The organism is Labrys sp. F242 (assembly GCF_057813875.1).
Map to the genome: position 1 here is coordinate 112,043 of NZ_JBVASG010000009.1, position 56,179 is coordinate 168,221.

At 59.9% G+C, this 56,179-nt stretch carries 55 protein-coding genes and 4 pseudogenes (2 of these 59 cut by a window edge); 23 read left to right on the forward strand and 36 right to left on the reverse strand.

Annotation, left to right across the window (positions count from 1 at the left end):
* Both ACZYTC_RS32880 and ACZYTC_RS32885 read right to left on the reverse strand, forming a co-directional pair.
* Positions 1-1,028: the 5' portion of a sensor histidine kinase gene (locus ACZYTC_RS32880; protein ID WP_488991599.1), read on the reverse strand. It extends 343 nt beyond the left edge of the window; only the first 1,028 of its 1,371 coding nucleotides appear in the window; its start codon is at positions 1,026-1,028; its stop codon lies beyond the left edge, outside the window.
* Positions 1,025-1,690 carry a response regulator transcription factor gene (locus ACZYTC_RS32885; RefSeq protein WP_454818689.1) on the reverse strand — a complete coding sequence of 222 codons (666 nt, stop codon included), beginning with the start codon at positions 1,688-1,690 and terminating at the stop codon, positions 1,025-1,027. The genes ACZYTC_RS32880 and ACZYTC_RS32885 overlap by 4 nt, the downstream gene beginning before the upstream one ends.
* Before the next feature lie 245 nt (positions 1,691-1,935).
* Here ACZYTC_RS32885 and ACZYTC_RS32890 point away from each other — a divergent pair, with 245 nt between their 5' ends.
* The gene (locus ACZYTC_RS32890; RefSeq protein ID WP_488991600.1) at positions 1,936-2,319 is read left to right on the forward strand and encodes a hypothetical protein; all 384 of its coding nucleotides are present in this window, start codon (positions 1,936-1,938) and stop codon (positions 2,317-2,319) included.
* Between the two features lie 125 nt (positions 2,320-2,444).
* Here ACZYTC_RS32890 and ACZYTC_RS32895 read toward each other — a convergent pair whose 3' ends face one another.
* The 8 genes and pseudogenes from ACZYTC_RS32895 to ACZYTC_RS32930 form a co-directional block, all read right to left on the reverse strand.
* The gene (locus ACZYTC_RS32895) at positions 2,445-3,695 is read right to left on the reverse strand and encodes an arsenic transporter (RefSeq protein WP_488991601.1); all 1,251 of its coding nucleotides are present in this window, start codon (positions 3,693-3,695) and stop codon (positions 2,445-2,447) included.
* Positions 3,696-3,940: 245 nt separating this feature from the next.
* Complete coding sequence (locus ACZYTC_RS32900) at positions 3,941-5,230, reverse strand: MFS transporter (RefSeq protein WP_488991602.1); 1,290 nt, start codon at positions 5,228-5,230, stop codon at positions 3,941-3,943.
* A gap of 212 nt (positions 5,231-5,442) precedes the next feature.
* Positions 5,443-5,740: pseudogene (locus ACZYTC_RS32905) on the reverse strand (transposase); the annotation flags it as partial.
* Positions 5,739-6,239 (reverse strand): TspO/MBR family protein, encoded by a 501-nt coding sequence (locus tag ACZYTC_RS32910; protein WP_488991603.1) that lies wholly within the window; start codon positions 6,237-6,239, stop codon positions 5,739-5,741. The gene ACZYTC_RS32910 and the pseudogene ACZYTC_RS32905, both read right to left, overlap by 2 nt.
* A 210-nt stretch (positions 6,240-6,449) precedes the next feature.
* Entirely contained in the window at positions 6,450-6,629 is a 180-nt protein-coding gene (locus ACZYTC_RS32915; protein WP_488991604.1) for a hypothetical protein, read from the reverse strand.
* Between the two features lie 316 nt (positions 6,630-6,945).
* Positions 6,946-8,166, reverse strand: coding sequence for a class I SAM-dependent methyltransferase (locus tag ACZYTC_RS32920; RefSeq protein ID WP_488991605.1), 1,221 nt, complete (start codon positions 8,164-8,166; stop codon positions 6,946-6,948).
* Positions 8,156-8,974, reverse strand: coding sequence for a DUF1365 domain-containing protein (locus ACZYTC_RS32925; protein ID WP_488991606.1), 819 nt, complete (start codon positions 8,972-8,974; stop codon positions 8,156-8,158). The genes ACZYTC_RS32920 and ACZYTC_RS32925 overlap by 11 nt, the downstream gene beginning before the upstream one ends.
* On the reverse strand, positions 8,974-10,341 hold the full coding sequence (locus tag ACZYTC_RS32930) for an NAD(P)/FAD-dependent oxidoreductase (RefSeq protein ID WP_488991661.1): 1,368 nt from the start codon (positions 10,339-10,341) through the stop codon (positions 8,974-8,976). The genes ACZYTC_RS32925 and ACZYTC_RS32930 overlap by 1 nt, the downstream gene beginning before the upstream one ends.
* Before the next feature lie 189 nt (positions 10,342-10,530).
* Between ACZYTC_RS32930 and ACZYTC_RS32935 the strand changes: the two genes are divergently transcribed.
* From ACZYTC_RS32935 to ACZYTC_RS32960, 6 genes are all read left to right on the forward strand, one after another.
* The gene (locus ACZYTC_RS32935; protein ID WP_488991662.1) at positions 10,531-11,112 is read left to right on the forward strand and encodes a sigma-70 family RNA polymerase sigma factor; all 582 of its coding nucleotides are present in this window, start codon (positions 10,531-10,533) and stop codon (positions 11,110-11,112) included.
* A complete protein-coding gene (locus ACZYTC_RS32940; protein WP_488991607.1) occupies positions 11,109-11,759 on the forward strand; it encodes a ChrR family anti-sigma-E factor in 651 nt (216 codons plus the stop codon). Before ACZYTC_RS32935 ends, ACZYTC_RS32940 begins: the two co-directional genes overlap by 4 nt.
* Positions 11,760-11,812: 53 nt before the next feature.
* Positions 11,813-12,670 (forward strand): alpha/beta hydrolase, encoded by an 858-nt coding sequence (locus ACZYTC_RS32945; RefSeq protein WP_488991608.1) that lies wholly within the window; start codon positions 11,813-11,815, stop codon positions 12,668-12,670.
* Positions 12,667-13,497: a DUF1295 domain-containing protein gene (locus tag ACZYTC_RS32950; protein ID WP_488991609.1), complete on the forward strand. Its 831-nt coding sequence runs from the start codon at positions 12,667-12,669 to the stop codon at positions 13,495-13,497. Before ACZYTC_RS32945 ends, ACZYTC_RS32950 begins: the two co-directional genes overlap by 4 nt.
* A complete protein-coding gene (locus ACZYTC_RS32955; protein ID WP_488991610.1) occupies positions 13,494-14,522 on the forward strand; it encodes an SAM-dependent methyltransferase in 1,029 nt (342 codons plus the stop codon). Before ACZYTC_RS32950 ends, ACZYTC_RS32955 begins: the two co-directional genes overlap by 4 nt.
* A 74-nt stretch (positions 14,523-14,596) precedes the next feature.
* Positions 14,597-15,106: a hypothetical protein gene (locus ACZYTC_RS32960; protein ID WP_488991611.1), complete on the forward strand. Its 510-nt coding sequence runs from the start codon at positions 14,597-14,599 to the stop codon at positions 15,104-15,106.
* On the opposite strand, the gene ACZYTC_RS32965 is transcribed toward ACZYTC_RS32960, so the two are convergent.
* Positions 15,090-15,500, reverse strand: coding sequence for a DUF2177 family protein (locus ACZYTC_RS32965; protein ID WP_488991612.1), 411 nt, complete (start codon positions 15,498-15,500; stop codon positions 15,090-15,092). The two genes, ACZYTC_RS32960 and ACZYTC_RS32965, sit on opposite strands and share 17 nt — an antisense overlap.
* A gap of 183 nt (positions 15,501-15,683) precedes the next feature.
* Here ACZYTC_RS32965 and ACZYTC_RS32970 point away from each other — a divergent pair, with 183 nt between their 5' ends.
* Positions 15,684-16,061, forward strand: a complete 378-nt coding sequence (locus ACZYTC_RS32970; RefSeq protein ID WP_488991663.1) for a DUF2147 domain-containing protein — start codon at positions 15,684-15,686, stop codon at positions 16,059-16,061.
* Between the two features lie 293 nt (positions 16,062-16,354).
* On the opposite strand, the gene ACZYTC_RS32975 is transcribed toward ACZYTC_RS32970, so the two are convergent.
* Positions 16,355-16,699 (reverse strand): hypothetical protein, encoded by a 345-nt coding sequence (locus tag ACZYTC_RS32975; RefSeq protein ID WP_488991613.1) that lies wholly within the window; start codon positions 16,697-16,699, stop codon positions 16,355-16,357.
* Between the two features lie 156 nt (positions 16,700-16,855).
* On the opposite strand from ACZYTC_RS32975, the pseudogene tnpC reads away from it, so the two are divergent.
* Positions 16,856-17,828 (forward strand): annotated as a pseudogene (tnpC, locus tag ACZYTC_RS32980) (IS66 family transposase); the annotation flags it as partial.
* A gap of 564 nt (positions 17,829-18,392) precedes the next feature.
* Here tnpC and ACZYTC_RS32985 read toward each other — a convergent pair.
* Positions 18,393-18,632, reverse strand: coding sequence for a DUF982 domain-containing protein (locus tag ACZYTC_RS32985; RefSeq protein ID WP_488991614.1), 240 nt, complete (start codon positions 18,630-18,632; stop codon positions 18,393-18,395).
* Positions 18,574-19,017, reverse strand: a complete 444-nt coding sequence (locus ACZYTC_RS32990) for a DUF982 domain-containing protein (protein ID WP_488991615.1) — start codon at positions 19,015-19,017, stop codon at positions 18,574-18,576. The genes ACZYTC_RS32985 and ACZYTC_RS32990 overlap by 59 nt, the downstream gene beginning before the upstream one ends.
* 180 nt (positions 19,018-19,197) lie before the next feature.
* On the opposite strand from ACZYTC_RS32990, the gene ACZYTC_RS32995 reads away from it, so the two are divergent.
* Positions 19,198-19,365, forward strand: coding sequence for a hypothetical protein (locus tag ACZYTC_RS32995; protein WP_488991616.1), 168 nt, complete (start codon positions 19,198-19,200; stop codon positions 19,363-19,365).
* A gap of 345 nt (positions 19,366-19,710) precedes the next feature.
* Here ACZYTC_RS32995 and ACZYTC_RS33000 read toward each other — a convergent pair.
* Both ACZYTC_RS33000 and ACZYTC_RS33005 read right to left on the reverse strand, forming a co-directional pair.
* A pseudogene (locus ACZYTC_RS33000) lies at positions 19,711-20,018 on the reverse strand (TCP-1/cpn60 chaperonin family protein); the annotation flags it as partial.
* Positions 20,019-20,073: 55 nt separating this feature from the next.
* Positions 20,074-20,379 (reverse strand): annotated as a pseudogene (locus ACZYTC_RS33005) (co-chaperone GroES).
* Between the two features lie 423 nt (positions 20,380-20,802).
* Between ACZYTC_RS33005 and ACZYTC_RS33010 the strand changes: the two are divergent.
* The 8 genes from ACZYTC_RS33010 to ACZYTC_RS33045 all read left to right on the forward strand — a co-directional run bounded on the left by ACZYTC_RS33010 (position 20,803) and on the right by ACZYTC_RS33045 (position 25,789).
* Positions 20,803-21,279 (forward strand): Hsp20 family protein, encoded by a 477-nt coding sequence (locus ACZYTC_RS33010; protein WP_488991617.1) that lies wholly within the window; start codon positions 20,803-20,805, stop codon positions 21,277-21,279.
* A 98-nt stretch (positions 21,280-21,377) separates the two neighbouring features.
* On the forward strand, positions 21,378-21,887 hold the full coding sequence (locus ACZYTC_RS33015; protein ID WP_488991664.1) for an Hsp20/alpha crystallin family protein: 510 nt from the start codon (positions 21,378-21,380) through the stop codon (positions 21,885-21,887).
* Between the two features lie 96 nt (positions 21,888-21,983).
* Positions 21,984-22,481 (forward strand): DUF982 domain-containing protein, encoded by a 498-nt coding sequence (locus tag ACZYTC_RS33020; protein WP_488991618.1) that lies wholly within the window; start codon positions 21,984-21,986, stop codon positions 22,479-22,481.
* A gap of 113 nt (positions 22,482-22,594) precedes the next feature.
* Positions 22,595-22,825 carry a hypothetical protein gene (locus ACZYTC_RS33025; RefSeq protein ID WP_488991619.1) on the forward strand — a complete coding sequence of 77 codons (231 nt, stop codon included), beginning with the start codon at positions 22,595-22,597 and terminating at the stop codon, positions 22,823-22,825.
* A gap of 106 nt (positions 22,826-22,931) precedes the next feature.
* Positions 22,932-23,366, forward strand: a complete 435-nt coding sequence (locus ACZYTC_RS33030) for a hypothetical protein (RefSeq protein WP_488991620.1) — start codon at positions 22,932-22,934, stop codon at positions 23,364-23,366.
* A 175-nt stretch (positions 23,367-23,541) separates the two neighbouring features.
* A complete protein-coding gene (locus ACZYTC_RS33035; protein WP_488991621.1) occupies positions 23,542-23,997 on the forward strand; it encodes an Hsp20 family protein in 456 nt (151 codons plus the stop codon).
* Between the two features lie 743 nt (positions 23,998-24,740).
* Positions 24,741-25,577 (forward strand): IS5 family transposase, encoded by an 837-nt coding sequence (locus tag ACZYTC_RS33040; RefSeq protein ID WP_488991622.1) that lies wholly within the window; start codon positions 24,741-24,743, stop codon positions 25,575-25,577.
* A gap of 35 nt (positions 25,578-25,612) precedes the next feature.
* Entirely contained in the window at positions 25,613-25,789 is a 177-nt protein-coding gene (locus ACZYTC_RS33045; protein ID WP_488991623.1) for a hypothetical protein, read from the forward strand.
* Between the two features lie 318 nt (positions 25,790-26,107).
* Here ACZYTC_RS33045 and ACZYTC_RS33050 read toward each other — a convergent pair whose 3' ends face one another.
* The 6 genes from ACZYTC_RS33050 to ACZYTC_RS33075 form a co-directional block, all read right to left on the reverse strand.
* Positions 26,108-27,028, reverse strand: coding sequence for a DUF2493 domain-containing protein (locus ACZYTC_RS33050; RefSeq protein ID WP_488991624.1), 921 nt, complete (start codon positions 27,026-27,028; stop codon positions 26,108-26,110).
* 313 nt (positions 27,029-27,341) lie between these two features.
* Positions 27,342-28,373, reverse strand: coding sequence for a DUF7146 domain-containing protein (locus tag ACZYTC_RS33055; protein ID WP_488991625.1), 1,032 nt, complete (start codon positions 28,371-28,373; stop codon positions 27,342-27,344).
* A gap of 72 nt (positions 28,374-28,445) precedes the next feature.
* A complete protein-coding gene (locus tag ACZYTC_RS33060) occupies positions 28,446-30,566 on the reverse strand; it encodes a ParB/RepB/Spo0J family partition protein (protein WP_488991626.1) in 2,121 nt (706 codons plus the stop codon).
* 167 nt (positions 30,567-30,733) lie between these two features.
* Positions 30,734-31,930, reverse strand: coding sequence for a DUF932 domain-containing protein (locus ACZYTC_RS33065; RefSeq protein WP_488991627.1), 1,197 nt, complete (start codon positions 31,928-31,930; stop codon positions 30,734-30,736).
* 392 nt (positions 31,931-32,322) lie between these two features.
* Positions 32,323-33,570, reverse strand: coding sequence for a PDDEXK nuclease domain-containing protein (locus tag ACZYTC_RS33070; protein ID WP_488991665.1), 1,248 nt, complete (start codon positions 33,568-33,570; stop codon positions 32,323-32,325).
* 385 nt (positions 33,571-33,955) lie between these two features.
* A complete protein-coding gene (locus ACZYTC_RS33075; RefSeq protein WP_488991666.1) occupies positions 33,956-34,465 on the reverse strand; it encodes an SOS response-associated peptidase family protein in 510 nt (169 codons plus the stop codon).
* A gap of 58 nt (positions 34,466-34,523) precedes the next feature.
* Between ACZYTC_RS33075 and ACZYTC_RS33080 the strand changes: the two genes are divergently transcribed.
* A complete protein-coding gene (locus ACZYTC_RS33080) occupies positions 34,524-35,114 on the forward strand; it encodes an SOS response-associated peptidase (RefSeq protein ID WP_488991628.1) in 591 nt (196 codons plus the stop codon).
* 58 nt (positions 35,115-35,172) lie between these two features.
* Here the strand turns inward: ACZYTC_RS33080 and dinB are convergent, their stop codons facing one another.
* From dinB to ACZYTC_RS33100, 4 genes are read right to left on the reverse strand one after another with little or no spacing between them, the layout of a single operon-like run.
* A complete protein-coding gene (dinB, locus tag ACZYTC_RS33085) occupies positions 35,173-36,435 on the reverse strand; it encodes a DNA polymerase IV (protein WP_488991629.1) in 1,263 nt (420 codons plus the stop codon).
* Between the two features lie 4 nt (positions 36,436-36,439).
* Positions 36,440-39,706: an error-prone DNA polymerase gene (locus ACZYTC_RS33090; RefSeq protein ID WP_488991630.1), complete on the reverse strand. Its 3,267-nt coding sequence runs from the start codon at positions 39,704-39,706 to the stop codon at positions 36,440-36,442.
* Positions 39,703-41,226: a DUF6504 family protein gene (locus tag ACZYTC_RS33095; protein WP_488991631.1), complete on the reverse strand. Its 1,524-nt coding sequence runs from the start codon at positions 41,224-41,226 to the stop codon at positions 39,703-39,705. Before ACZYTC_RS33095 ends, ACZYTC_RS33090 begins: the two co-directional genes overlap by 4 nt.
* Positions 41,141-41,902: an ImuA family protein gene (locus ACZYTC_RS33100; RefSeq protein ID WP_488991667.1), complete on the reverse strand. Its 762-nt coding sequence runs from the start codon at positions 41,900-41,902 to the stop codon at positions 41,141-41,143. Before ACZYTC_RS33100 ends, ACZYTC_RS33095 begins: the two co-directional genes overlap by 86 nt.
* Positions 41,903-42,135: 233 nt before the next feature.
* On the opposite strand from ACZYTC_RS33100, the gene ACZYTC_RS33105 reads away from it, so the two are divergent.
* The 3 genes from ACZYTC_RS33105 (at position 42,136) to ACZYTC_RS33115 (ending at position 44,426) form a co-directional block, all read left to right on the forward strand.
* Entirely contained in the window at positions 42,136-42,684 is a 549-nt protein-coding gene (locus ACZYTC_RS33105; RefSeq protein ID WP_488991632.1) for a cytochrome b, read from the forward strand.
* A 219-nt stretch (positions 42,685-42,903) separates the two neighbouring features.
* Positions 42,904-43,377 (forward strand): thermonuclease family protein, encoded by a 474-nt coding sequence (locus ACZYTC_RS33110; RefSeq protein WP_488991633.1) that lies wholly within the window; start codon positions 42,904-42,906, stop codon positions 43,375-43,377.
* 101 nt (positions 43,378-43,478) lie between these two features.
* Positions 43,479-44,426, forward strand: a complete 948-nt coding sequence (locus ACZYTC_RS33115) for a S1/P1 nuclease (RefSeq protein ID WP_488991634.1) — start codon at positions 43,479-43,481, stop codon at positions 44,424-44,426.
* 71 nt (positions 44,427-44,497) lie between these two features.
* Here ACZYTC_RS33115 and ACZYTC_RS33120 read toward each other — a convergent pair whose 3' ends face one another.
* The 10 genes from ACZYTC_RS33120 to ACZYTC_RS33165 form a co-directional block, all read right to left on the reverse strand.
* The gene (locus ACZYTC_RS33120; protein ID WP_488991635.1) at positions 44,498-45,934 is read right to left on the reverse strand and encodes an aldehyde dehydrogenase family protein; all 1,437 of its coding nucleotides are present in this window, start codon (positions 45,932-45,934) and stop codon (positions 44,498-44,500) included.
* 90 nt (positions 45,935-46,024) lie between these two features.
* Positions 46,025-46,930 carry a 5-dehydro-4-deoxyglucarate dehydratase gene (gene kdgD / locus ACZYTC_RS33125; RefSeq protein ID WP_434960149.1) on the reverse strand — a complete coding sequence of 302 codons (906 nt, stop codon included), beginning with the start codon at positions 46,928-46,930 and terminating at the stop codon, positions 46,025-46,027.
* A gap of 74 nt (positions 46,931-47,004) precedes the next feature.
* Entirely contained in the window at positions 47,005-48,210 is a 1,206-nt protein-coding gene (locus ACZYTC_RS33130; RefSeq protein WP_488991668.1) for a pyridoxal phosphate-dependent aminotransferase, read from the reverse strand.
* 69 nt (positions 48,211-48,279) lie between these two features.
* Positions 48,280-49,917 carry a hydantoinase B/oxoprolinase family protein gene (locus tag ACZYTC_RS33135; RefSeq protein ID WP_488991669.1) on the reverse strand — a complete coding sequence of 546 codons (1,638 nt, stop codon included), beginning with the start codon at positions 49,915-49,917 and terminating at the stop codon, positions 48,280-48,282.
* Between the two features lie 14 nt (positions 49,918-49,931).
* Positions 49,932-52,022: a hydantoinase/oxoprolinase family protein gene (locus ACZYTC_RS33140; protein WP_488991636.1), complete on the reverse strand. Its 2,091-nt coding sequence runs from the start codon at positions 52,020-52,022 to the stop codon at positions 49,932-49,934.
* 171 nt (positions 52,023-52,193) lie between these two features.
* Positions 52,194-53,036, reverse strand: coding sequence for a transporter substrate-binding domain-containing protein (locus ACZYTC_RS33145; RefSeq protein ID WP_434960147.1), 843 nt, complete (start codon positions 53,034-53,036; stop codon positions 52,194-52,196).
* 35 nt (positions 53,037-53,071) lie between these two features.
* Entirely contained in the window at positions 53,072-53,722 is a 651-nt protein-coding gene (locus tag ACZYTC_RS33150; RefSeq protein ID WP_488991637.1) for an amino acid ABC transporter permease, read from the reverse strand.
* 9 nt (positions 53,723-53,731) lie between these two features.
* Positions 53,732-54,400, reverse strand: a complete 669-nt coding sequence (locus ACZYTC_RS33155) for an amino acid ABC transporter permease (protein ID WP_488991638.1) — start codon at positions 54,398-54,400, stop codon at positions 53,732-53,734.
* Positions 54,401-54,412: 12 nt separating this feature from the next.
* Entirely contained in the window at positions 54,413-55,168 is a 756-nt protein-coding gene (locus tag ACZYTC_RS33160; protein ID WP_488991639.1) for an amino acid ABC transporter ATP-binding protein, read from the reverse strand.
* Between the two features lie 39 nt (positions 55,169-55,207).
* Positions 55,208-55,681: a RidA family protein gene (locus ACZYTC_RS33165; RefSeq protein WP_434960143.1), complete on the reverse strand. Its 474-nt coding sequence runs from the start codon at positions 55,679-55,681 to the stop codon at positions 55,208-55,210.
* Between the two features lie 475 nt (positions 55,682-56,156).
* Between ACZYTC_RS33165 and ACZYTC_RS33170 the strand changes: the two genes are divergently transcribed.
* Positions 56,157-56,179 carry the 5' end (the start) of a FadR/GntR family transcriptional regulator gene (locus ACZYTC_RS33170; RefSeq protein ID WP_488991670.1) on the forward strand. It continues 727 nt past the right edge of the window, so the window shows 23 of its 750 coding nt (coding positions 1-23); it begins with the start codon at positions 56,157-56,159; the stop codon falls past the right edge of the window.

The following is a 56,179-nucleotide window of genomic DNA, read 5'->3' on the forward strand; positions in this document are numbered from 1 at the left end:
ATCGAAATAGAAAACTGCAGAGCGCGCTCGGCAAAGAGCTTTTTCAAAACCTCCACGATGGCGAGGACAGCCGGCGCGAGAAGTATTCTTTCCCGGGCCGTGCCACTCATAGCGTTCGCCCTGGCTCGGCTCAGATGATGGCGCAGATGTCGATCGATCTGCTCGACAGGTATCCGCAATCCCCTTTTCGCCTCCACGTCAAGCTTCTCTAGCTCCAGTTCGATCGAGGCCAATGGGGTCTTCAAACCATGGGCGAGATTGGCCACCTGCCTTCGCGCGGCATCGAGTCCAAGCTGATTGTGCTCGATCAATTGGTTCAGCTCGCTGACGAGTGAAGCGAGTTCGAGCGGCTGCTCCGAGGCAAGTTTGGCGGCTACTCCAGACCGCACATTTGCAATATCTCGTTCCAGACGGCGCAAGGGTCTCAATCCCAGGCGAACTTGAAGAGTAATCGCTGCCGTCAGGCCAAATCCGAGCAGGAGCATGCTGGCCGAGACAGGCCAGATCAACTGCCATACTGCTCCAAGAACTGCAGCTCTCGGAGCCGCGGCGACCACCAAATAGAGCTTTCCATCCAAGGTTACCGAACGCGCTCGGGCGTGGACGCGAGACCCTCGCGTGGTCGTGCCCTCAAAGGGCCTGATCGGATCGAGAAACTGCATGAGACCCACGTTTTTCAGCGGATCGAGGCTGGATGGCGCCAGGACTTGATCGGTGGTCGAGCGAGCGAAGGAATTTAGGCCACCCGGCTCTTGCTGAAAAATCTGCCAAAACCACCCCTGATGGGAGCGATCGAATGTTGGATCATAGGTCGATCGAAGATTTTCATTTACGCCGCGAATACCACGGTCGGTCAGCATATCCGAAATAGCGGCGGTTCGAGCGTCGAGCTGACCATCGATCTGTCCCACCACGAAGCGCTCGATAATCCAGCCGATCGTCAACCCGACGATTATGATGGCAAGTGCGGTAAGCCCGATGCCCCACAGCAACAGGCGTGCCTGGAGAGAGCCAGAGCGCCTGCTCATGACGCTTTGTCCACAAGGCGGTAGCCCCGTCCTCTGGTCGTCTCGATAAGGTCGTATCCAAGCTTGCGCCGTAGCCGGGCAATCATGACCTCGAGTGAATTGGAATCCACGTCCGCGTTTCGTTCATACGCATGCTCGAGAAGGTCGAGCCTCTCCACCACAGCCGACTTGCGCATCATCAGACATGAGAGGATCCGCCACTCCAGTGCGGTGAGTTTCAGAGGATAGCCATCAAGCTCAAACGCACCTGTTTGTGTGTCATATTTAAGTGGCCCACATTGAAGCTGTGTTTGAGCATGGCCGTTGGCACGACGAACAAGTGCGCGAAGGCGAAGCACCAGTTCTTCGACCCTGAATGGCTTGGTGAGATAATCGTCCGCGCCAGCCCGAAAGCCCTCGACCTTGTCGGACCACCCATCCCGCGCAGTCAAGATAAGTACCGGCAGGTGCCGACCATGGGCGCGCCAATTCCTCAACACCGATACCCCGTCGACTTTGGGCAAGCCCAGGTCCAGCACGGCAGCGTCATAGCCCTCTGTATCCCCCAGGTGCTGGCCATCCTCGCCATTGGAGGCAATGTCGACGGCAAATCGCTCCGCTCTGAGAACGTCGGCGATGCGAGCGGCGAGATGCTGATCGTCTTCTACGAGCAAAACGCGCATTTTCAGACCAATCCTGAACAAGAGAACGGTGATGATTTATCCCGTGAGGCTAAACCCAGCCTGAACGTAGCGGTTCAGGGCGCGGTCGAGCGCCGTGGGTAATTTGTGGTCATGTTGCCAACAAAGGAGACCACATTACTATGCCTTCAGATCTCAAAGACGAAACCAGCCCTCGGGCCAGTGCTGAACTCAAAGGCAAGAAAAGACAGGCGAGCGCAACGGTTCGCGCCATTCTCGCAGGTATCATGGTTGCGACAGGCGCCGTCATCGGTGCCGGCGCAGTTGGCTTCACTCGTCCCGCCGTCCAGATAGCCCCGGCGTCTCCCATCGCGATCTCCTCGCTCGCCAGCGGCAATATCGTCACGGTGAAAGGAAAGGTCGCGGAAATTTATGGCGACAAGTTCGTCTTGTCGGATCCGTCTGGCCGAGCTTTGGTCGAGACAGGCCCATCTGGAGAAGGCAGCAAGCTCGTAGCATCGGGCGAAGTGATCGGCGTCCAAGGGCGATTTGAAAATGGGTCCATTCACGCCGCTTATCTGATCCTGGCCGATGGCAAGGTCGAAGCCCTGGCACCCTCCCCTGCCCGGCCGCCGCATGACTGGCTTCATCGCCTGATCGGCCCCCGCTAGACGAACGTCATTCAACCGTCCGACACGAGAGTGTCGGACGGTTGAATGTTATCCGGGCGGATCTTTCCTGAGTTGCCAGTGAAGCATCGGTCTCGTGCAGCAACCAAGGAATACCGCAGCTGTGTCTACACGCTTGCGATGAACAAACGCGCGCACAGCGCGGCAGCGAGCGCCAGTGGCATGACGAAACAGCCGACTTTCAAGAAGCGCCAGAAGCCCACATCTTCGCCTTCCCGCCGGATGACCTGAAGCCACAAGATGGTGGCGAGCGAGCCAGTCACTGACAGATTGGGACCGATGTCGACGCCGATCAAAAGACTATCGATCACGAGATGCGGCGGCTGTGCCTGCGCCACGGCGGTGCTTGCGATCAGGCCCGCGGGCAGATTGTTGATGAGGTTCGATCCAAAGGCGAGGATGGTGCCGGCTTGGATTGCCACCATGGTGGGCTCCTGTGGCGCTGCGCTGAGCCAGGCAGCGATCTGACCGATCACCCCGGTAACGTTCATGGCCTCCACCAGCACGAACAGGCCAGCGACGAGAAGAAGAACTCCCCATGAAACATTCCTTGCGAGAATGAGAGGCGAGCGCCGCGCGAACGCCGATACGCCCAGTGCCGCCGCCAGTCCTGCGATCGCCGTGGGATAACCAAGCGGCTGATCGAGTGCGGACATTATCGTCAGCAGGACCGCCGTGAACAAGATCGACGCGAAAGCTGCATATCCGCCCTTCGTCAAGGACTGACGATCTGCCGCCTTGGCACAAGCCCCGGACAAGAGCCTTCGCTCGACGAACCACAAGGCGCCAAACGTCACCACGATCGATGCGAGAGATGGCAGAGCGAAAGATCCGAGCCATTGCATGAGTGCCGGCATATGCCCGCTATAGAGAACCAGATTTGCAGGATTTGAGATCGGCAACACGAAACTGGCGGCGTTCGCAATCAATGCGCAGGCGAACAGAAGCGGCAAGGGTTCTGCCTCGGCTTTTTTGGCAGCAGCGAATACTGCCGGTGTCAGCACGACCGCTGTCGCGTCATTCGACAGGAATGTCGTTACGACCACGCCCGTGAGATAGACCAACACGAACAGACTCAGCGTCGATCCACCGGCGAAATTGACCGCAGTGGCCGCGACCCAGTCGAAGAGGCCTTCCGCTCGAGCAGTCTCGCTCAGAAGCATCATTCCGATGAGAAACAGATAGACGTCCAGCCCCTTGCCGACGGCATTGAACGCGTCAGCGAGCGGGATGAGCCCGAGGCCGAGCAGCAGCAATGCCCCGCCTACGGCCCAGATCCATTCCGGCCAGCGCATTGGTCGGGTGATGACCCCTGCAGTCGCCACTCCAGCAATCGCCCAAGTTGCGACAACCGACATCACCAATCTCTCCGTTTCAGTCAAGGCCGAGCTGCATACCGCGAGGCAGGCCGGTAGCCAAGGCCACCAGACTGGCAGGCAGTCCCCTACACCGCTGGAGGTCGTTCCCCGCAAGTGCGACCGCGGCGCAGCTCGCCCACATGTCGACCAAACTCAACGGCACAGGCTTCCAGCCACTTTTGCTCCCGATCCGGTTAGCGTCTGCCCGATGAAGGTCATCGAGTTGTGGCATGGCATGCCGCGAATCAAGGAGTGTTGACCGCCGGAACGCTGCGGATGACCCGGCAGGCAGGCCGCAAGAGCGCGCCGAACCCCAGCCATAGACCAACGGAGACGAGGGCAAATCCGCCTAGGATGTAAAAGGCCGCCTGGAAACCAAAGATCTGGGCCAGCCATCCGCCGATAGCAGGAGAAAGACTAGCTCCCACACCCTGAACCGTAGTTACCGCGCCCTGTCCGACGTTGACTCGACCGGTCCCGTCGAGAAGGCGTGCGACCAAACCAGGGACCGCAACGCTCTGCAATCCTGCTCCGATGCCGTCGAGCGCTTGGACGGGCCACACTCCCCAGTATTCAATGAACGAACCAGCAAGCAGACCCCTGATGGGCAGGGACGCAAAGGAGATGAGCAATACGATCCAGTACCCTCGGCTCGAGGCCAGACGCATGGCGGCGATCGAGGCGATGATCATCACCGCCTGCGCCACCACGATGGTCAAGGCTGTGAAGACAGCTGGATCCGCCGTTCCGCCACCGACAACGGCCATGCCGTAGAGGGGCAACATCGCGCCATTGCCGAGATGGAAAAAAGCGAGTGCTCCTGCCAGCAAGAGCATTGGCTTGTTGTGCAGGAGTTCCAGAAAACCTTCGGCTTTGCTGCCGGGCCCGGTGATCTCGGGGCCTTCCAGCCCACGCGCCGCCTGATGATCGATCGCATGTTCCGGGATCAACAGGACAGAAATGATCGCCAGAACGCCAAATATCACTGCCAGAAAGACAATTGCGGGCATGCCGTAGGCCCAGCCGAACCAGCCAGACAGGCCGGCACCCACCAGGTTGCCGGCATGATTCCAGGCTTGGTTCAGGCCATTCTGGAGGTTGAAGCCTTTCTGCTTGACGATGCCCAAGGTCATGCCCGCGACTGCGGGACCGATTGCTGCACCCGCGACCGCGGTGGCAACCTGGCTCAGGGTTACAACGACAGGGGACTGCGAGAGCAGAATGAGGCAGGAAGCGAGGATGCTACACATGCCTGTGACCACAACGACCCAGCGCTTCTTATAAGTATGATCGATGAACGCACCGGCGGGCGCCGTCATCAACATGCCCGCGATACCGCCAGCGCTCATCACCGAGCCGATAGGACCCGTGGCCCAGCCGTATTGTTGGAGGAAGACGCCAAGGAAGGGGCCTATGCCCGCCTGCAGATCGGCCATGAAAAAGTTGAGCGCCAAGAGTGCCTTGTTTGCTCGCCGTCGATCGCCATCGTCTCCTTCCCGTGACGCTGCCAATGACTTTGCTGGGCTGATTTGCATTGTCGAGCTTCTCCAATGACGGGACCTGGACGAAACACGTGTTGAAAATCGACGCGAGACGCGCCACGACGGTGAGACAAAGCATCAGTGCGCACTGAGCCCCTCGAGGTCTCATAGGCCGGATGAGTGGCCACAAGCTGAATAGACTCGTTCAGGCTCGGTTAAGGTGGTTGCGTCGCATGTTTTCATCTGGCCGCCCGCCAGCGATGTCCCATGATCTGAACTTCGCCGGAAGCCAGCGTCAGCGATACCCGTGTCTGGCAGTCGGCGTTCTTGCCCAAGGCCGAGGGGTACTGCAGCGCGACGCCGACCGAGCGCTCGCCCTTCTTTGGCAGCGCCGTGTCGTCAATAATCCCAGGTCACGGTACCGCCGACTGTCCCGTCGGCTTCACTGAGGAAGGCCTTCTCGAGCGGCGCGGCGTCCCAGACACCGCTGGTGATGAAGTGATGAAGCTGGTCGGAGCCGACACCGCCGTCGCGGGCCGCCATCGGCTGGATGCTCTTTCGATCAACTGTTCAGTCGCCAAATCTCAAAGTTTAGCAAAGATGCAAACCCGACCCATAGGGCGAGTGGAGTCAAGCATAGCGCTGCTACCAGGTCGAGCCGCCGGAAGTTATTGATGGTGATCAGGATGATTACGAACTGCGGGATGATATCAATCAGTCCGGCAAGTGGATTGTTAAGCCCGAAGAATAGCCATGACCATAGCGCATTGAGCGTGAGTTGAAGGAAGAACAGCCCTAGCGCAACCCTGCGTTCAGCTTGCTTCCCAGATACGTCTAGAAGGCGCCATACGGAATAAGCCATCAAAAAAAACAGCGCCGTCCAAACTGGCGCAAAAATATAGTTTGGCGGATTAAATGATGGCTTGGAAAGCTCCGCGTACCATGAGGCAAGATTGGGGTAAGTTGCCCACTGTCCCAAAAGTGATGCGACGATCACCGGCAACACAGCGATCGAGGCCCGGAGCCACATCGGAAGCCGTTCTTCGTTTTTTCGATTCGTCATGACGAAATCCTAAAATAGCACTGAAGACAAATAGTATTTTGACTGGAGGGGATCATGACAAGAGTAGGACGTAAACCTCCGGAATCCGTGAACAAACGAGGAGCTGAACAAGCGGTCACCTCGGTTCGAACGCCAGGCGGACGCCCAGTGCTACGAACATTACGCCCATCCCCTTTTGCAGCCAGCCGCGATCCGGCTGCTTCGGCGCAATCACTGACTGACACGGCCAGCAGCGGTTACGAGGAGCAGGTTAATGACAATAGCGATGAGATTGCCTGTGATGCCGAGCAGTACGAGTTGAGCAAAGGGATTGCCAGCCTTGGCATTCACGAACTGAGGTAGCAGCGCGAGAAAGAATATTGCGACTTTCGGATTGAGAACGTCACTCAAGAATCCCTTCTAGAATATGGTACGCAGGTTTGTATTGTTTGGAACGTCTGCGGTGATATTCAATCCACTTCCCCGCCCGGTCAGTGCGCCGAGCCCGAGATGGACGAGATAGGCCGCGCCGACCATCGGCATCCAGCCTCGCTATCATTGCTTTTGTCAGCGTCAGGAGCGCGTCGCGCGAAATCAGTAGGCGCACAAATGCTGATGGAAAGTTCGTTGCTGGTGACCCGCCCAAGTAATCCGATGAAGCCCTTTTGCGGCGGCATCGGAGCAGACTGTGATCTCCCCAAAAAATTGATATTCTCCATCCGAACCGTCAGATTTTGGCGAAAACAAAGAAACCAACATCGATGGTTGCGGCTTTGAATCCAGCCTCGCAGTAGCAGAGGTAATAGTTCCAGAGCCTGCGAAAGCGCTCCGGGAACCCCATTGCGGCGATGTCGGGCCATGAAGCATGAAACCGTTTGTGCCACTCGGAAAGTGTGGCCGCATAGCTCTGGCCGAACATTTGCGTGGAAACCAGCCTGAGCCCGGCCTTCGCGCCTTGTTCGACAATGATTGTTTTGGTCGGAAGCATCCCGCCTGGGAAGATGTGACGCTGAATAAAATCAGGAGAGCCACGGTAAGCCTCGAAGCGAGCCTCGTCGATCGTGATCACCTGTATAACGGCTTTGCCGCCGAAATTCAGGCGATCATGCAGCGTTTCAAAGTAAGCCGGCCAGTAGGCCTCGCCGACTGCCTCCAGCATTTCGATCGATACGATCCGGTCATAGGAACCCTCGACGTCGCGATAGTCGGTCAATTCCAAAGCGGCTTTGTCGACCAGCGTCTCCTGCTCCAAGCGCTTTCGACCGAAAGCCAGTTGCTCGGTCGATAGGGTAACACCGGTAACGTGAGCACCTGCACGAGCCAACCTCACGGCCAAAGCTCCCCAGCCGCAGCCAATCTCGAGTACGTTCTCGCCGCCCTGAAGGTTCAGGAGTTCTTCGATTTGTGACAGCTTGGCTTCCTGGGCTTCTTCAAGCGTCTGGTTTGGATGCGCATAAAGCGCCGATGAATAGGTCATTGTCGGGTCGAGCCAGCGCTCGTAAAATGCATTGCCGAGATCATAGTGGAAGGAAATGTTTCTACGGCTTCCAGTTTTGCTGTTTACGCGCAGCACATGGCGTATGCGATTATACACGCGGGCAGGCCAGAAACCCGAAATGCTGCGATCGAGCACAGGGATGTTTCGCGCCGCCAGCTCAAGTAGTGCGGCGAGATCCGGGCTTGACCAATCACCATCGATGTAGGCTTCTGCAAAGCCCAGATCTCCGTGGCTGAGGAGCCGCCGGATTGCTCGCCAGCCATGGAGGACGAGCGTGGCGGACGGTCCGGACTGCGCACCTGAATGCTCGATACGATCACCACTAGGCAGCACGACGGTGATGTGGCCGCAATCGATCCGCGCGATCATTCGGCCAAGCAAATGAGCGACCAGGCTTTCCTTGGGCCCTTTAAAGCCGCTCAAGGTTCTTGTCTTGATGTCAAACGTCATGCACGCTGCTCTTCTCTCGACTGCTTTCAGGGTTTGCTCCGCGCCCGATGGTGACGGGCCGATCCGGTGGGGAAGGCCGCGGATAGAGACGGATTCCCTTCAGCCAAATAAGCAGTGCTTCCCAATAGATGCCCGCGATGACTTTGAACGTCATCAGCGGATAGACGAAGAACGCGCGGGCTAAAGAGGCGTCTGACAAATCCTGCCTGACAGCGGTCAGCCTGGCGATAATGAGCGGTCCATCGTCATCGCGGCCGATAACCGAAACCGACACATCCTTCCCCGGAGGCACGATAGAGAAGGAATAGATCATGTCGGTGGTCATGAAGGGCGAGACATAAAAGGATTTTTGGCTTTCTTGCCGCACCGGCCCAGTTATGCCGGGAGCGACGGGAATGAGGTAGTTATGGCGCTGCCTGAACGTGTTGTTTACTTCGTAGAAGATCGCGGACAGTGAGCCGTCGCGCCTATGACAGAAATAGATGCTGAGCGGATTGAAGGCGTATCCGAGGATGCGCGGCATTGTGAGCAGCCGGATCGGTCCACCCGTTTCGATGCCGGCCTCATGCAGTTGACGGATGATGCTGTCGCGTGGCGATTGTGTCGCCCCCTCGCCGTGGTCGCGATCATGGAAGCTGAAAAGGTTGAACCGGTTGTGCGAGAAAAAGCGAAGTCTGTTCTCCAGCACTTCTATTTCGTCGAGATCGAGCAGCAGGTAGAAAATGCTGTAGCGCAGGCGGTGCTGTCTTGGCCGCAACCTATGGTGCATCACAGCACCGGTATAGAGACCCGATCGAAGTTCCGGCATTAGGCTGCCTCCGCCTCCGGCAGGCCGGGCTCGCTGTCATGAATATGGATGCGGCCGGATTCGCCCGGAACCGTCCACGGCCGCCGCACGCCGCCGATCGCTTCGGCGACAGCGAGGCCGGCTTGCAGCCCATCCTCGTGAAACCCCGCGCCGAAATAGGCGCCGCAGAACCAGGTGTTGCTGCGCCCTTGCAGCGACCAAAGCTCCTTTTGCGCCTGCATCGCCCGGGCATCGAAACGAGGATGGCTATAACTCATTCGCTTGAGGACCGCCTCGGATGCGATCTCGCGGTGGGGATTAAGCGTTACGAACAGCGGCCGCTTGCTTTCAATCCCCTGTAGACGGTTCATCCAATAGGTCACAGCGAGCTTACGGCCATCATTGCCATCTCTCGTCATGTAGTTCCAGCTCGACCAGACACGCCGCCGCTCCGGCATCAGGCGCGTATCGGTATGAAGGACCGCGTCATTGACGATATAGTCGAACGCGCCAAGCAGACGTCGCTCTTCGCTACTCCAATCGGCCAGCATTTCCAGAGCCTGGTCCGCGTGTGCTGCGATGACAACGTGATCGAAACGGCGACGGTGGCCATCGCGTCCAACGAGCTCGACGCCACCTTTTGCGCGAACAATCGCATTGACGGGATAGTTTGAGACGACTTCGGGTATGGCTTTGGAGAGTACGTGGACATAGGACCGACTGCCGCCGGCGACGGTTCGCCAGACCGGTCGGCCAGCAAGCTTCAGAAGACCATGCGTCTGGCAAAATCGGATGAACGAAACCGCGGGATAGGCGCCGATTTTTGCTGCCGGGGTCGACCAGATTGCGGCCGCCATTGGATAGAGATAGTCATTGCGGAAGCTATCGCCGTAGCCGGCCGCATCGAGATATTCGTCGAGGGTTATCATTCCTAACGCCGCAACATTCCGCGGTGCTTCGCGATAGAAGCGGACGAGGTCGCGCAACATCATCCAGAATCGTGGGCTGATCGCGTTCCGGCCCTGCGCGAAAAGACCCAGCAAACCGGTGCCGGAATATTCGAGACGGCCGTCGTCGAGTGAAACGGCAAACGACATATCGGAACGCTTGGTGGTGACGCCGACATGATCGAATAGAGCCGTCAGGTTCGGATAGGTGTTCTCATTGAAAACGATAAAGCCTGTATCGACAGCCAAGCCTGCGGCGTCGACAGTGTGGCTGTGCCCCCCAAGCCGGTTATCAGCTTCGAAAAGAGAGACGCGATGCCTTTTCGAGAGCAACCATGCGGCAGACAGCCCGGAAATGCCACTGCCCACGACAGCAACGTCGAGGCCTTGATGAGCCGCCGGGCCAGGTTCCCGCCAGCTACGTCCGTCGGTTGCTGCAATCTCTCCGGTCAAAGGATTTCCCTCCGCGCGCCAAACTGCCAATATTTACGGAACTTGGCGCGCAATAGATCACTCCTTGCGTGATCCGATCGCAGGGCGCGGGCGTATGAAGGGCAAATGGATGCAGCGAGCTCATATTTTGGAACCAGGAATACGCAGCAGGTCCGTCCGGCAGCGAGGCCGGTTATTTTGAACGAGGCAAGACAAAAAGAAGTGCTGCCGTCTCCTGAGGAACTGATCGGTCTCATCGACGCGGTTGCGCGGAAGCAGGACCGGAACGCCTTCGCGCGACTTTTCGGGTACTTCGCGCCTCGCGTCAAAAGCTTCCTCATGCGAACAGGCCTTGCAGATTCCGCCGCAGAGGAAGTAACCCAGGAGGTAATGATCGCGGTATGGCGTAAAGCGTCTTATTTCGATCCACATAAATCGGGTGCGTCGACTTGGGTGTTCACGATTGCCCGCAATCAAAGGATCGATCGGCTGCGCCGAACCAGATCCCGGAACGCCGATCGACTTCTGGATCCGAGTGACGAATTCGAGATGCCGCCTTCGGGTGAAGATATCGCCATCGTTGCCGAACGGGAGGAAGGGGTGCGCAAGGCGTTGGAAAGCTTGCCTATCGATCAGTCAACCATTGTGCGGCTGTCGTTCTTTGCCGAGAAGCCCCATGTGGAGATTGCAAGAGAGCTGGGCATTCCTCTCGGCACCATAAAATCCCGTGTTCGGCTCGCATTAAATCGGCTGCGGACCCTTTTGGACAGCGATATATGACGATCAACCATCACCCCAGCGATGAAACGCTGATTCGTATGGCGGCCGGCGCATTGGGCGCAGGTCCTGCGCTTGTCGTCTCCGTCCACCTCGAAGGATGTGCGGTCTGCCGCAACCGTATGGCGCACTTCGAGGCCGTTGGCGGCGCGATCCTAGATGAGATGTCGCCCGCTCCGCTCACCGCGGATTGTTTCGGACGCACCATGGAGAGGCTCGAGGTTGCTCAACCTTTGCAGCCCAAAGGCCGAACCAAGACGAAACATCCGGAATTGGGAATAGAACTTCCGCAGGCGATGCAGCACTGCGAGATCGATCCGTGGAAGTGGCTTGGACCGGGGTTCAAATGGAGCAAGGTCAGGATTCCCGGCAGCCCTGACGAAAAAGTGATGCTGCTCAAAGGTAGAGCGGGGCTCCATCTCCCGGCTCATGGGCATACCGGCCTCGAATTCATGCAAATTCTGTCAGGAGCGCTGGCTGACGAGCGCGGCCAGTATTTACCAGGGGACCTCGACGAGGCCGGCGACGATGTGGATCATCGGCCTGTGGTCGGGCAGGAATCGGACTGCGTGTGTCTTGCCGCGCTTGAAGGCGATACGCGTCTTCACGGTTTGCTCGGCCGACTTCTGCGTCCAATCGTGGGTTTCTGATCGATGGCCGCGGGGAGCGCGTTCAGCACAGCGCGGCGAGAAGTGGCCGGTACATGAAAGCATTTCCGTCTCCGGTCTATTTTCTGAACGTGATTGCCAGGATCGGTGCGACACGATCCCATAGCGTTGTCCGCTATGGACTCCACTCGCGCCACGTCCTTGACATCTATCCGGCCGCCAAGGGCGGACCGTCGCCAGTCATCGTCTTCTTCTATGGCGGCGGCTGGGAGGATGGCGAGCGAAGCGACTACCTCTTCGTTGGACAGGCCCCGACCGAGCGCGGCTTTACCACCGTGATTCCCGACTACAGTGCTTTTCCTGAAGTTCGCTCCCCCGGCTTCCTCCAAGATGCGGCTGAGGCAATGCGCTGGAGGGTCGATCATATTGCGGGGTTCGGGGGCGATCCTCGTCGCGTCATCGCCATGGGTCATTCCGCCGGCACCCATATCGCCGCCATGCTGGCCTTCGATCGCAAATGGCTTCTTGGGCTTGGTCTCGATGCAAGCGTCGACCTGCGCGCCATTATCGGCCTTGCCGGTCCCTATGACTTTCTCCCGCTTCACAGCCGGACGCTGAAACGGATCTTTGGGCCTGAAAACTACCTCGCCGGCACACAGCCGATCAACTTCGTGGATGCGGTTGCTCCGCCGGCATTTTTAGCGACAGGAAACAATGATCGGACCGTCGAGCCCGGGAACACGATTCGGGTCACCGAACGCATAAGATGCATTGGCGGCGAAGCGGAAACGAAGCTCTATGACCGTTTAAACCACCGCACGCTGATCGGCGCGTTTGTGCGTCCGTTGCGGTTCCTGGGGCCGATCCTCGACGATGTCGCCGGTTTTGCGCTGAAGCATACCGATCAACAGGTGCTTGCCGGCAGGCCGGCGGCGCAGGACAGGAGCGCATGACCCCAGCGATCTTCGTTCTCGCATTGGCGGTTTGCCTCTCGGCGACGATGATCGGCGCCTGGCTTGTGGCGCTTCGTACGGGTCGGTCGGGCTGGATCGACGCGATCTGGTCTTTCGCCACCGGCGCGTTCGGCGCGGCAGCGGCCCTGATACCACTCGCCGACTCGCAAATCTCGATGCGGCAGGTGCTTGTGGCAATCCTGGCGCTGGTCTGGTCGTTGCGCCTCAGCATCCATATCGTGGTGCGCACCGTGCGAGGCGGCGACGATCCACGTTACAGACAGTTACGCGTGGACTGGGGCGGCTCTTTCAAGCGTCGCCTCTTCTGGTTTCTGCAGATCCAGGCCCTGGCGGCGCTGGCGTTGGCGCTGTCGATCATGCTGGCAGCTCATAATCCCGCGCCAGGTCTCGGTTTCGCTGATTGGTTCGGTATGGCCGTGCTGATCGTTGCGGTCGCTGGCGAGACGACCGCCGACGGCCAGCTTGCCGCATTTCGGTCCGACCCCGGCAACAAAGGCAAGGTTTGCGACATCGGTTTTTGGGGGATATCGCGCCACCCAAATTATTTCTTCGAATGGTTGGGCTGGCTCGCCTACGCCATAATCGCAATAGATCTTGCAGGCGCCTATCCTTGGGGTTGGCTGGCGCTCGCCGGGCCATTGCTGATGTACTGGCTGCTCGCTCATGCCTCCGGCATTCCGCCCCTCGAAGCACACATGCTGCGCTCGCGTGGCCAAGTATTTCGCGACTATCAGAACCGCGTCAACGCATTCTGGCCCGGTCCGCAACGCGCCGTTGACGCGAGCAACCATGGAGACATTCGATGAGTCTGATTTCTGCGGCGATTTGCGCCGCCGAACGCGCACCGCTTCCCGATTATCTGAAGCAGATGGGCATCGAGATCCTGATCAGGCGCACGACACGGAAGTTGGCCTCAGCCTCCAGCCGGGAGGAGGGAGATTTCGTGCGCGCGATGAGCGGACACCCGATCGCCGAACATGCGGACGCGGCCAACGAGCAGCACTACGAATTGCCGCCCGAATTCTTCGCGCTCACGCTCGGCCCGCACCGTAAATATTCTTGCTGCCTTTATCCGACGGGCGTTGAGAAGTTGGCTGACGCAGAGCTTCGGGCACTTGAGGAAACAGTCGGGCACGCCGATCTTGCCGAAGGGCAATCGATTCTGGAACTCGGCTGCGGCTGGGGATCACTGACGCTTTTCATGGCCGAGCGGTTCCCACATTCGACCATCACCGCGATCTCGAATTCGACGCCGCAACGGCTCTATATCGAGGCGGAGGCGGCGGTGCGCGGTCTCACCAATCTCCGTGTCATTACAGCGGATATGAACGGCTTCATGGCCGAAGGGACATACGACAGAATCGTCTCGGTCGAGATGTTTGAACATATGTCGAACTGGAAAGGTTTGCTCGAACGGATCAGGGTATGGCTCCGGCCGGAAACCGGGCGTCTGTTCGTTCACTTCTTCAGCCACAAGCACAGTCCCTATCGATTCGATCACAAAAACGAGGCGGACTGGATCGCCCAACATTTCTTCACCGGCGGCATCATGCCGAGCCACGGCTTGCTGAGGCACTTTCCGGAATGCTTTGCGGTTGAACGGAACTGGCGCTGGAGCGGGCTGCACTACCAGAAGACGGCGTTGGACTGGCTGGCGCGCTTCGATGAAAACAGCGGGCGGATCGATCCCATCTTACATGAGGTCTACGGCGCCGACGCTGGGCTCTGGCGTCAGCGTTGGCGTCTTTTCTATCTGGCGACGGCAGGCCTGTTCGGGCACGCCGGCGGCGAGGAATGGGGCGTGAGCCACTATCGCCTGCGTCCAGCCTGACGCCCGATTTGCCGATGAATTTTATTCGACATATTTGGAATCGCATTGCAGCTTACGCCGCTCACGACGACCCCATGGTCGCCGCCTGCAACCTGATTGCCCTCGTGGTGGCGTCCAACCAGCCGTTTTATCCGCTCTACACCTATTGGGCAGTCAGCCCTCAAATCTGGCCGATATTTTCCACCTTCCTGTCGACGCCGTTTTTCCTGGCTGTACCGGCCATTGCCAGACGAAATTCCAGGACAGGCCGGGCGCTTCTTCCCCTTGCCGGCATGGCCAACACGTTCTTGAGCGCGAAGGTATTTGGCCCCTCGTCGGGTGTGGAGATTTTCCTGATCCCGTGCGCCCTGATTGCGGCGACGTTCTTCAGAGCATCGGAAAGGCTTGTCGGCTTTCTTTTAATTGGTGGGGCCTTGCTCATTTATCTCGGGCTGAATGGGCGATATGGCGCTCCGGTCCACCTCTATACCAATTTCGAGTACCAGGCATTTTTCCGGCTGAACGCCATGAGCGCGGGCACCCTGACGGTGTTCGTCGGGCTCATCGCGTCAGGGCTGATAAGTCAGTTCAATACGCGGCGGTGAAGGCACGGGTGATCAGGAAGCCGGCCGTTGCCGCAACCGCTGTCAGGAACGTGCCCCAGCAGAGATCGGCGATAGTCACTGCCAGCGGCCAGTTTTTTAGAGTCGCCTGGTTTGTCAGATCGTAGGTCGCATAAGCAAAAAGTCCAAGAAACGCCCCATACGATGCGGCCGTCATCCATCGACCGCTGGCAAGCGCGGGCACGATCGCGAACACGACGATGCCTGTGATATAGATGAGATAGAAAAGCGCCGCCGGCGCCAATCTGAAACTCTCAACCAGCATGTCGCCCATAAGAGGACGGTAGAGCCGTTGCGCCGCAACGGTCAGCCAGATCGCATCGATGGCGAGAAACACCAAGCCGGTCGCAATGTAGGCAATGCCGTAGGTTTTCAAGGGTTGGCCTTTCTTTGCCCGAGACTACTTTTGTTACGCCCTAGAGTGATCGTCGGATCACAAAGCGCTTCGGAGGTTTGAGGTCTGAAAGCAGGGCCCCTGCATAAGATGTGATCCGAACACGGAACGCGCGCGTAAATATAACAACTGAGGTGAAAATCTTTGGGAGCCTGTGCCGTGATCATGCGTGCCGCAGCATTAGCTATCGTTTTATTCACAGGTTGCACTGCCCTCGCCGCTCAGGAGCGTAGGCCTGACGGGGTGTGGTTGCGCGATGACGGCAATGCTCGGGTCAGGATCGCGCCATGTGGCTCGAAGATTTGCGCAACTAATCTCTGGATCAGGGACACAAGCAATGGTGAAGAGGTTGGAGACAGGCTGATCATGTCGCTCGATCGGACGTCTGACGATAAGTTGACAGGGACGGCCTATGATCCGAAGCGGCAGAAAGCCTATGGCGTCACCGTAATCGTCAACGCAACTAGCTTGATCACACGCGGGTGCACCTTGGGGGGTCTGCTTTGCCGTGACGTCCGTTGGACACCGGCAGGCGGAAGATGAAGATCGTTGATTGCCTTTCCGCATCGTAAAATCTGAAATGTAAAGTAGCTCGCCCCTCCGGGCGCGTCATTCCTCCGGCATCCACTAGCCCGTGTGATTAGGCCGGCCAGCATTGCAGTTGCGTCTGGTATTCTCTCGCAACTGTGCTGCGATCCCAGTTTCTGGAACGGATGAGATTTTTTGATTCAAGCTCCAATTTCGCACTCGCGCTTTGGTTAGGACTTTTGACCTTACGGCTTCCAGTCGCAGACGTTCTCGGGGAGCTGCGTGGTTAATCCCGAGTCAGGCAACTATCAGTCCGCAGTCCCCTTTTTGGCAAGCACCTGCTTGATGTAGTCAGCGACCCCCTGCGGATCATAGGGCCTGCCAAGGTGAGGACCAGAATCGCAGCGATTCGCTGCAGCCTTGGCGCTGGATAGCATGCTGCCGGCCAAGGCGATTTCAATCCCTGGATGAATAGTCCGCGCGGCGCGCACGAGCTCAAAGCCATTCATCGAGCCATCTACCTTGATGTCGCACAGCATGGCATTGACCATGATCTGCTTATCCTTGAACAGGATCAGCGCCCCGTCGGAGGTCGCTGCTTCTACCATCGTATCCGCAAGACCACAGACAATCCGCAATCGCGTGGCGAACAAGCACCTCGCCATCAACAACAACCACGGTTTGCGGCGCCACTCCGCGTCCCTTTCGCCCGGTTCTTCCCCTGGCGTCAGCTGAGGATCCGGGCCGCGAGCGCAACGACATCGGATGGCTCATAAGGTTTGGCTATGAATGCCACGGCTTCGGCATCAACCGAAGCGACCGTCGCCCATGTGCTCGTCGCCAAGTACGCCGACCATCTTCCCCTTTACCGCCAGGCGCCGATCTATGCCGGCAAGGCAGCCTTTCTGCTCCGGCCCATCCACGAGCGCCTGTTCGAGCGGCTGAAGGCGTCCGACAAATTCTTCGCCGACGAGACGACTGCGCCAATGCTCGACCCGGGCCGAGGCCGTACGAAGACGGACCAGCTATTCGCCTACGCAAGGGACGATCGGCCCTAGGACGGCTCGGACCCACCCGGCGTCGCCTATCTCTATGCGCCGAACCGCAAAGCCGAGAACGTCGTGCGCCATCTTCAGGGCTTCGTCGGCATTCTCCAGGTGGACGGATATGCCGGCTACAAGGTGCAGGCAGACAGGCACGCCCTGAGCCTGGCGTTCTGCTGGAGCCATGTGCGGCGCAAGTTCTACGAGCTGGCCGAGGCGGTCCGGCGCCGATCGCCACGGAGGCGCTCCAGCGCATCGCCGAGCTTTACAAGATCGAGAGCTAGCTGGGGATCGCCCAGCGGAGGAGCGCCGCGCCACCCGCCAATAACGGACCGGGCCGATCATCGAGGCCCTCGAGCAGTGGCTGCGCGAGAAGCTCGCGCTGGTCAGCCAGAAGAGTAAGCTCGCTGAAGCAATCCGCTACCCGCTCGCGCGCTGGGCCGGAATTGGTCGCTTCCTCGACGACGGTCGCGTCGAGATCGACTCCAACGTGGTCGAACGCTCAATTAGGCCGATCGCCCTCAATCGGAAAAATGCCCTCTTCGCAGGTTCCGACGGCGGCGGTGAGCACTGGGCAACGATCGCGTCGCTCATAGAAACCGCCAAGCTCAACGGCCTCGACCCCTACGCCTACCTCGCCGACGTTATCACCCGTATCGTCGCCGGTCACCCGCAGAACCAACTCGATGACCCGCTGCCCTGGGCCTATGCCTCAGCGCCACTCAACGCCGTGGCCTGAGAACAGCGGTTACTGATCTCCAATCGTGTTGCCGAACTCATCTCCGGCTTCGCCCGGCAGGTCGACGATTCAGAGAAATTGAATCCGATTGGGACCGTGGTAGGAGCGACTGTACCGCATGAGGGGCGGCGCCTACGCATGTTCTTGCCCAGGTCCATCCTCCTCGCTCCCGGTCTTGGAGCCCAAGGCGGAGATGCTGCAAGCATTCATTCGCTGCGAGGCGGGCGCCGTGGTGATCTTTTGGTGCCTGTTTCTCGCGGGTTGACTCGCGTCGATGACCGAACCATTTCGCCAGAGGCCTACAGAGAGCTTATTCTCAATAGGATTGCCGCAATTAAGGCCGCGATTTCTCCTGGTTCTGCTTCAAGCGTTGCATAATTCCTGAATTCTTTGGCCCATAGAGGAACTTGCAATTTGTATGACCTCGCCGCACTTAACGGAGCAACTATCGCTTTCGACCTTGACGGAACCTCGGTCGAGTCGGCCCCTGATCGGAGCGGTGAACCCAATCCTGATCGCAGAGGGCCTAGAACCCTCGGCCTATAACGAGAAGGAGGCCCTTCATCAGTCGTGGAGCCCGATGGCTGCTGCAGTGTCATAGGAGACGTCATTCCCCATAGGCCATTGCTCCAGCAGGAAGAGAGAAGCCTCCTCAGCGGCTGTGAGGATGCGATACTTCCCGGTACCGGTCTCAAACCTCACCGGCTCGCTCCAGACCTTGACATCCGTGGCATTCCTTTCGTCGTCATGTCGTGGTGGGAATGCCAGCGCTCCCACAAGCGGCGAGAAACGCACCGCGCGCATCCTCGTCTGGGCGCAAGCCCGCGGACACCTCGAGGCAGATGCGTCGCGCCCAAAAAGCCTTTTCCTCTTGGCTCGGAGGCCAGTCCTTCAGCAGAAAGGAAGCTGCCTCGACGGTCGAGCCGATGATTCGATATCGCCCGGGTGCCATTTCGATTCTCACCGGAGAGTTCCAAGATTTGACTTCCATCGATCGCCTCCGGCTTATGAACGCCGATGGGGCGTTGCGGTTCCGACTCTCGAACGCACAGGAACATCTTCGCGCGACGGTGGTTGAGTTAGCCTCTCCTCCGGGAGAGATCGACAGTTCCGACCCTTGCCCGCTCGCTATTCCCCCGTGCGTGGCGGGCACTTTTTTGACGAAATGTCGTCCCGGCATTCTGGACATTCGACCGACTCTTGCCGCATTTAAGCCTTGGAAAAGCCATCATTGCGCTCGCTTTTGTGTGCGGTGGTTGAAATGCACTGATCGCCAGAAACGCCTGATTGCTTTGAAGGGGTGGCGGCAAAGATCCTCGTATTCTGCACGTTCGAGAGAAGCTACGACCTACACCTGATCGAAGTGAACGTGAGCCGCATCTACTATATCGAAGGCAACGATAGCGACACTTCGACGATATACTTCGACAAGGAACGCTTCGTGGTCGTGCACGGCAGCGCCGAGCAGATCCGAACGCAGATCGAGTTCGAGATACTCCAGTCGCAGATCGTGCCTCCAAGGCGCGGCCTCGGTTGAATGGACTGAAGTGCTTGGGCCTGGACGGCAAGTTAAAAAAAGAGACTTTTGATTGCAGGCAGGGTGTTTTTGTTGCCAGACCCCTCTTTCGAGGTTGCCGGCGGGGGCGCCACCTGTAGGCAAAGGCTGTGACCCCGAGGTCGCGGCAAAGATCAACCACTCCGCTACACTGTTTGCGATGATTGAAAGGTCAGGGACGGCGACTTGTCGATTGGTTGGGTAGGACGTGTAATGGCTGGCGTGAATTTCGGCCGAAATCTCAGTCCGCTACAGCTAACCATGGCCCTTTCGAGCAAGCAGAGGGACGCGGCTTTAGCCCATGAGCAAGCAGAGCACCGGTCAGAGTTGTGGCGTCAACGCCTGGGCAAGAACCGCCGCTATCGTGGTGCCGTCACAGGTAAGGTCGTTCGACTTGGAGGCAACCTCGCGCGCCCATCTGTGCGCCCATGTCCTCGAACTTGTCCTCCAACTCGATTCCCTTGGCGACGGTCACGCCATCCTTGGTAGTATGAGGGGTGCCGAATGATTTTTCGATCACGACACTGCGGCCCTTGGGACCCAGCGTAACCTTGACGGCATTGGCGGGGATACCGACGCTGCGCAGCAGCTTCTCGCGCGCGTCAGAAGTGGAGTTTGACTTCCTTGCCAGCCATTGGATCTCTTCCACAATAGGCAGGTATCTGAGAATGGGACATTGGGAAGGAGCCTTCAGGCGACCTTCGTCAATGTTGCGGTTCCGATGATCACACCCAGCATATCGCTTTCCTTGATGGTGAGATCCTCACCATCGATTTTGATCTCGGTACCTGACCATTTGCGAAGCAGGATGCGTTCGCCGACGTTGAGTTCGGCCAGCTTTCAGGGCTGGCGCCGCGCGCCAGGGCCGATCGCGAGGATCTCGCCCTGCTGCGGTTTCTCTTTGGCGGTATCGGGGATGATTATGCCGCCCGCGGTTCTTTCGTCGGCTTCGATGCGGCGGACCAGAACGCGGTCATGCAATGGACGGAACGTCATATCGTTCTCCTTCAAGGACGAACGATTTTGAGGTGTTCCACCGCTCCGATCCGACGACCGGAGCGGGGTGCGCTACCCAAATGGCGTCGCGCGCAAAATCAGTGGGTTGATGGGCTTTTTGATTACAAGGGGGCAATCGGATTTTTTGGCAGTCGACTACGAAGAGTGATAATCTATTGAATATATGAGCGTTTTAGCTAACCCCCTGCTTTCGAATCTTGTTGAAAGCGCCTGTCATCGAGCTATGCGGGCACTCTTTCAAAATGCGTATGAATGGTCTGAACGACCTCTTGAAATGTCCGAAACGCCGACTAAATCGTAACCGCTGATCGCCATGCGGGATCGGCATTTCTCCCCTGGGCAACAATGTGTTCGGTGGAGGGATCAAACTTGTAACCATGTTGCTTTTAGGAGGATGTGGCTATGAGAACCACTCTCGACTTTACACCGTTTTTCCGGTCGAGCATCGGCTTTGACCGGATGCTGAACGCGCTCGAAGCGACCAGCCATGTTGAGACAGCCGATAATTGGCCTCCCTATGACATAACTAAGACAGGCGAGGACAACTACCGAATTACCATGGCGGTGGCCGGCTTCGCGCAAGACGAACTGGGCATCACCCAGGAGCGCAACGTCATGGTTGTGTCGGGGCAGAAGGCCGGGGACGACAAGGGCCAGTATCTGCACCGCGGCATAGCGGCGCGTGCCTTCACGCAGCGTTTCGAACTGGCCGACCACATCAAGGTTGTTGGCGCAAATCTCGACAAGGGCCTGCTGACGATCGATCTCAAGCGCGAGGTTCCCGAAGAGATGAAACCGCGCCGCATCGAGATCGCGGCCGACGGAGCGTCGACTAAAGACGCAACCAAGCAGACTGAGATCGGAAAGCAGGCCGCCTAAGGTTTCTTTCCAAGGCCGCTCAGGCAAAGCGCCGGACGTGTTCGTCCGGCGCGGTTCAGAAGCTTTTGTCACTTGCATGAACAAAGAGGAGACAGATGATGAGTGTGCGTGATCTGATTCCATGGGCGCGCAACAACGGCGATCAGCTTCCAACCCTATTGCGCAATAGCGACCGCGATCCGTTCCTCTCATTGCACAGGGAGGTGAACCGGTTGTTCGATGACGTCTTTCGTGGCTTTGACACCAGGCTGCCGGCTTTCGGCAGGATCGCCGCTCCCGGGGCTGGCTGGCCCAGCGTCGAGATCTCCGACAACGACAAGGAGATCAAGGTGACCGCGGAAGTGCCGGGTCTGGCAGAAAAGGATGTCGAAGTCTTCCTGAGCGAGGGTGTGCTGACATTAAAGGGCGAGAAGCGTTCGGAAGCCGAGGATAAGGAAAGGCAATTTTCCGAGCGTTTCTATGGTCAGTTCGAGCGGCGCATCCCCGTTGGCCTTGAGGTCGAGGAAGACAAGGTCAGTGCAAGATTCAAAAATGGCGTGCTGACCGTTACGCTACCCAAGACCGCGAAGGAGCAAACGCAGATCAAGCGGATTGAAGTAAAGAGTTGATCGGTGCAGGGGCGGTGGCATGAGCATGGCTGCCGCCCCACCAAATAACAGGAAGGAGCTGATTTGCTCTTTACTTAGCTTGGTTCAAGTCTGGCAATGAGCAAGGCATCGTTTGAAAGGCCGGTCGTCTTCATGCTTCGCCCGAACTTGCTGCAGCGAGTTTCCAATGCGGCTGAGGCATCCTATTTTCTCTTGCATCGCTGGCCACAGGCAAAAGGTCCGGCATACCTGGCCGCACGCAACGCCTGTTATCTTGCCGCTCTCGGTCGGATGAGTGCCGATGACTGCCGCCGCGCTTTTGCTGTAGCCTTGGCTGAAGCTGGAATGTCGGATCTGGACGAATTCAGCGACGCCGAAGGCGTTGGGCCGACGGCGGTCGGGATGTCCGCCCGCCTGACGTCTGGCCGAGAAACGGATAAGCCGGGCCGAGAAAAAAGGGGTCACGTCTGGTTTGCCACTGGCACAAAGGCCGGCGGGAGCTCGGCACACCTCAAAGAGCTTTCACGCGATCTGGCCATAGCGGAAGCCGGGAGAGTTCTTCGGCCGATGCGCGAGCAACAAGAAGCCCGCGACCGGAATTTGGCTTCAATATGAACAAGATGATTGAGATCTTAGCTTGGGAGATGGCTGAACGGCTCATTAGGCAATATGTCGAGCCTCGGGCCTTTCGTCCGGTAACCTTCTGAATATAACGTAAGGAGGAGAAAATGGTGAACATTGGTGATGTCGTTCGCGTCAAGTCCGACGCGGTATCGTCGCTGTCAGAAATGTTCAGTGCCGAAACAACTTACGAAGTGATCGCTTTGCATTTCGGTCCTGGCAACGATCCCGAGGGCAATGTGGATTTGAGGCGCCCGGACGGCACAATAAAACCCTGGTTTCCAGCCTCACGACTAGAACGTGTGTCCGATCGTCGTCTCAGTCGGCATCAGCACTAGCATCCATTTTGCGGCTTGGCGGCTATGGGATTTGTCGCATCCGCCAAGGAGGAACAACGCGCATCCGTTTCCAAGTTGCTGCTCCCTTGAGGAAGGTGGGAGAAAAATGACCGAGGCAAGTTCGCTGATTGATACAACAAAACTTGAGGACCTGATCCAGCGGGTGAAGGAGGGCGAGAAACGCGATCCCAAGCTGGAAAGCCACATTGCTGCCGCCCTGCAATATATTCCTGATGCACTTGCCAAGTATAGTAATGTCAGACCTCATCCAACATCGACAATAACCATGTTGTATGACGCTCCTGGAAAAGAGGGAACACCTGTCTTTATTCCAATGCTGACGTCGTCACTTGATGCGGTCGAAAAGTTGAGAGCGTGGGGTGTGCCGACGTGGAAAATCGATGGTTTGCAGGCAAAGAATGGCGAGTACATCGTACGAGCGACTTGCGATTCCGGTTCCCATGTTCAGGCCGTTGGGAGGACGGAAGTTCGCGCCAGACTGGCAGCCATCTTGGAGGCGTTCCAGCGGGCAACCCACTGAGCATTGGATGGACGAAACTATGGCGAGGGCGGAGCAAAAATTTTGCTCACACCCTTGAAATAGGGAGCATTCACACCACCTCGATGCGCGTCGGGTGCCCGATTGGGCCCGATGCGGGCGCGAGCAGCGTCTGGCGTCCTGCTTATAACCATGTTGCTTTGACGAGGATGTGGCTATGAGAACTTACGACTTCACACCATTTGCCCGATCGGCGATTGGGTTCGATCGCTTGTTCGACCTGCTGAATGCGGGTTCCAAGGAAGCGGGCGAGGGCTATCCCCCCTACGACATTATCCGAACCGGCGAAGATAGCTTCCGGATCAGCTTAGCGGTCGCAGGCTTTAAGGCGAGCGACATAAACGTCACGACACAACAGAATCTTTTGACCGTAGCCGGACGCAAAGCAGAAGCGAAGAATGGCGTAGATTACATCTATCATGGCATATCGGCCGCACCCTTCGAACGTCGCTTCAACCTAGCCGATTATGTCGAGGTCAACAGCGCAAGGTTTGAAAACGGCTTGCTGCAAATCGATCTGCAGCGGCGGATACCGCAAGCCATGAAGCCCCGACATATTGAGATCGGCTCCGCTGAAGCCGTCGATAACGGTAGACCAGCCAAGGCAGCTTGAATGCCATGGTTCGAGGGCATTAATTTGTCGCCCTCCGACCATGGAGGATTCTGTCATGGAAAAGCGAGCAACACGAAACGAATTCGATATTTCTCAGCTACTTCATCCTGGATCGGCCTTCGATCATCCAAGGGATGTCGTTGCCGATCCGGATCTGACGCTGACTGAAAAGCGGGCCATCCTGGCCGCATGGGCTTCGGATGCCTGCGCGCTGGAGGCAACTCCGAGCCTTCGGGAGATCCGTAAAGGACGCGTCGTTGCCTTCGATGACATCATGGACGCGCTTCGCGCGCTAGAGGCGACCGGGCGAGTAGTATGTCCCGCTACGATCGAACGGCACGCCGGCGTCGAGCGGCCAGTGGCCGACATTCGTCGGAGGGAGGTAGCCCGTCCTTGCAGTGAAGCCTCAGAGAGACTTCAGCGGGACGGACATAAGCCGAGCAACTGGCCAATACTCGTTCAGCCGGGTCGCTGCCGAGCCCGGCGGGGCTTTGAAGTATTGGCCAGTCTCGGGAGTGATAACAGAGCTAGACTATGAACAGTGGCCATTTCAACAAACCAGTTCGTTTTCTGCCGGGCGCCGGGCATTGGATTGAAATCTGTGGTGTCATCGAAGCGCTGGCTTTCATGCGCACGCGGTGGCCGGACGAGGGCAGCGATCTCTAAGAGCCCAACCCGAAAAGAGTTGAGCAGTTTCAGCAGGTTGTGATTCCGTCAGGTTGCGAAACATGATGGAGGCCACAATGGCCTGGACCGAAACCGCTCGGCGTGATCATGCACGCCGAGGGCAACGCTATTCAAGTGACCTGACCGATCGGGAGTGGGCGTTGATCTACCCCTTCCTGCCTGAACCCAGACCGATCGGGCGCCCTCGCACGACGGATTTGCGCGAGGTCATGAACGCGATCCTCTATCTGGCATCGAGCGGCTGTGCATGGTCGCCGCTGCCTCGGGACTTTCCGCCGTTCACGACCGTCCAGCGCTATTTCTACGACTGGCGTGATCGCGGCCTCCTGAAAACGATCAGCTATCATCTGGTCGCGGCAGCACGCGACCTGGAAGGCCGAGAGGCCAGCCCGACTGCTGGCGTCATCGATAGCCAAAGCGTCAAGACCACAGAAAGCGGCGGCGTCCGGGGCTTCGATGCTGGCAAGAAAGTCCAAGGCCGCAAGCGCCACATCGTCACCGATACGCTTGGCCATCTGGTCGGGCTCGTGGTTCACGGTGCCAACATTCAGGATCGCGATGGGGCCGTTGCCGCGCTGAACGACATCCGTCATCGCTATCCCTGGTTGCGCCATGTCTTCGCCGATGGCGGATACAGCGGCGGAAAACTCAGCCAACGGCTGTGCAAGATCGGTTCCTGGACACTCCATATCATCAAGCGCTCCGACCAGGCGCGGGGCTTCGGGGTCTTACCGCGAAGATGGGTGGTCGAGCGAACCTTCGCCTGGCTCGGCCGCTGTCGCAGGCTCGCGAAGGACTTCGAGAAAACCATCCAAAGCGCAGAAGCCTGGGTCCACGTCGCAAACCTCAGGCTCCTCACCAGACGCATCGCAAGATATTGCTATCCCTCATAGAGTTTCGAGTCGGGCTCTAAGCGCATGCTTTGGATGTGTGCCAAAAAGCCATGTCCGATCTGAAGAGTGTTGAAGCCGCAAGATTTGCATTTGTCGACGCTTTGTCGGATGCCGGCTTTCTGATTGTTCGCGATTTCGAGCATCTGTTTAGGGCGGCCGACCAGTTCGGCACGTCGGGCCACAATCCTTCGACCGGCAGCGCGTCAACCTGATTGAGGCTGAGCAGAGTTTTTCGCTGTAGTCGCTTCGATGCTATTTGGTCGGTCCGCCCAATGTTAAGCCGGCAGAAATCTGCCATTTCTCGAGCGGTCAGTTCGATGCTGGCCGCGCCCATGAACGTGTCCGCGAAATGCGCGCTGCCAGGATTGCCAGGTAAGTAGCGGCCGAGCCTCAATCTCAACACCGTGAGCTCGTCTCCCATCCTTTGCGCCCCAGTCTGGTGAGTCCGAGGTGGATTACGGTCTCAGATCATCCGATCCAGAAAATGCCATGGTCTCAAGCCCAAGCCCGGACAATCTCGATCCGCTACGCTAGGCTCCGTCGGCGAGCTTCATGACGGGAATGCCGAGCTTGCGCGCTTTATCGGCAAGGTTCTCTTGAATCCCGGTACCCGGGAAGATGATGACGCCGATCGGCATGGCCGCCAGCATCCGGTCGTTGCGCTTGAAAGGCGCGGCCTTGGCGTATCTCACCCAATCCGGCTTGAAGGCGATTTGAGGTACCTTGCGATGGTCGGCCCAGCGCGCCGCGATCTTTTCGGCACCCTTTGGCGAGCCACCATGCATCAACGCCATGTCGGGATGCTTGGCGTGGATCTGATCGAGCTTTGCCCAGATCAGCTTGTGGTCGACGGTGTCGCCACCCGAAAAGGCGATCTTCGGCCCGGCAGGCAACATAATCTCGGTTTCGGCTCGCCGCCTGGCCGCCAGGAAATCGCGGCTATCGATCACCGCGGCGATGAGGTTACGATGATTGACCATCGATCCGGTGCGCGGGCGCCAGCTTGACCGGGTGTGCCGTTCGAAGTGATCGGCGGCCTGGTCGCGCATCAGTTCGAAGGCATTTCGGCGCTCGATCAGGGTCTGCCCTTCGGCGGTCAGGCGCTCGAGTTCGACCGATCTGACCTCGCTGCCATCCTGCTCGCCCTGGCTTCGCCGCTGCGCCTGCTCGTTATCGTCGAGTTGGCGCTCGATGCGGTCGCTCGCCCGATGAAAGAGGTTGACGGTCGACCAGAGCAGGTCTTCGAGATCGGGTTCGAGGCGCGTGTCCTCCAAGGTGGCAATCAGAGCGTCGAAGATGTCCGCGATGGCGCCGGCGACACGATTGCCTTCGGGGAGCGGCCGGGGATCGAGTTCGTTCTCGAAAGGGCGGTAGCCGTAAAGTTGGAGCTCTTGCAACATGTGATCGAAGGGGGATGAGCCAGGTTGGCGTTCGTCATCGTGCGTGCTCATGGGATGCTCCGTCGGGGGACCGCGACCGTCGCGGCCTTCATGGCGACGAAAGCCGCAGGCGGGCCGAACCTGCACCCGGAGCACAGCTCCGGGCCGAAGCGTGAGCGAAGGATGGCAAAGGCCGGCTATTTTGCTTGGCGATGCAAAGGCGGGCTCGTCCCGCTGGCGGAAAATAGTCGGCCAACGCCATTGCCTGTCCGGCCGGTTTGCGGGCCGATCGCCCTCTTGAAGGCCAAGGGTGGTCCCTCAAGGGCTTCAGGTATGAAGCAAACAACGATGATGGCAGCCGACGCGATCTGACCTTCCGACTATTTCAGCCGAGCATGAAACGGGCGACGTCCTCGGGCGCGAGGTGCCTCCGGATCTGCATGCGCACGGCATCTCGCCCAAGCGTCCGCAGATCCTCGTTGAAGTCTCCAAGCATAGGCGAAAGCGCCATCGTCTCGATCCCGGCAGTGTTGGCCCGTTCGATCAGCGTGTCTCGGGCACCGTCGCCAGCCGGATCGTTATCGCGGACGATGTAGAGCCGGCGCAAAGTATCGGGGAACAGGATCGCGGCAAGATGCGCTGCCGACAGGGCCGCGCAAGCCGCCATGCCGGGCATGAGCTCCCGCACCGACAGGACGCTCTCAATGCCTTCGCCTGCCGCCAGAACCTCGCGGGCATAGCCGAAGCGGACCGCGTGCCCGAGCAGATTGCCCATGGCCTTGCGCTGGACGTCGACCGGCGCCTTGCCGGACCCGTCCGGGGCGAGCCAGGTTCGATGCGCGCCCGTGATCCTGCCGCTGAGATCGGTGACGGCAGCGACCATGGCAGGCCAGGTCTCGGTCGAACCATGGTGGTCTGGCCGATAATAGCATCGAGGATGGAAGCGCAGGTTTGCCGTGCCGATCAAGGCCGTGACGCCACGGCCACGCAGATAGGTTTCTACGAGCGTATCAGCGATCGGTTGCGAGATGGCAAAGAGCCGCCGCGCCGCCGCGGGCGACCCAGACGGAACTGATGCACGACGCTGACACGCCTGCCGCTCCTCGAACTCGGGCGGTGGCAGACTGAGAAAGCGTCGGGCCTCCTTGATCACATCGGCGAAGTCGGCAAGGCCAAGCGCCTCACGGATCACGTCGAGGAGATCGCCGTGTTCCCCCGTCGCGGCATCGGTCCATTTGCCGGCTAGCCCATTCGGTGAGTCCTGCAGCCGCACGAACATCGAGCGGCCGGGCGTGTTGCGGATGTCGCCGACCTGCCAGTACCGGCCCTGGCGGCGACCGGCCGACAGATAATGGCGGCATACCGCCTCGGCGTGTTCGGCAAGCCGGCGCGCCAGATCTTGCGTCTTCGCCGTCATGGCGGCCTCCTCAAGAAAAAGGCCCGCCGGCAAAGCCAGCGGGCCAGGTGAGCCAAGTCGTGGGAGTACGGGTTAGGCTGCTGCGACCGCGTGAGGTGCGCCGATCGCCTCATCACTGTCGTCAATGGCGTCCTCGATGCCCATGGCCGTTATGCCGTCTTTCGCCGCCGTTTCCTCGCCGCCCGTTTCGATGACCGGCAAGCGCAGCGGTTCGGGCAGCCAGCCTGTATCGACGAGCAGCGTCTCGGCTTCACTCGCCATCTCGCCTTTCTTGAGATGGGCGATCCGGTCGGCGGCGGCTTGACCTTTCCCTTCCGTGACGGCCTGCAGGATGCGGGCCTTGGTGACGCGGCCGAGATAATTGCTGGCCGTCGGCTGCCAGCCGGCCTCCGCCATGTCGAGCCCGGTCGCCCGCGCCAGCCGGTCGGCCTGGGCGAGACGAAGCTTGAGGCCTTGCTCGCTGACGCCGCTGCCACCATACGGGTTGGGCTTCTCATGAAGGGCATTTACCCCATAGCTGACGCAATGGGCTAGCACGGCCATGCGGCTGGCCTCGTCGAGCCCGGCGAGCCAATCCCACAGCGCCTCGTCATCATCAGGAATCTCCTGCATCCAGCCCTGATGGCGTTCGGCGACGGCCTTGGCCGAGAGGCTGTCGCTGAGGTCGTCGGCCTGGCCAGGAAAGAAGACATGCCGGATAGAGACCTCCAGGCAACCTGTCCCAGACTTGTGCTGAAAGGTATCGCGGACGAGCTTGTGCAGCAGCATGGTCGTGGCGACCTGCGGATTCTGCGCCACGGCATCGCGTAGCGCCAGGGTGCGATGGGCGGTCAGTTCGATGAGGAGGCGTTCGGGCAACGCCTTGATGCCATCACCCTCTTCCTCCTCGTCAACCGAGGCCGGTTGTCCGCCGATGGTAATGACGGAACGTCGAATGGCGTGCGCAACCGGATCGTCGGCGTCGCCATCGGCTTCGTTCGCATCCCCCTCTCCTCCCGTGACCGGCACTTCATCCTCGGGGCGAATATAGCCACGGTCGACCAAAAGGGATCCATCGGCATTGATGCTGACAAAAGCGCCGGCGATAGCGATCTCTGCAGGCTCAAAAGAAACAGGCCGCTTGTCGAGGGCCTCCATCGCCGCCTCCAACGCACCGAAGCGCCGATCAACCGCATCCGGCAGCTCCTCGATGCCGTCATGCTCGTCCGACAGTTGGTCGTGTTCGGCCTCCAGGGCATCGCGGGCCATCCGATCCTCGTCGGTCAGGTCGATGATCGTGCCGACAAGTTCGCGCAATCCATGGCTGGCGCCATAGGGCATGTTCACCGCAGCCTCGACCCACTTCCAGCCTTCCCCCGCAATCTCGTCGGCCGCGGCCTTGAGGTTTTCCGTCACCAACCGGTCGAGCAGGCCGACATCCTGCAGCCAGCCGCCGTCGTCGGACTGGAACAGATCGCGCAACACGATGCCGCCGGCCGCTTCATACTGCTCGATGCCGACGAACACCACCCGCTTGTCACAGGCGCGTACCGTGGTCTCGGTCAGCAGACGCCGGATATGATAGGGATCCTTCTGCCAGCTGTTGCGGATGGCGTCCCAGACCTGTTGCTGGCGCTCATAATCTTCGCAGACCGTAAAGGCCATCAACATTTCCAGCGTCATGCCATCCTCGGCATAGACCTCGAGCAGCGCCGGCGAAACGGCTGCCAGGCGCAGGCGCTGCTTCACGACCTGCACCGGGACGAAGAAGGCGGCGGCGATCGCCTCCTCGGTCATGCCCTTATCGCGCATGGCGAGGAAGGCCCGGAACTGGTCGAGGGGGTGCAGCGGAGCCCTCTCGATATTCTCGGCAAGCGAGACCTCGTCAACCAGGATGCCGCTTTCCGCGTCCGAGACCACGCAGGGCACTGGCGCAGCCTTTGCAAGGCGCTTCTGCCTGATCAGCAACTCCAGGGCCCTGTAGCGGCGGCCACCGGCGGGGACCTCGAACGTGCCGGTCTCCACACCCTCGGCATCGAGCACTGGCCGCACATGCAGGCTCTGGATCAGGCCGCGTCGGACGATGGACTCGGCCAATTCCTCGATCGAGACGCCGGACTTGACGCGCCGGACATTGGCCTGGCTCAGCACCAGCTTGTTGAAGGGGATGTCGCGCGACGACGACAGGACGATCTTGCGAACGGTATTGGCCATGATGTTCACTCCGCGACGGGCGCCGAGAGCCTTTCTCTCGAACCCAACCCGCCCACGAAGCAAAGCGCCGCCCTCTAACTCTGGAGGGCAGCGCCACGGAACCAGCAATTCGAAGTGACAACATCAACGTCGGAGACCGCAGGCCCGGCTCTCCGGCCGTGCCGGGATCAGGCGGCGTGATCGAGCAGCCTCTTCGCCTTGCCCTCGAGTTCGAGCCGGGCGTCCTGGTGAGGCTTGTCGCGCGCAACTGCGGTGATGCCGGCCACGAAGTCGAAGATCGTCTCGGGCGGACGGCCCTCCTCCGCCAGCACCGTCTCGATGATCCTGCCGGTCTCAGCCTTGGAGAAACCGCGCTTGCGCAGAAAGTCCGACCGGTCCTCGTCGGATCTTGCGACGATCCGCCCGCGCGCAGCCTTGATGCCATTGACAAAAGGCACGGTTGAAGAGTTCGCGAAGTTCAGCAGTGCCGGTGCGGCCTCGTGAGCAAAACGCGAAGCGGCATATTTGGAATGGCGGATGGTGATTTCCTCGAAATCCTCGACGCCCCACAGATTGCGGTTCTGGCAAACGGCGCGCAGATAGAAGCTCGCCATGCCGAGTGTCTTTGCCCCGACCTCGGAGTTCCAGCAGTAAAATCCGCGAAAATAGAGATCCGGCGATCCGTCCGGCAGCCTGCCGGCCTCGATGGGGTTGAGATCATCGACCAGGAAGAGAAAGACGTCACGATCGGAGGCATAGAGCGTGGTCGTGTCCTTGGTAATGTCGACACGCGGATTGTAGATGCCCGTCGACCAATCGAGCACACCGGGTACCTTCCAGCGGGTGTCGCCGGTCCCGTTGCCGGCAATGCGCTGCACGGCTTCGACCAACTCATGATCATAGATGCGCCCATAGTCGGGGCCAGTCACGGCCCGCAGTTCGAGCCGGCCATTGTCGGTTTCCAGCGTCTTGATCTGCTCGGCCCGGTGGGAGGCCAGACCATACTGTAAATTGATGCCCGCAAGAGCGGCCGGAAGCTGACGTAGATAGGTGGCCGGCGCCCCGACCTGGCTCGCAAGCTGACCGAAGCTCCAATGCGTGGGGGCGACGGGCGCATCCGAATCCGGCAGGATCAGCGACAGCCGCCCGGGATCATCGCGGCTGGCCTCGACATGGATCAGCGCACTCTCCACAACACGGGTGCGACTGCGCTCAGACCGATCGCGGACGGAGCGGGCCAGTTCTGCGAGCGATAGATATCGCTCGTCCGCCGGGCGCGAAAACCATTCCGAGGAAACCCGCCCGATGCGCTCGCCGCGGCTCGCATCCACCCTGTAGCCACCACTCGGAGCGCGACCGCCAGCCTGTGTTCCAACCTGGGTCATGAGACCAATCTCCATGACGGGCACCGGAAGCTTCTCTCCCAGCCTTCAACCCGTCGCGGAAATTCCGTCCACCCTCTCACTCTCACGGGAGCGCCGTACCGAGCCCCGAACCCGCGCCGGCCGGGCCAAACCTAATCCCGCTTTATGCGGCCCGCCTTCAAGACAGAGCGATTTCCGAGAGACGTTCAACGAGATCATGAAAGGCGAGATGGCCGTACGAGCACCGCGGCTGATAATTGCCGCCATGTGCACGGCGATCTGGCGGCAGGCTTTATGGGTGATTGCCCACCGAAGACTTGCTGGCGCCTTGGCCCTGACGTAGGCGGCTATCGCTGCTTTGTGTGTGGCGAGAGACCGGCCGACATGGCACTGTTGCGGCAGCCCCAAACACCTCAGTCGTTGGCGTTCGAAGCCCTGAGTTCGGCGAGGAATGCCCTGCCAATATCGAGGACCTGCGTCGCGGCGACTGGATCGATATCAGCACCATGCGAGGCTTCATTGATGACGCGCAGAGCGTCGAGCATCTGGTCAGTGCCAGCGGGCGTACGACCATGGCGCTGCAGGTCTTGCAACATGGTCATGATACCGACCGGTTGGCTTACCGCGATGCCTCTGGATGCGACGAGGTCACGGAGCGCACGTTCGATTTCGATGCGAAGCTTGACCACCGACATCAACGGGAACTCGCGTGCAAACTCTTCGGCCGTCGGAAGATCTCCTTGAAGCTGAGGCGGCAAAGCCTGAGAAAGCAGATATTGGGCAATGCCCATGGGTTTGCTGGAATCGCGCACCGCATATTCCACGATCACCTCGTTGCGTCCCTTGCAAAGAATGATGCCGATGGAGGGTTTGTCATCCTTGTGGCGCAACTGGTCATCGACGGCGGACAAATAGAAGTTCATCTTACCCGCAAATTCGGGCTTGAAATCCTCGATCTTCAATTCGATCACCACGAAACAGCGCAAACGGAGGTGATAGAAGAGCAGATCGAGATAATAGTCCTGGCCGCCAACCTCGAGATGATACTGACTGCCGACGAATGCAAAGCCCTTGCCGAGTTCAAGGATGAGCAAGCGCAGATGCTCGATAAGCCCGCGTTCCAGATCCCGCTCCTGCATCTGAGGGCCGAGCGAGAGAAATTCGAATGCATAAGGGTCTTTGAGGATCTGCTGCGCCAGCTCGGATTGCTCAGCCGGCAGGGTGCGCGAGAAATTGGTCAGCGCACTGCCTTGACGAGCGAAAAGATTGCTGTCGATCTGGTGAGAGAGGACATTCCGGCTCCAGCCATGTTCGATCGCCTGTCGGGCATACCAGGCGCGCGTCTCGGGTGCCTTGACCGCGTCGAGGAGGCGCAGGTTATGGCCCCATGGCAGTAGTGCAACAACCTGTTGCACAAATTCACCGTCCGGCCAGGCTTCGGCGAAGGCGCGCATATATTTCAGATTTCTCGCCGATAGTCCCGTCATCTCAGGGAAGGCCCGGCCGAGGTCCTCGGCCAGGCGCTCGATGACCTTGGTGCCCCAGCCCTCGCGTTCCTGCCGCCCCAGAATGTCGCGACCTATGCTCCAATAAAGAACGATCAGTTCGCGATTGACCGAAAGGCCGGCCCTGTGTCTTGCCGCGGCGATCTTCTGCTTCAAATCGCCGACGAAGGCGGAATAGCTGCGAGCATCGATCTCGGCGGCCGATCCGCCACTTCCGACGCGAGGGGTTGGAGATTTAGACACTGCGGCTCACTCTGCCATCTCCCTGCGCTTAGGCGATGACTTGGAAAGGAGGTGGCCACTGGCGAACCTGTCGCCATCGGACAGGTTTTCTCGGTTTCGGCTTGTCCGGGTGCATGCGAAAGCATGAAGGATCACGATGTCGATCATGCCTGGCATACTGTTTTCTCCTGTTCCGCAACCAGAATCGGTCGAGGAAAAGCAAGGATAACCCACCGAACATATAAAGGCGTCTTCTATCCCTTCAGGCATTCCGATTTGCCGTATACGTATCCAGTTCATCCATCGCAATGGTCAGAACTCAAAGCGCCAATGCGGCCTGCCCCGGCTCTTCCCGATAGCGCTCGACACGAAAAGTCCCTTTTGGCAAAGGCCGCAGCAGCTCGGCTTCTCGCCGCGTCAGGTCGAGCCATGCCATCCGCTCTTCCCGACGCAACGCCGCCATCTGACGATCCTGATACAGCGCGATGTCATCATTGGCCGCAATCGTCAGAATTGCGTAGGATTCCGGCCAGTCGCGGGTTGCTGGGCGCCAGATGCCCGCAAAATAGAACCAGTCGCCATCGGCAAGCCGGTAGCGATAAGGCTTGCCGTTCACGCGGTTTCGGAACTCGGAAGCCGGCACCAGGCAGCGGAAGCTCGGGAAACTGCGCCCCTCCGAGCGAATGAGCGTAAAGGCCCGCCCGCCCACTTCAAGCGGTTGCAAGCCCCAAGGTCGCTCGACCATCTCAACACCGCGGCCATCTCGTCTTATGATGACACGGCGATCGTCGAGCGACGTGGCTGAATCGAAAGCCGTTGCGCTCATGATGCCTCAGAACATAACAGGAACGAACTCGCTTGACAATGGCGCGGGTATGGGAGGGTGGATGTGCAATGACTACCGCTTGCTGGTCGATCTCGCATCGGTCATGGAGGATTTCGCGGACCTCAAGATCAAGATCCGTTTTTCGGAGGGCCGTCCGAACTTCGAGGCTCGGGAGGACATCAAGATCACCAATGTCGCCCCGGTCGTCAAAAGCGTTCCGGACATGCGCGGCGAAGGCGATCTGGTGAACCGCAGGTGGAGCTGGCCGGGGAGCAACAAGAAACCCGTCTATAATTTCCGGTCCGAGGGGCGGGATTTCGGATCCAACCGCTGCCTCATCATCACCGATGGCTTTTACGAGTTCACCGAACCGGAGGATCCGAAGAAGAAGCGCAAGGACAAATGGCTATTCGCGAAGAAGGACGAGCCGCTTCTTGCGATCGCCGGCATCTGGCGCGACACCAAGGAGGTTGGCGAGGCCTTCACGATGCTGACGATGGAGCCTGGTCCCGACATCGCCCCCTATCACAACCGTCAGGTCGTCATTCTGGATCGTGCTGCTTGGATCGATTGGCTCGATCCGTCCATCCCCGCCCAATCGCTGATCGGGCCATTGCCGTCCGGATCATTGTCCGTCACGCAGGTTGGATGACTTTGTAGGGCATGATGCCGGGAAAGAGCCGGGCAATGGCGAGGATCTGGCACAGCGTTCAGCTTTCCGGTCCATCGAGATCTTTCTCCGCAAGCGCTCTGAATGCATCTGGAACCGAACGTTTTCGATCCAGCGCCGCCGTCGCGTAACCCACCGCCTCGCGCCCAAAACGCTGGCGGATGGCGTCCATGGCGCGATCGGCTTTTTCGCGCGCGGCGCCCCGACGTGCACCGGACCGTCGTTTCTCATCGGGAAGGCCGAGCGGAAGATCGAGCTGAATCTCCGGCTGCTTGTGAAAATGCGAGACGGAGACCGCAACCAGGGTGATGATGGCTTCTCGCGGGTGATCGGCGAGCGCGGAACGCACCAGCCTGGTCGCGATCTCGGCCAGCATCGTCGTCGCCGAGATTGGCGCGCCGAGCGTTGCCGATCGCGTGACGGCGCGCATATCGGCAAATCGGACGCGTACGGTCACGGTCCAGCCGGCCAACGCCTTAGCGCGCAGGCGCGAGGCGACCCGATCGGCAAGCTTAAGCAAAACCGGCCCGAACACGCGTTCGACGGCCGGCTGTCGCCCCAATGCCGACTGCGCACCGGCGGAACGGGCCCGATGTTGCGTGCGGATCTCGCGGGGATCCCGGTTCCAGGCGAGCGAGCGAAGCTTTTCGCCGGCGGCATGGCCCAGCAGCCGCCCGATCGAATGGCCCGGCGTGTTGGCTAGCTGTCCGATGGTGAGAATGCCTTGATCCTTGAGCTTGGCCTCGGTCACCGGGCCGACGCCCCACATCAGGGCGACCGGGAGCTCGTGCAGGAAGTCGAGCTCATGCTCGGGATCGACGACAAGCAGGCCGTCGGGTTTGGCGACCTGGGAGGCGATCTTGGCAAGATGCTTGGTCCGCGCCACGCCAATGGAAATCGGCAGACCGAGTTCGGTGCGTACACGCCCTCGAATGGTGGCAGCGATTGCGGCCGGCGTACCGAAGAGATGGGTGCAACCGGCGACATCGGCGAAGGCTTCGTCGATCGAGATGCGCTCCACCAGCGGCGTGAAGTCGCCCAGGATCGCGATGGCCGCATCGCCCAGGCGCTGATAGTGGTCAAAGTGCCCGCCAACGAGGATCAGCTGCGGACAAAGCTCGCGCGCCTTGCGGCCCGACATGCCGCCATGCACTCCAAAGGCCTTGGCCTCATAGCTCGCCGCCAGCACCACACCGCCGCCAACGGCAATCGGCTTTCCGCGCAGAGCGGGGTCGAGGAGTTGCTCGACCGAAGCATAGAAGGCATCGAGGTCGGCATGAAGGATGGTGGCGAGCGTCTCCATGTTCTCACCTGAAATCCCGCGTCTTCACCTTGAGCTCGCAGATGTGGCCGTAAGGATCGACGAAATCCCGTGCACGCAGCCCCTTGGGGGGACGCTCACGGGAATCGGGGCTGACGCCTTGTCGTGCGTGGTCGCCGCGACCATGCGGGAGCGGAAAGGCCCCATCGCGACTGCCGACACTGGCAAGTTCGGCTGAGAGGTCCGCGACCTTGTGCACGACGAGGTGAACCACCTCACCTTCGCGCTGGATCCGGCCTTGGACCGCCATCATCGAGGTCGACAGGATGACACGGCGATAAGCCTCGAAGACCTTGGTCCAGACCACGAGATTGGCGATGCCCGTCTCGTCTTCCAGGGTCACGAACAACACACCCCTGGCGCTCCCCGGCCGCTGGCGCACGAGAACGATACCGGCAGCTTCCAGCCATTGGCCGTCACGGGCGTTCATCGCCTGCGCACAGCTGATGATCCGGCGCTGGCGGAGATCTTCGCGCAGGAAGGAGACCGGATGAGCGCGCAACGACAATCCGACATGGCCATAGTCCTGCACCACCTCCCCGCCGGCGGTCATCGGGCGCAGCAAGACGTTCGGCTCGCAGATCTCCGGGACGATTGCGGCTTCCCGGGCGGATGCGGCTGCAAAGAGCGGCAGCGGTTCGTCGCGCAGCGCGCGAATGGCCCACAGCGCTTCACGCCGAGCAAGACCGAGGGCGGCACGAAAGGCATCGGCTTCGGCAAGCTGGACGAGCGCCGCCTGGGGCACGCCGGCCCGACGCCACAGATCGTCAATCGAGCTGAAGGGTTGGTCGGCCCGGGCAGCAACGATCGACGCGGCATTGATATTGGCAAGCCCCTTGACCATGCTCAGGCCCAGGCGGACGGCAAAACGGCTCTCGTCGCCGGTGCACTCCAGCGTGCAGTCCCATCGCGAGGTATTGGCGCAGACAGGCCGCACGTCGATGCCATGCTGGATCGCGTCCCTGACGATCTGGGCGGGGGCATAGAACCCCATGGGCTGGGCATTGAGCAATGCCGCGCAGAACACATCGGGGTGCCAGCATTTGAGCCAGGAACTGGCATAGGCGATCAGGGCAAAAGAGGCGGCATGGCTCTCCGGGAAGCCGTAAGAGCCGAAGCCCTCCAACTGCTTGAAGGTCTTTTCGGCGAAGTCGCGTTCATAGCCGTTGGCCACCATGCCGTCGACGAGCTTGGCCTTGAACGAGGAGACCCCGCCTGTGTGCTTGAAGGTCGCCATGGATTTGCGCAGCAGATCGGCCTCGCCGGGCGTGAAGCCGGCGCACTCGATCGCAACCCGCATGGCCTGCTCCTGAAACAGCGGCACGCCAAGCGTCTTGCCCAACACCTTTTCGAGCTCGGGCTTGGGATAATGGACGGGCTCGATGCCATCGCGTCGCCGCAGATAGGGATGAACCATGTCGCCCTGGATCGGCCCGGGCCGGACGATCGCAACCTGGACGACAAGATCGTAAAAGGTCCGGGGCTTGAGACGCGGCAGCATCGACATCTGCGCGCGGGACTCGATCTGGAAGGTGCCGAGCGTGTCCGCCTTGCGGATCATGGCGTAGGTGCGCGGATCTTCAGCCGGGATGGACGCAAGGTCGAGCGCGATGCCCTTGCACTCGGCCAGGAGATCGAGACCGCGCTTCATGCAGGTCAGCATTCCCAGCGCGAGCACATCGACCTTCATGAAGTGCAACGCATCAATATCGTCCTTGTCCCATTCGATGACCTGGCGATCCGCCATGGCGGCGGGCTCGATCGGCACCAGATCGTCCAGCCGATCGTGGGTGAGGACAAACCCACCGGGATGTTGCGACAGATGGCGGGGGGCGCCCTGAAGCTGACGGGCGAGATCCAGTGTCAGCCTCAGCCGTCGATCAGCGCTATTCAGATTGAGCTGTTCGACCTCGCCTTCGGTGACGCCCTCCTCCGACCAGCCCCAGACCATGCCTGACAGCGTCTTGATCAAATCCTCCGGCAGGCCGAGCGCCTTGCCGACGTCGCGCAATGCTCCCTTGGTACGGTAGCGGATGACGGTCGAGCATAGGGCGGCATGATCGCGGCCATAGCTATCGAGCACCCATTGCATCACGATCTCCCGCCGTTCATGCTCGAAATCCACGTCGATATCGGGTGGTTCGCGGCGCTCCTCGGAGACGAAACGCTCGAACAGCAAATTGTTGCGGCCGGGATCGATCGAGGTGATACCGAGCACGAAACACACGGCCGAGTTCGCCGCCGATCCCCTGCCCTGGCACAGGATGTCCTGTGAGCGCGCGAACCGGACGATCGCATTGACCGTCAGGAAGTAAGGCGCATAGCCAAGCTTTTCGATCAGCCGCAATTCGTGCAGGAGGGTCGCGCGGACTCTGTCCGGTAGCCCCTCGGGATAGCGCCGCTCGGCGCCTTCCCAAGTCAGCTTCTCCAGCGTCTGTTGCGGCGTCAGCGAGGGATCGTCCCTCTCCTCGGGATATTGATAGGCAAGTTCGTCCAGCGAAAAGCGGCAGCGCTCCGCGATCTCCCGCGTCCTGGCCAGGGCTTGCGGGTAGCGGGCGAACAGACGATGCATTTCTTCGGGAGGTTTGAGATAGCGGTCGGCATGGCGTTCGCGACGCTCGCCCAACTCGTCGATCGTGACATTGTGGCGGATTGCGGTCACGACATCCTGCAGAACGCGCCGACCGGGTTCGTGGAAGAGCACGTCATTGGTGACCACGGTCGGCACGCGCATCTGCGCAGCCAGATTTGAAAGATCGTGCAGCCGCAGTTGGTCGTTGGGCCGGCGCCGCAAGGTGAGCGCCATATAGGCCCGATCACCAAAGGCCTCACGCAGGCGGCGCAGGCGTAGGCCACATTCGGCATCGGCGACATCCGGCAAGAGCACGGCGACAAGGCCGTCGCCATACGTGACCAGATCGTCCCAATGAAGGTCGCACTTGGCCTTGCCCGCGCGTTTCTTGCCGAGCGAGAGAAGCCGGCATAGTCGCGCATAAGCCGGGCGATCGGTCGGATAGACAAGGAAAGACTGGCCATCGGCAAGATCGAGCCGGCAGCCGACGATCAGGCACACGCCCGTCGCCCTGGCCGCCTCGCGGGCTCGAACGATCCCGGCCAGCGAATTGCGGTCGACGACGGCCAGCGCCTCGATGCCGAGGCAGGCGGCGCGGGCAAACAGTTCGTCCGCGGACGACGCACCGCGCAGGAAGCTGAAATGGCTGGTGACCTGAAGCTCGGTATAACGGGCGCTCATCCGAACACCCCGTGAAGATACCAGCGCTGCGAGCCGGTGGCGGTATCCTCGCCATCGCCGGCGCGATAGAGCCAGTAGCGCTCGCCGGCCTCGTCCTCGACCCGGAAATAATCGCGCACCGCCACGAATTCTGCCTCGCGCTTCCACCATTCGCCGAAGACGCGCTCGGGCCCGTCGGCGCGCTTGACGCGCCGGCGCACGCCGCGCCAGATGAAGGAGACCGGCGGATGATCCGGCAGGAGCGCCACGGTGTCGATCGGTTCGGGACGAACCAGCAGGCGCGAGGGCCGCGGCCAGTGGCCTGGCCAGGTCGCGCCGGTATCGGGCGCCATCGCCGCTATCCGGCACACCGAGCGCTCCGGCACGTCGCTGGGAACGGGTGCCGCCCGATAGATTGCGCGTTCGCCGACGCGGTTGGCGAGCGTGTCGACCAGATCGGAAACATCCGGCCTGGCAGCTTCAATCAGGCTGCTGGTCACCTGCTTGCGCTCCAGCGGCTCGGCAATGGTCGCACCGAGCGTCATGGCCTCGATCCCGAAGCCCGGATCGATCGTCTCGATCTTGTCGCACAACAGGCGGGTCAGGCGTTTTGCGTCACGCACCGGCTGCGCCATGCCGACCCGTATGGCTGCAATGCGGCTATCGACACGATGGCAGAGGAGGTCGAGACGTCGCGCGCCCCTCCCCTTCTCCTCGAGCGCGGCGCAGAGCTTGTCGACGAGTTTGCCGATATAGCGCGCGATGGTCTCGGCAGCGCCGATCGGCTCGGGAAATGCCCGACGCACCTCGATCAGATCGGGCGAGCGCACCGGGTCGATCGGCTCGGCCAACGCTCCCAGCGCCTGGTCGAGACGGCGCGCAAGCTCCGGCCCGAAACGAAGCAGGAGCGGAGCGCGCGGCTGCGCGAGGAGATCGCCGATGCACTCGAAACCCAGCACGCGCAGGTCAGTCGACGTCGCTGGCGGCAATCGAAGCGCTTCCAGCGGCAAGGCCATCAAGACGGGCCCGCCATGCCCCGGTGGCGCGACGATGCTCGGCCTCGCCGCAAAGCGCGCCAGGGCGTGAGCCGCACCCCAGCTGTCCGCGACGGCGGCGCATGCTCTCACGCCTGATTTGGCGAGCCGATCGATCAGCATATCGAGCATGGCCTGCTCGCCGCCGTGGAGATGGTCGGCACCGGTCGTATCGATGACGATGCCATCGGGAGGATCGGCAGCGACGATCGGGGCGAAGCGTTGCAATGCCCACAGCGCCAGGCGTTCCAGGGCAGCCGCATCCTCGACGGGGTCGGCATCCCCGACGATCAGGCCGGGAACGAGAACCTGCGCTTTGGCTGCGGGCATGCCGACGTGAAGACCGGCGGCCTGGGCAGCAGCGTCCGCGGCCACCACGATGCGCCGGCTTCCTTCCCGGCCGATCAGGACGAGCGGCGCCTCAGGCGGAGGCGCCGCCTCGCCAGCCTTGCGCCGCAGCCTGTCGGTGGACCAGGTCGGCAGGAAGAGCGAGACAACCCGTGACATCGCATGCCTCCAATTCGAAATCGGCACTTTCGCCCGCACGGGCACGGATCAGTTCCACGAGCCAGCGATGCCGGCCGACACCGGGAACAGGCAGCGTTTGCGACGGCAAAACCGAAATTCGCCAACGCGTCATCGCGGCGGTCGGTTGGCCAAAATCGGCAGTGTCCGTATGCCGCCGCCAACGCCGAAGCGCGATGCCGATCGCCCCGGTTCCTTCCGAACAAAGCTGAAGCCGGCGTGAGGCGGTCATCGACAAGCGGGCGACTTCGGCGACGGCAGCGCCGAGACCGCCATGGCGAAGGCCCTCCTCCATGCAAGCGAGCACCGTCTTGTCGTCGCCAGCCTCGACATAGATCACCCGGTCCGGTGCGAGGCCGGCCTGGGCGAGCGCCGGCGCGAAGAGGTCCGGCCGTGTGATGCACCACAAAACCTTGCCGCTTGTGCGCGCGGCGATGCCTGCGGCGAACAGGGCAGCGGCCGCACCATCGACCGCACCGTTGCCACCGCCAGCCACCTCATGAAGCGCACCACGTGCCAGCCCTCCGCCTGGAAGCCGTGCATCAACCTCGGCGATCCCGAACGGGAGAACCGATCGTGCGCGTCGCCCCGTGCCCTCGATCTGTTCGATCTGCCCACGCAAGGACGCTATGGCCGCCTCGGATCGCAAGCTCCCTATCAACCTCCAAAAATAGCTTCACCATAATGTTCACTATTTGTTCTGATTTTCCAGCGAGAGAGTCAAGGAAGATTCCACCCGCTCCCTCGAGGCAAGTACGCAGTGCTCGTTCTTCCAGAGGGTAGGGCGCGGTCCCCCTGCATGGGCTTGCCCAAGTTCGGTCGTGAGAGGGCGCTAAACGCGGGGCGCTGGGAGGCGAGACCTGGAACGTTGACGAACGATCTGAGGAACGGATGCAATCGATCAAAAGCTATTCACGCCCGCAGCGTTTTTTCCATTGGGCCATGGCGGCCATCATTCTTGTCGCACTCGGACTCGGCCTTTGGGCTTCCTTCCTGGAGGCCGGCACGCCCATTCGAAAATTCATATTGGAGATTCACAAGTCGCTGGGATTCACCGCAGCCTTGCTGCTGCTGCCGCGCCTCACCTTTCGATTGATCTGGCCGGTAGCCACCTCGCGTGAAAGCGAGCATCCTGCAGCGCGTCTTGCCGCGCATGCTGCGCACTGGACCCTCTACGGTCTCATGGTGTTCATGCCGGTCACCGGCTACATGTTCTCGGCTGCCGGCGGCTACTCTCTGCCGTGGTTCGGCCTGTTTCAGTGGCCGCGATTGTTGGGGCATGATTCAGCGATAGCATCGGCCGGCGAATGGCTGCACGATCATGGAGCGTGGGTGCTGTATGCGATGGTGGGACTCCATCTCGCGGCGGTTTGCTGGCATCAATTCTACAGGAGGGATGCCGTGCTGAGCCGCATGCTCACACCCCGGGCGATCAAATAGCCGCATCTTCGCTATCGGAGCCAGAGATCTGCAAGCGACAGACTCTTTCAATCACAGGACGTGGTTTGGAGAGAACGGTTCGGCAACAGAGCTTCGAATGACGATGGAAGGCCCGGAACGGCGAGGAAGGTGCGGCGGCAATGCCAAAACGTTGCACAAGACACGCAGCCGACAGGTATCGATCTCGAAACCGCCCAAGACTTACTGCTAAGAGGAAGAATGAAATCCGTTCTGTGCGTCGCCTTTGCCCTCCTCCCGCTCCTCTCGCCAGCCCGCGCTGCCACCTATGAGGCCGTCGAGGGCGACCGCATCATCGTTTTGGATGGCGACACTGTCGCCTTGCCATGTAAAATGCCTGGTCGAGGCTGTTCGGAACGCGTCCGGTTTCCCGACATCGACGCGCCCGAAGTGTTTCACCCCGACTGCAAGGAAGGGCTGGAGCAAGGCCTCAAGGCCAAGGCAAGACTGGTGCAACTGATCCGGGGCAAGGTCGTCTATGTCGAGCGCAGCGGGCGTCGAGACATCTATGGGCGTACCTTGGCCGCTTTACGGGTCGGTAGTCCGTCGGGACTCAACGCCGGCATGCAACTCGTCCGCGAAGATCTGGCCCGGCCATGGAAAGCCGGCCGTGCCGCGCGTGAGGAGCGACAGCTCTATTGGTGTGGGCCAGACGCCGCTCCGGGAAGCGATTAGCCCAAGGGGTCACGCTTCTCCCTCTCCGAGGCCCGTCACAGTCACTTCACATCGATGCTGACACTATGGCAGCAACCGTTCACCCAGGTGGGAGCGATGCGATGCGCAAGCTGGCTATTGTCGCACTTTTATCCTTTTCACTCACTGCCCCTCTATCGAAAGCCCAGGCATGGTGGGATGGAGGACATAGGCAGGTGGCCTATGTTGCGCATCAACGGCTGAGAGACGGTCCGAAAGAAAAGGCGGATCAGCTGCTGCGCCTCAATCCCAGCTATCAGAAATGGATTGCCGGCGCGCCAGACGAAACGACCGCCAGAATGTATGCGTTCGTTCACGCCGCAAGCTGGGCTGACGATATCAAGATGAAGGGATCGGGCTATACGCGCGATGATCCAAACTCGCCCACGGCCCGGCCAGAACATCGGTTATGCCGACCGCAATCAGCACGATTACTGGCATTACAAGGACATCGCTTTTTCACCCGACGGCACCATCCCGGGGAGCAGAACAAGGTTGATGCTGTCACCCAGCTCAAGAAAATGATCGCTGCCCTCCCCACCTCGTCGGGGGCTTCTGATGATGTCAGATCCTATGATCTGGTTTGGATGCTCCACATCGTCGGCGATCTTCATCAGCCCCTGCATGCCACGGCTCGGTATACGCGCGAACTGCCGGCAGGCGATCGAGGCGGTAATGAAGAAACTGTGATCCCCGCGACGGGCGAGGTCATCTCACTGCACGCCTATTGGGATCGGACGTTCGGCGGTTATTCCTCCGCCTTTGGCGCAGTGTTCGATGCGGGAGGCAAGGAAGGGATTGCTTCGTTCGATGTGAGCGGCGAGGACCTGAAAGTCCTCGATCCCGAGGCTTGGGCCTCGGAAAGCAAGGCGATTGCGGAAAACTACGCCTACGCGCCGCCGGTTTCGACCGGGGCCAATCCGGTGATGCTTACGCGTGAATATGAGACCCGCGCCCGCACCATCGCTCGCGCCCGGGCTGCCCTCGCTGGCGCGCGCCTGGCAGAGATCCTCAATGAGGCGCTGAAATAAGGAGGGAGCACGGATGCACGGGGCACGCTCGGGGCACCAACCTATCTAACGCTTCGGGTAAGTACTCATGTCTATCCGCCCATCACATAGGTCGTCTTCACGGTGGTGAAGAACTCGGCGGCATATTTTCCCTGCTCACGCGAACCGTAAGAAGAACTCTTGCGACCACCGAAGGGTACGTGGAAATCGACGCCCGCGGTAGGCAGGTTCACCATCACCATGCCGGCTTCCGCATTGCGCTTGAAATGCGCGGCATGTTTGAGGCTCGTCGTAGCGATGCCGGAAGAAAGGCCGAACGGCGTGTCGTTGGCGACGGCCAGAGCCTCCTCATAATCCCTGACACGAATGACGGCGGCAACGGGACCAAAAATCTCCTCACGAGCGATACGCATCTGGTTCGTCGCCTCGGTGAAGAGCGCCGGCTGTAGATAGAAGCCAAGCCTATCGCGCGTCAGGCGCTCGCCGCCGAACGCAAGTTTCGCGCCTTCTTTTTGTCCGATCTCGATATAGCCCATGTCCTGCTCGAGCTGCGCCGCATCGACGACCGGCCCGATATGCGTGCCGGCTTTCAACGCATCGTCGACGACAAGGCTCGCGAGGCGCTCGCCGACCGCAGCCACGAACCTGTCGTGAATGCCTTCCGTCACGATGATGCGCGAGGACGCCGTGCAGCGTTGGCCGGTTGAGAAGAAGGCAGAATTCGCCGCCGCTTCGACGGCGACGGTGAAATCTGCATCATCGAGCACGACAAAGGGGTTTTTGCCGCCCATTTCGAGCTGGAACTTGCGGCTATGCCCGATAGAGGCCGCCGCGACGCGTTTTCCCGTGCCTGTCGAGCCGGTAAATGTGATTGCGTCGATATCCGGACTGTCGAGCATGGTCTGGCCGACGACGGAGCCCTTTCCCATGACCAGATTCAGCACGCCCTTGGGCAAGCCGGCGCGGACAAGAATGTCGGCGAGGGCCCACGCACTGCCTGGCACGAGTTCAGCCGGCTTGAAGACGACGGTGTTGCCGTAGCATAGAGCCGGAGCGATCTTCCAGGCGGGAATGGCGATCGGAAAATTCCATGGCGTTATGATGCCGACGACCCCGGCGGGCTCGCGAGTGATCTCGATGCTGATGTCCGGGCGAACGGAGGGCAGCACTTCGCCGGCAAGTCGCAGGCATTCGCCGGCGAAGAAGTCGAAGATCTGGGCCGCGCGCACTGTCTCGCCGATGCCCTCGGCAAGAGTCTTACCCTCTTCACGCGACAGCAGCCGACCGAGTTCGTCCTTGCGGGCGAGAATTTCGTCGGCACTTTTCCTCAAGATCGCATGACGCTCAAGAATGCCGGAGCGTGACCAGGTTGGAAAAGCAGCCTTTGCCGCCTCGATCGCTGCTCTTGTGTCCTCGGTGGAGGCTTGGGCATACTCGCCAATCACATCATCGATATCCGAAGGGTTGATGTTCTTGACCGCGGCGCTGCCGACCCATTCGCCGGCTATCATATTCTGATGGAGGGTCATTACAGATACTCGAATTGCTCGTTCGGCGAGTGGGAGCGAACAGTGAGGGACCACCACCAGCAGGCTGGAGGTAGTCCCTTTTCCTCGTCTCTATCGTCTATGCGGCCCGATAAGAGCCTCCATCATGCCCGTTTCCTCTGCGGTGAGATCCGTTAGAGGGGGGCGAACGGAGCCCGCATCAAAGCCTTGCAGACGCACGCCGGCTTTAATCGCAGCAACGGCGTAGCCTTTGGAGCGATTACGAATAGCCATGAAGGGGTAGAAAAAGTCATTCAGGAACGCTTCGCACTTGGCCCGCTCGCCGGCGCGCAAAGACTTGTAGAATTCGATCGCAAGGCCGGGAACGAAATTGAACACGGCGGAAGAATAGGTCGTGAAGCCCGCGCCAAGATAGGCTTCCGCAAACAGTTCTGCGGTCGGCATTCCGCCTAGATAAGTCAGCCGCTCGCCTATCTTGGCCGTGATTTGACGTACGAGGCCGATGTCCCCCGTGCCGTCCTTGAAGCCGACGAGATTCGGACACTCGTCGCAAAGCCGAGCCAATGTATCGGCCTGGAGGACCGAATTGTCGCGATTGTAGACCATCACCCCCAAACCGGTCGACTGACACACGGCTTTGATATGTCGGTACAGACCTTCTTGCGGCGCGTCGATGAGGTAGTGCGGCAAAAGCAAAATGCCATCCGCTCCGACCTTTTCCACCGACCTGGCGATCGATACGGCGATTTCGGTCCCATAGCCGCATCCCGAAACGATCGGTGTATTTCCGGCGGCATCCTTGGCTACGCGAACGATCTCGGGAATCTCTTGCGGGGTCAGCGAGAAGAATTCGCCAGTGCCGCCGGCGGCAAACAGCGTTGCGGCTTCGAAACCCGAAAGCCAGGCAACATGCTCCGCGTAACTCTTGGCGTTGAAATTGCCATCGGCATGAAAATGCGTCACAGGAAAGGAAAGCAGGCCCGCTCCCAACACATGCTTCAATTCTTCAGTCTTCATAAGTATAGTCCTTGTTTGGAGAAAGCACCGAAAGAGCACCGCTCTCTCGTTGATCTTTGAATGGGTGCATGTCGTTAGAGCCCGAGCGAGTGCACCATGGCAGCGAGGCGCTCGCAGGCACCTTCAAGTTCGCGGTCCGAAGCCGCGATCGACAGTCGGATGAATCCAGGCGCACCGAACGCCACGCCGGGAACGCCAGACAGACCAAATTCACTCAACAGGCGAGAAGCAAACACCGTGTCGTCCGTGATCACTTCGCCTGCCGCGGTCTTCCGGCCAAGCAGCCTCTCGATGCCGACGAAGGCATAGAAGGCCCCTTCAGGCGGCCTGAAATCGATCCCATCGATACCAGCCAGGTTATCGGCCATGATCTTTGAGCGTGCGGTGAATATCGCTGCGGCATTGCCGACAAAGCTCTGATCGCCTGTCAGCGCGGCGAGGGCGGCCGCCTGCGCCACCGTTGAAACGGAGGTGACGCTTTGCGACTGCATCTTGTTGAGGGCCGCGATCAGGGCTTTTGGCCCTGCCGCATAACCCACCCGCCAGCCGGTCATGGCATAGGCCTTGGAAACCCCGTTGACGATCAAGGTTCGATGGCGCAACCCAGCGCAGGCCTTGGCGAAAGAAATGAAGGCAACATCCGTCAACAAAATGTGCTCGTAGATCTCGTCGGAGATCACCAGAATCTGGCAATGGCGGGCGAGCACCTGCCCAAGCGCTCGATATTCTTCCTGCGAATAGATCGCGCCTGTTGGATTGGATGGCGAATTGAGCATCAGCCAGCGCGTTTTCGGCGTGATCGATGCTTCCAGCTTCTCCGGCGTTATCTTGAAGCCGATTTCCCGCCCACACGTCACATAAACGGGCGTGCCGCCATGCAAGGCAACGATGTCGCCATAAGATACCCAGCAAGGGGTTGGAATAATGACCTCGTCACCGGGCTCGAGCGTCGCCAGAAAGACATCGAAGAGGATCTGCTTTGCTCCGTTCGCAACCATCACCTCTTCGAGGCCGTAGTCCAGTTGGTTCTCTCTCCTGAACTTATCGGCGACCGCCTGGCGAAGCTGGTCTGTGCCGGCGGCCGCGCCATAGCGCACGCGGCCTTTTCGGATGGCCGCACATGCCGCTTCGGCAACATGAGGCGGTGGCTCGAAATCCGGTTCACCCAGTGAGAGGTCGATGATGTCTCGGCCGTGAGCCGCAAGTTTCCTGGCGGCCATCGCAATCGCCATGCTGGGCGAGGATTTGATGCCTGCGGCGCGCTTGTTCTCGAACGTCATCTCAATCTCCTTGGACTGTTTGATCAGTAACGCCGAAAAGGCTTTCGCCGTGCCCGGCGTCATGGAGGGTCACTTCACTGAGACGTAGTCAAAATCTCGATCGCGCTGCGAAGCAGAAGGGTCACGCTTGTCCGCTGGACCATATCCACCGCCGCCTGGAAGCTGCAGGATGAGCCGGCGGCCTGCCGGTACATGCTGCCGTCCCTTGGAGGCGAGGCGGGTGCCATCATCGAGCAATACCGCGCCGGGCGCGCCGCTTTCACCGCCATCGCGGCCACGAGCGGGATGCTCGATGCGATCGAACATTGCGTTGAAGTGCATTTCGTGACCTTCGGTCGGCGAGATCTCCACGATTTGACCGAGCCCACCACGAAACTGTCCCGCGCCACCGGAGCCGTCTCGCAATTCCTTGCGCCAGAAGATCACCGGCCCGACATGCTCCGTGGCTTCAATCGACATTGAATGAACACCGCTGGGAAAAGCCGTCGCATTCAAGCCATCGAGACGAGACCGAGCCCCTGCACCGCCACTATTGAAGAGCAGGACCTCGGCGCGCTGTCCGCCATCTGCGGGCGCTTCCTCGCCCGTTAGTGGCCTTACACTGACATGGAGGTTCCACAGCGCGCCCGCTCCCTCCGCCGGTACTCTGCCGGGTAGCATCTTGTGGACGGCGCCCAGCACCGCATCCGGAACGAGGTGGCCTAACACATGTCGAACCGAGACGGGGGCCGGATGCTGTGCGTTCAGGATGCAATCTTCGGGTGCCGTGACACGGAATGGCAGCAGCGATGCATGGTTGTTGGGGATTTCCGGAGCAATCGAGCATTTCAGGCCATAGCACGCATAGGCGGCCGAATAGATCAGCGGGCAGTTGATGCCTTTTGGACTTGGCGGCGAGGTACCCTGAAAGTCGGCGAGTATATGGTCTTCGGCAACATCGAGACGAACGGCGATATCGATCGGCGACCCATAGCCATCGACGCGCATCACATTGGAATAGGAACCCTTGGGCAGAGCCGCCAGTCGTTCCAGCGTGGCATCATAACTGCGCTTGAAGATGAATTCGGCAAGCGTCTCCAGATCGGCGAGCTCGAACTCATCCATCATGTCCATCAGTCGGCGATGGCCAATCTCGTTGCAGGCCGCCAGCGAATAGACGTCGCCAACCACCTGGTGGCTCTCGCGCACATTGTTGCGCAGGATGTTCACGAGATCCTTGTTGACCACGCCTCGCTCGGCAAACTTCATGATCGGAACGAAGATGCCTTCTTCGTAGACCTCATTGGCATCGGGGCCGAAGCCGCGGCCGCCGACATCCACCACATGCGCCGTGCAGGCGAAGTATCCGACAAGGGCACCTTCACGAAAGCTCGGCGATACGACGGTGAAGTCGTGCAAGTGGCCGGTGCCCTTCCAAGGATCGTTGGTGATGTAGACGTCGCCTTCGAAAATACTCTCCGAACCGATGTCACGGATGAAGTGGCCCACGGCTTCGGCCATGGCGTTGACATGACCGGGCGTGCCGGTCACGGCCTGGGCAATCATCTTGCCACTGCGGTTGAACACGCCAGCAGAAAGATCACCCGATTCACGCACGCTGGTGCTGAAGGCTGTGCGGATGAGTGTGACAGCCTGTTCTTCGACCACGGAAATCAGCCGGTTCCACATGATCTGCATGCGGACGTCGGAAAGTGCATTGGCCTTCATGGATATTCCTCCGTTCAAGCGTCTTGCTTGAGACGCACGAGCAGGCAGCCATCGGCCTGCATGATGACTTCGCGGCTTGCGGCAACGATGGTGGACGTCTCGCGTTCGGTGATCACCGCGGGGCCTGCGGCCCAATCTCCCGGCTTCATGTCATGGCGCGAAATGATCGCAGCCGTTTGAAAGCTGCCTTGCTGCACGTCGAAGATAGCGCGAGTGCCACGCACCGTTGCGTCAGCGGCCTTTTCAGTCCTGCCGATCTTCTGCGGTGGCACCGTCTTGGAGGTTGCTCGCAGCGACCAGCCGACGATCTCAACATCGAGGCCATCGATGAGGCGGCCGAAGAAGCTCTCATATCGTTCGTCAAATAGTTTTCGGAACAGGGCGCCATCGGCGTCGGCGTAGTCGCGAACTGAGATGGCGACCGGCACTTCCCAGCCCTGCCCGACATAGCGCATATAAGCTGTGCATTCGAGATCGGGATCGGCATCCGGCACACCGGCGCGCACGAAGGATGTTGCTTCCGCAATCAGTTCTGCGATCGTGGCGTTGATGGCTTCAGCCTCAAAGCGGCTAAGCCTGCTATAGGCGCTGCGAACGGACTCAAAGCCGAATGGTGCCCGCAAGAAGCCGATGGCCGAGCCGACGCCCGCGCCCGGCGGGATCAACAGCTGCGAAATGCCGAGCTTCTCGCAAAGCCGGGCAGCATGGATCGGCGCCGCGCCGCCGAAGGCGATCATGGTGAACTCGGAGAGCTCCTTGCCGTTCTCCACAGCATGCATGCGGGCGGCATTGCTCATGTTCTCGTCGACGACTTCGCTCAAACCATAGGCGGCGGCGGCAACATCTGTGCCCAGCCTATCAGCAACATCGTTGTGCAGGGCCCGATCGGAGGCTGAGCGATCGAGCCTCATGGTGCCGCCGGCGAACTCACCGGCATCAAGACGCCCCAGAACGAGGTCAGCATCGGTGACGGTTGGGCTTGCCCCGCCGCGGCCATAGCAAGCCGGACCTGGCTCCGACCCTGCGCTATGGGGCCCGACACGGATCTGGCGCATGCTGTCGACGGTTGCAATCGACCCCCCGCCGGCACCGATCTCGACCATTTCGATGACCGGAATGGAGATCGGCATGCCGCTCCCCTTCTTGAAACGATAGGTGCGGGCGACTTCGAAGGTCTTGGATGTCCTCGGCGTCTTGTTTTCGATCAGGCAGATCTTGGCCGTCGTACCCCCCATGTCATAGGACAGCACCTTGTCCAGGCCATAACGGCTGGCGATATGCGCGGCGAAGATCGCGCCGCCGGCAGGACCGGACTCCAACAGGCGAACCGGAAATTCGACCGCGCTTTCGATACTGATGATCCCGCCGCCAGAATGGATCATGAAAACCGGGCAGCAGGTGCCCTCCTCCCTCAATCGTCCAACCAGGCGGTTCAGATAGGACGCCATCAGCGGCTTGACGAAGGCATTGGCGCAAACCGTGTTGAAGCGCTGAAATTCACGCATCTGGGGCGAGACTTCGGACGAGATCGACACGGAGATGTCGGGCTTCCTGGCCAGCAGGCGCTCGCGCACGATCTTCTCGTGATGGCCGTTCAGATACGAATGGATGAAACCGATCGCGACGCTCTCATAACCATCGGCAATGATACGGTCACACAAGGCATCGGCTTCAGCGATATCGAGAGCCCTGAGCACGGATCCGTCCGCACCAACACGCTCGTCCAAGACAAAGCGCTCATTGCGGGCGACCAAGGGTGCCGGCAGCACGATGTCGAGATCATATTGTTCGAAACGGCTTTCGGTGCGCATTTCGATGACGTCACGAAATCCCTTAGTGGTGATGAAGGCCGTTTTCGCGCCGCGACGCTCGATCAGGGCGTTGGTGGCGAGCGTCGTGCCGTGGATAATCGTATCGATGGCGGCAAGGTTCACCCCCGCGACGTCGGCAACCTCGCGGATCGCTTTGACGATCGCATTTTCAGGAAAGGAATAGTCGGTCAGCACTTTGACCGAATGGAGGGTGCCGCCGACCTCCATCGCGACGTCGGTGAAGGTACCGCCGATATCGACGCCGACCCTGATTTGTTCGCCATCTTTCGCCATTTACTTACGATGCTCCGTAATCAAGCTGCTGTTGCGCCGCGTGCGGGCGTGTTTTGGACATGCGGTGTCCGTCCCCCGCCCGTTTGATCAAGCGGGAGCCAAAGGTCTTTTGGTCGTTGGTGTTTTGGTGGCCCTATGCGGCGGCTGGAACGCTCGCGCAGGGCTCGAACGTTATTGCTTGCCGGTAAAGTCGATGTCCGGCAACGCGGTGGGGAGTTTGGCGCGGTCTACACCGATCCATTTCTTGTAGAGTGCATCCAGGGTGCCGTCGGCGCTGTGGCGGGTCACGAAATCCGTCAGGAAGGCGAGCATTTCCTGGTCACCCTTGCGCACAGCCATGCCCTGGAAGTTATCCGCAACCTTGTACTTGCGCTCATAATCGGCGCCATGGCCCGTCTTGGTGATCACCAGACCATAGGTTACACTGCCTAAGATCGCGTCGACCTGGCCTGAGAGCAATGCTTGGACGGTCGTCGCATCATCATCGAAACGCTTGATTTCGGTGTTGGGCGGCGCGGCCTTGGCCAAGACCGGCTCAAATACGCTGCCGCGATTGACGCCGATGACATAGTTTCCTAGATCCTCGTTACCTTTGATTTTGGCATCTTTCTTTGCCCAGACTGTAATGTCATTTGAAGAATAGGGAATGACATACTGGATCACCTTGGCACGCTCTTTCGTGATCGTCATCGAGGGCACGAGGAAATCGACATTGCCGTTGGCCAGGAGAGGAATACGGTTCTGGCCGGTGATGCGCTCGAACCTGACCTCCACGCCCAGTTCCTGGGCGATGAGCTTTGCGACTTCGATATCAAAGCCGTTGCTTTGGCCATTCTGGTCGATGAAGCCCCAGGGAAACTGGTCCATCTGAACCCCGATGGTTGCCGTGCCCTTGGCCTTGATCTCCTCCGGGCTGATCGCCTGTGCAGGGGTCGTCAAAGTGGTCGCCAGCAAAATTGCCGTGAACCCCGACACGATCTTGGTGCGCAAAGTCAACAATGCCGAATTGAACATGTGGTTACCTCTGGTTGATTATCATGCGTTCTTTGTTATCGAGCGGCATTGAGGCGCCGTTCGACACTTGCGCCGAAATAGGTCAGGGGCAGGCAGATGAAGAAGTATACCAGCCCGACTGATCCATAGACTTGCAGGGGCTGAAAAGTAATGTTCGCCATCAACTGGCCCGAACGAGTAAGCTCGGTCAGACCCAGCAGCGCCGCCAGGGCGGTGCCCTTGATCAGGTTGACGAGAAAACCAATGGTTGCGGGAAGGCCGATGCGAAACGCCTGCGGCAAGACGACGTCGACCATCCGGTGGAAATAGCCGATGCCAAGAGCGCGAGCAGCCTCACTCTGGCCCGAGGGAACGGCTTGGATACTGCCGCGCCAGATTTCGCCCAGGAACGCGCTGGCATGCAGCGACAGACCGATCGTCAACGCGATCCAGATGTCGACTTTCATGCCAAGGAGCGGCAGACCAAAATAGACGAAGAAGAGCTGAACCAGCAGCGGCGTGCCCTGGAAGATTTGGATATAGGCGGCCGTCAGCCCGCGCAGCATCGTCCATTTTGCGGTGCGGCACAAAGCAACCGCAAGGCCAAGGGCGCCTCCGCAGACAAAGGCGAGCAAAGACAGGATGATCGTCCAGCGAGCCCCTTCAAGCAGGAACGCAAACTCGCCGAAACCAAATTCGCGGATCATCGCCACACCTCACTTTGCCGGATAGGAGAAGTAGGTTTTGCCGACGAGCCGGAGGGCGACGGCGAAGAACTGCGACAGCAAGAGATAGATCGCCCCGAGCACAAAATAGATCTCAAAACTGCGAAAGGTCTGCGCATCAAGCGTCTGAGCAACATAGGTCAGTTCTTCGGCCGACACCGAAGCGACCAGGCTCGAGTTCAGCATCATCAGGATGAACTGGCTGCACAGGGCCGGATAGACCGCACGGATTGCAGGCCGAAACACGATGAAGCGATAGATATCGAGGGTATGAAGGCCCAATGCTCTGCCCGCCTCGATTTGGCCTGGTCGGATCGCCTGCACGCCGCCCCGGACGATCTCGGCCGCATAGGCCGCACAATTGAGCGTCATGGCCAGGACCGCAGCCTCCTCGCCGCCCAAACGCACGCCGAGAGACGGCATGCCGAAATAGATGAAGAACACCTGGACGAGAAAGGGCGTGTTGCGGATCAGTTCGATGTAGCAGATTGCCAGCAGCCGGAGTGGGGTGAGCCTGCTCATGCGCACCAGCATGAAGATGATGCCAAGCGCCAGGCCCGCGACCATGGAGATCGCCGACATCCGCAATGTCTGGATGGCGCCCTCCACAAACAAGGGCCAGGCGGCAAAAACCGGAGCGAAATCGAAGGTATAGTGCATCCCCTTCCCCGCTCAATGATTGAGAATTTGGCTGAGAAAGGATTTGGTGCGCTGGTGGCGCGGATTGCCGAAGAAGTCCTCCGGCTTGGCGCTTTCGATGATTTCACCGCGGTCCATGAAGATAACGCGATGGGCCACTGCACGAGCAAAGCCCATTTCGTGGGTCACGCAGATCATCGTGATGCCGTCGTCGGCAAGCGAGATCATGGTGTCGAGGACTTCCTTGACCATCTCGGGGTCAAGAGCGGAGGTCGGCTCATCGAACAGCATGATCTTGGGGTCCATGCACAGAGCCCTGGCGATTGCGACGCGCTGCTGCTGCCCCCCCGACAGCTGCGCGGGATATTTCAGCGCTTGCTCGGCAATGTGCACACGTTCGAGATAGCGCATGGCCTTCACCTTGGCCTCAGCCATGGAAGCCTTGCGCACCCGGCGCTGCGCCAGCATGCAGTTTTCAAGAACGCTCAGATGGGGGAAGAGATTGAACTGTTGAAATACCATGCCGACATCGCGGCGGATATGATCGGCGTTCGAGCCCCTCTGGCTGAGCTGCGTGCCGTTGACGGTAATCGCGCCTTCCTGGACTTCCTCCAGGTGATTGATGCAGCGGATCAGCGTCGACTTGCCTGACCCGGACGGGCCGCACAAAACGATATGCTCGCCACGAGCGACGTTCAGGTTGATGCCCTTCAGTACCTGTAGAGAGCCGTACCACTTGTTGACATCGACCATCTCGATGGCTTTTTCCAATATACCGCTCTGGCCCATGACCAGTTCCCCTTCCTGTTGTTGTCAGGATTTTTGCCGTCAGGATTTCGGTGTGACTTCGAATATGGCGTCGACTTCTACCGAGGAGCCACGCGGCAGCGATCCGGCACCAAGCGCGGTGCGGACATGCCGCCCTTTGTCGCCGAAGACCTCAACGAGCAGATCGGAGGCGCCATCGATGACGGCAGGATGGCCTTTGAAGTCGGGCCGGGCGTTGACGAAACCACGAAGCTGGAGACAGGCGACCACGCGGTCGAGATCGCCATCAAGCGCGGCGTGGACGCGTGCCAGGAGGTTGAGCGCACAAAGGCGGGCCGCCTGATAGCCCTCCTGCGGTGTTACGTCTTCGCCCACGACGCCAGGAAAATGGTCCACGCCGTCGATCTTCGGAACCTGACCGGAGACATAGAGAAGATTTCCAGCCAAGCGGCAGGGGAGATAATTCCCCGCAGGCGAGGCTATCGCAGGTAATACGATCCCCAACTTGGTAAGGCGTGCAGAAACATCACCCATCGTCGTTTTGCACCTGTTTTTGAACGCACGAATGCGCCCAGATTCGCTCCCGGGCCGCTCGCTACGTCCGGAAGGATCCCGGAAATTGCGGTTGGCGCACCTTTTTCTGAAGATGGAGATTATAGAAATAGTATCTCATGTCAACCTTAGCAAAAGAGATATTATCTCTTTGCGATTTTATGAGCCATGTTGGGAAAACATATATATTTTCAATGAGATATGAGAATTACAGATCGCGTTCCAAAATCCGGAACCAGCTCAATGTCGAAAAAAATTTCGCTTTCTGACGTCAGACAGGCCCGAGTGAGCGCTAATAACACGGGTGATACTATCAGTGAGCATCCGTTCAGCGGTCGTAGATTCGTATTGAGGTAGTACCACCAATCGCCGTTGTGCTACCTTGTGCTGGATCGTGAAATCCCTATCCACAAAGGCAGCAGGCTGGATGTGGTGGAACGAATTGGACGGGTGGCATTTGGATACTTTGACAGGCCGGAC

Excerpts from the sequence above, each read along its gene's own strand:
- ACZYTC_RS33020 (WP_488991618.1), top strand. The coding sequence starts at position 21,984 with ATGAGCAAGGCATCGTTTGAAAGGCCGGTCGTCTTCATGCTTCGCCCG.
- ACZYTC_RS33050 (WP_488991624.1), bottom strand. The coding sequence starts at position 27,028 with ATGAGCACGCACGATGACGAACGCCAACCTGGCTCATCCCCCTTCGAT.
- ACZYTC_RS33055 (WP_488991625.1), bottom strand. The coding sequence starts at position 28,373 with ATGACGGCGAAGACGCAAGATCTGGCGCGCCGGCTTGCCGAACACGCC.
- ACZYTC_RS33140 (WP_488991636.1), bottom strand. The coding sequence starts at position 52,022 with ATGGCGAAAGATGGCGAACAAATCAGGGTCGGCGTCGATATCGGCGGT.
- ACZYTC_RS33030 (WP_488991620.1), top strand. The coding sequence starts at position 22,932 with ATGACCGAGGCAAGTTCGCTGATTGATACAACAAAACTTGAGGACCTG.
- ACZYTC_RS33160 (WP_488991639.1), bottom strand. The coding sequence starts at position 55,168 with ATGGGCCAGAGCGGTATATTGGAAAAAGCCATCGAGATGGTCGATGTC.
- ACZYTC_RS33025 (WP_488991619.1), top strand. The coding sequence starts at position 22,595 with ATGGTGAACATTGGTGATGTCGTTCGCGTCAAGTCCGACGCGGTATCG.
- kdgD (WP_434960149.1), bottom strand. The coding sequence starts at position 46,930 with ATGAAGACTGAAGAATTGAAGCATGTGTTGGGAGCGGGCCTGCTTTCC.
- ACZYTC_RS32890 (WP_488991600.1), top strand. The coding sequence starts at position 1,936 with ATGGTTGCGACAGGCGCCGTCATCGGTGCCGGCGCAGTTGGCTTCACT.
- ACZYTC_RS32950 (WP_488991609.1), top strand. The coding sequence starts at position 12,667 with ATGACCCCAGCGATCTTCGTTCTCGCATTGGCGGTTTGCCTCTCGGCG.
- ACZYTC_RS32970 (WP_488991663.1), top strand. The coding sequence starts at position 15,684 with ATGCGTGCCGCAGCATTAGCTATCGTTTTATTCACAGGTTGCACTGCC.
- ACZYTC_RS33115 (WP_488991634.1), top strand. The coding sequence starts at position 43,479 with ATGCGCAAGCTGGCTATTGTCGCACTTTTATCCTTTTCACTCACTGCC.
- ACZYTC_RS33110 (WP_488991633.1), top strand. The coding sequence starts at position 42,904 with ATGAAATCCGTTCTGTGCGTCGCCTTTGCCCTCCTCCCGCTCCTCTCG.
- ACZYTC_RS32910 (WP_488991603.1), bottom strand. The coding sequence starts at position 6,239 with ATGACGAATCGAAAAAACGAAGAACGGCTTCCGATGTGGCTCCGGGCC.
- ACZYTC_RS33095 (WP_488991631.1), bottom strand. The coding sequence starts at position 41,226 with ATGTCACGGGTTGTCTCGCTCTTCCTGCCGACCTGGTCCACCGACAGG.
- ACZYTC_RS33155 (WP_488991638.1), bottom strand. The coding sequence starts at position 54,400 with ATGCACTATACCTTCGATTTCGCTCCGGTTTTTGCCGCCTGGCCCTTG.
- ACZYTC_RS33150 (WP_488991637.1), bottom strand. The coding sequence starts at position 53,722 with ATGATCCGCGAATTTGGTTTCGGCGAGTTTGCGTTCCTGCTTGAAGGG.
- ACZYTC_RS33120 (WP_488991635.1), bottom strand. The coding sequence starts at position 45,934 with ATGACCCTCCATCAGAATATGATAGCCGGCGAATGGGTCGGCAGCGCC.
- ACZYTC_RS32990 (WP_488991615.1), bottom strand. The coding sequence starts at position 19,017 with ATGTCCAGAATGCCGGGACGACATTTCGTCAAAAAAGTGCCCGCCACG.
- ACZYTC_RS33015 (WP_488991664.1), top strand. The coding sequence starts at position 21,378 with ATGAGTGTGCGTGATCTGATTCCATGGGCGCGCAACAACGGCGATCAG.
- ACZYTC_RS33135 (WP_488991669.1), bottom strand. The coding sequence starts at position 49,917 with ATGAAGGCCAATGCACTTTCCGACGTCCGCATGCAGATCATGTGGAAC.
- ACZYTC_RS32985 (WP_488991614.1), bottom strand. The coding sequence starts at position 18,632 with ATGCGCGCGGTGCGTTTCTCGCCGCTTGTGGGAGCGCTGGCATTCCCA.
- ACZYTC_RS32945 (WP_488991608.1), top strand. The coding sequence starts at position 11,813 with ATGAAAGCATTTCCGTCTCCGGTCTATTTTCTGAACGTGATTGCCAGG.
- ACZYTC_RS32900 (WP_488991602.1), bottom strand. The coding sequence starts at position 5,230 with ATGCAAATCAGCCCAGCAAAGTCATTGGCAGCGTCACGGGAAGGAGAC.
- ACZYTC_RS32940 (WP_488991607.1), top strand. The coding sequence starts at position 11,109 with ATGACGATCAACCATCACCCCAGCGATGAAACGCTGATTCGTATGGCG.
- ACZYTC_RS32895 (WP_488991601.1), bottom strand. The coding sequence starts at position 3,695 with ATGTCGGTTGTCGCAACTTGGGCGATTGCTGGAGTGGCGACTGCAGGG.
- ACZYTC_RS32885 (WP_454818689.1), bottom strand. The coding sequence starts at position 1,690 with ATGCGCGTTTTGCTCGTAGAAGACGATCAGCATCTCGCCGCTCGCATC.
- ACZYTC_RS32960 (WP_488991611.1), top strand. The coding sequence starts at position 14,597 with ATGGTCGCCGCCTGCAACCTGATTGCCCTCGTGGTGGCGTCCAACCAG.
- ACZYTC_RS33040 (WP_488991622.1), top strand. The coding sequence starts at position 24,741 with ATGGCCTGGACCGAAACCGCTCGGCGTGATCATGCACGCCGAGGGCAA.
- ACZYTC_RS33060 (WP_488991626.1), bottom strand. The coding sequence starts at position 30,566 with ATGGCCAATACCGTTCGCAAGATCGTCCTGTCGTCGTCGCGCGACATC.
- ACZYTC_RS33090 (WP_488991630.1), bottom strand. The coding sequence starts at position 39,706 with ATGAGCGCCCGTTATACCGAGCTTCAGGTCACCAGCCATTTCAGCTTC.
- ACZYTC_RS33105 (WP_488991632.1), top strand. The coding sequence starts at position 42,136 with ATGCAATCGATCAAAAGCTATTCACGCCCGCAGCGTTTTTTCCATTGG.
- ACZYTC_RS33080 (WP_488991628.1), top strand. The coding sequence starts at position 34,524 with ATGTGCAATGACTACCGCTTGCTGGTCGATCTCGCATCGGTCATGGAG.
- ACZYTC_RS32920 (WP_488991605.1), bottom strand. The coding sequence starts at position 8,166 with ATGACGTTTGACATCAAGACAAGAACCTTGAGCGGCTTTAAAGGGCCC.
- ACZYTC_RS33035 (WP_488991621.1), top strand. The coding sequence starts at position 23,542 with ATGAGAACTTACGACTTCACACCATTTGCCCGATCGGCGATTGGGTTC.
- ACZYTC_RS32955 (WP_488991610.1), top strand. The coding sequence starts at position 13,494 with ATGAGTCTGATTTCTGCGGCGATTTGCGCCGCCGAACGCGCACCGCTT.
- ACZYTC_RS33145 (WP_434960147.1), bottom strand. The coding sequence starts at position 53,036 with ATGTTCAATTCGGCATTGTTGACTTTGCGCACCAAGATCGTGTCGGGG.
- ACZYTC_RS33165 (WP_434960143.1), bottom strand. The coding sequence starts at position 55,681 with ATGGGTGATGTTTCTGCACGCCTTACCAAGTTGGGGATCGTATTACCT.
- ACZYTC_RS33065 (WP_488991627.1), bottom strand. The coding sequence starts at position 31,930 with ATGACCCAGGTTGGAACACAGGCTGGCGGTCGCGCTCCGAGTGGTGGC.
- dinB (WP_488991629.1), bottom strand. The coding sequence starts at position 36,435 with ATGGAGACGCTCGCCACCATCCTTCATGCCGACCTCGATGCCTTCTAT.
- ACZYTC_RS32925 (WP_488991606.1), bottom strand. The coding sequence starts at position 8,974 with ATGCCGGAACTTCGATCGGGTCTCTATACCGGTGCTGTGATGCACCAT.
- ACZYTC_RS33130 (WP_488991668.1), bottom strand. The coding sequence starts at position 48,210 with ATGACGTTCGAGAACAAGCGCGCCGCAGGCATCAAATCCTCGCCCAGC.
- ACZYTC_RS33010 (WP_488991617.1), top strand. The coding sequence starts at position 20,803 with ATGAGAACCACTCTCGACTTTACACCGTTTTTCCGGTCGAGCATCGGC.